At 71.6% G+C, this 56,481-nt stretch carries 50 protein-coding genes, 2 tRNA genes and 1 pseudogene (1 of these 53 running past the window's edge); 31 read left to right on the top strand and 22 right to left on the bottom strand.

The genetic code is table 11. The features are described 5' to 3' along the window. A protein-coding gene (locus ACIF80_RS10805; protein ID WP_399802114.1) for a tyrosine-type recombinase/integrase crosses the window boundary here: on the top strand, positions 1–818 show its 3' portion. It extends 346 nt beyond the left edge of the window; the window shows 818 of its 1,164 coding nt (coding positions 347–1,164); its start codon lies off the left edge, out of view; its stop codon occupies positions 816–818. Between the two features lie 55 nt (positions 819–873). Here the strand turns inward: ACIF80_RS10805 and ACIF80_RS10810 are convergent. Further along, positions 874–949: transfer RNA gene (locus ACIF80_RS10810), tRNA-Arg, on the bottom strand. A 217-nt stretch (positions 950–1,166) separates the two neighbouring features. Then, the gene (locus ACIF80_RS10815; RefSeq protein WP_399802117.1) at positions 1,167–1,631 is read right to left on the bottom strand and encodes a cyclic nucleotide-binding domain-containing protein; all 465 of its coding nucleotides are present in this window, start codon (positions 1,629–1,631) and stop codon (positions 1,167–1,169) included. A gap of 293 nt (positions 1,632–1,924) precedes the next feature. Here ACIF80_RS10815 and ACIF80_RS10820 point away from each other — a divergent pair, with 293 nt between their 5' ends. Further along, positions 1,925–2,905: a universal stress protein gene (locus ACIF80_RS10820; protein WP_399802119.1), complete on the top strand. Its 981-nt coding sequence runs from the start codon at positions 1,925–1,927 to the stop codon at positions 2,903–2,905. A gap of 153 nt (positions 2,906–3,058) precedes the next feature. Here the strand turns inward: ACIF80_RS10820 and ACIF80_RS10825 are convergent, their stop codons facing one another. Next, complete coding sequence (locus tag ACIF80_RS10825) at positions 3,059–4,405, bottom strand: M6 family metalloprotease domain-containing protein (protein WP_399802122.1); 1,347 nt, start codon at positions 4,403–4,405, stop codon at positions 3,059–3,061. Between the two features lie 275 nt (positions 4,406–4,680). On the opposite strand from ACIF80_RS10825, the gene ACIF80_RS10830 reads away from it, so the two are divergent. Next, positions 4,681–5,325 (top strand): TetR/AcrR family transcriptional regulator, encoded by a 645-nt coding sequence (locus tag ACIF80_RS10830; RefSeq protein ID WP_360031206.1) that lies wholly within the window; start codon positions 4,681–4,683, stop codon positions 5,323–5,325. 307 nt (positions 5,326–5,632) lie between these two features. After that, the gene (locus tag ACIF80_RS10835) at positions 5,633–7,180 is read left to right on the top strand and encodes an MFS transporter (RefSeq protein WP_399802124.1); all 1,548 of its coding nucleotides are present in this window, start codon (positions 5,633–5,635) and stop codon (positions 7,178–7,180) included. A gap of 186 nt (positions 7,181–7,366) precedes the next feature. Here ACIF80_RS10835 and ACIF80_RS10840 read toward each other — a convergent pair whose 3' ends face one another. Continuing rightward, the gene (locus tag ACIF80_RS10840; protein WP_399802126.1) at positions 7,367–7,912 is read right to left on the bottom strand and encodes a MarR family winged helix-turn-helix transcriptional regulator; all 546 of its coding nucleotides are present in this window, start codon (positions 7,910–7,912) and stop codon (positions 7,367–7,369) included. A gap of 168 nt (positions 7,913–8,080) precedes the next feature. Between ACIF80_RS10840 and ACIF80_RS10845 the strand changes: the two genes are divergently transcribed. Then, the gene (locus ACIF80_RS10845) at positions 8,081–8,842 is read left to right on the top strand and encodes a dioxygenase (protein WP_399802634.1); all 762 of its coding nucleotides are present in this window, start codon (positions 8,081–8,083) and stop codon (positions 8,840–8,842) included. Between the two features lie 285 nt (positions 8,843–9,127). Here the strand turns inward: ACIF80_RS10845 and ACIF80_RS10850 are convergent, their stop codons facing one another. Continuing rightward, the gene (locus ACIF80_RS10850) at positions 9,128–9,682 is read right to left on the bottom strand and encodes a GNAT family N-acetyltransferase (protein ID WP_399802127.1); all 555 of its coding nucleotides are present in this window, start codon (positions 9,680–9,682) and stop codon (positions 9,128–9,130) included. Between the two features lie 207 nt (positions 9,683–9,889). Here ACIF80_RS10850 and ACIF80_RS10855 point away from each other — a divergent pair, with 207 nt between their 5' ends. The 5 genes from ACIF80_RS10855 to ACIF80_RS10875 all read left to right on the top strand — a co-directional run bounded on the left by ACIF80_RS10855 (position 9,890) and on the right by ACIF80_RS10875 (position 16,634). After that, positions 9,890–10,888 (top strand): RNA polymerase sigma factor RpoD/SigA, encoded by a 999-nt coding sequence (locus ACIF80_RS10855; RefSeq protein ID WP_399802130.1) that lies wholly within the window; start codon positions 9,890–9,892, stop codon positions 10,886–10,888. Between the two features lie 386 nt (positions 10,889–11,274). Continuing rightward, the gene (locus tag ACIF80_RS10860) at positions 11,275–12,063 is read left to right on the top strand and encodes a TetR/AcrR family transcriptional regulator (RefSeq protein WP_399802132.1); all 789 of its coding nucleotides are present in this window, start codon (positions 11,275–11,277) and stop codon (positions 12,061–12,063) included. 443 nt (positions 12,064–12,506) lie between these two features. Beyond that, positions 12,507–13,268, top strand: a complete 762-nt coding sequence (locus ACIF80_RS10865; RefSeq protein ID WP_399802134.1) for a DeoR/GlpR family DNA-binding transcription regulator — start codon at positions 12,507–12,509, stop codon at positions 13,266–13,268. Then, positions 13,265–14,212, top strand: a complete 948-nt coding sequence (gene pfkB / locus ACIF80_RS10870) for a 1-phosphofructokinase (protein WP_399802136.1) — start codon at positions 13,265–13,267, stop codon at positions 14,210–14,212. Before ACIF80_RS10865 ends, pfkB begins: the two co-directional genes overlap by 4 nt. Before the next feature lie 166 nt (positions 14,213–14,378). Next, entirely contained in the window at positions 14,379–16,634 is a 2,256-nt protein-coding gene (locus tag ACIF80_RS10875) for a fructose-specific PTS transporter subunit EIIC (RefSeq protein ID WP_399802138.1), read from the top strand. A 691-nt stretch (positions 16,635–17,325) separates the two neighbouring features. On the opposite strand, the gene ACIF80_RS10880 is transcribed toward ACIF80_RS10875, so the two are convergent. After that, positions 17,326–18,081, bottom strand: coding sequence for a DUF6227 family protein (locus ACIF80_RS10880; protein WP_399802140.1), 756 nt, complete (start codon positions 18,079–18,081; stop codon positions 17,326–17,328). Positions 18,082–18,468: 387 nt separating this feature from the next. Next, on the bottom strand, positions 18,469–19,494 hold the full coding sequence (locus ACIF80_RS10885; RefSeq protein ID WP_399802142.1) for a P1 family peptidase: 1,026 nt from the start codon (positions 19,492–19,494) through the stop codon (positions 18,469–18,471). Positions 19,495–19,604: 110 nt separating this feature from the next. Here ACIF80_RS10885 and ACIF80_RS10890 point away from each other — a divergent pair, with 110 nt between their 5' ends. Further along, a complete protein-coding gene (locus tag ACIF80_RS10890) occupies positions 19,605–19,781 on the top strand; it encodes a hypothetical protein (protein WP_399802144.1) in 177 nt (58 codons plus the stop codon). 27 nt (positions 19,782–19,808) lie between these two features. Here the strand turns inward: ACIF80_RS10890 and mscL are convergent, their stop codons facing one another. The 6 genes from mscL to ACIF80_RS10920 all read right to left on the bottom strand — a co-directional run bounded on the left by mscL (position 19,809) and on the right by ACIF80_RS10920 (position 26,261). Further along, complete coding sequence (gene mscL / locus ACIF80_RS10895; protein ID WP_399802146.1) at positions 19,809–20,297, bottom strand: large conductance mechanosensitive channel protein MscL; 489 nt, start codon at positions 20,295–20,297, stop codon at positions 19,809–19,811. 159 nt (positions 20,298–20,456) lie between these two features. Then, the gene (locus ACIF80_RS10900; protein ID WP_399802149.1) at positions 20,457–20,963 is read right to left on the bottom strand and encodes a hypothetical protein; all 507 of its coding nucleotides are present in this window, start codon (positions 20,961–20,963) and stop codon (positions 20,457–20,459) included. A 447-nt stretch (positions 20,964–21,410) separates the two neighbouring features. Then, positions 21,411–22,253: an S-methyl-5'-thioadenosine phosphorylase gene (locus tag ACIF80_RS10905; protein ID WP_399802152.1), complete on the bottom strand. Its 843-nt coding sequence runs from the start codon at positions 22,251–22,253 to the stop codon at positions 21,411–21,413. Positions 22,254–22,331: 78 nt separating this feature from the next. After that, on the bottom strand, positions 22,332–22,685 hold the full coding sequence (locus ACIF80_RS10910) for an FmdB family zinc ribbon protein (RefSeq protein ID WP_399802154.1): 354 nt from the start codon (positions 22,683–22,685) through the stop codon (positions 22,332–22,334). 360 nt (positions 22,686–23,045) lie between these two features. Beyond that, complete coding sequence (locus ACIF80_RS10915) at positions 23,046–24,338, bottom strand: MFS transporter (protein ID WP_399802156.1); 1,293 nt, start codon at positions 24,336–24,338, stop codon at positions 23,046–23,048. A gap of 372 nt (positions 24,339–24,710) precedes the next feature. After that, a complete protein-coding gene (locus ACIF80_RS10920; RefSeq protein ID WP_399802159.1) occupies positions 24,711–26,261 on the bottom strand; it encodes a potassium/proton antiporter in 1,551 nt (516 codons plus the stop codon). A 246-nt stretch (positions 26,262–26,507) separates the two neighbouring features. Between ACIF80_RS10920 and ACIF80_RS10925 the strand changes: the two genes are divergently transcribed. Continuing rightward, positions 26,508–29,396: a penicillin acylase family protein gene (locus ACIF80_RS10925; protein ID WP_399802161.1), complete on the top strand. Its 2,889-nt coding sequence runs from the start codon at positions 26,508–26,510 to the stop codon at positions 29,394–29,396. 85 nt (positions 29,397–29,481) lie between these two features. Here ACIF80_RS10925 and ACIF80_RS10930 read toward each other — a convergent pair whose 3' ends face one another. Next, positions 29,482–30,099, bottom strand: coding sequence for a 5-formyltetrahydrofolate cyclo-ligase (locus ACIF80_RS10930; protein ID WP_399802164.1), 618 nt, complete (start codon positions 30,097–30,099; stop codon positions 29,482–29,484). Between the two features lie 92 nt (positions 30,100–30,191). Between ACIF80_RS10930 and galU the strand changes: the two genes are divergently transcribed. The 7 genes from galU to ACIF80_RS10965 all read left to right on the top strand — a co-directional run bounded on the left by galU (position 30,192) and on the right by ACIF80_RS10965 (position 35,947). Beyond that, the gene (gene galU, locus ACIF80_RS10935) at positions 30,192–31,103 is read left to right on the top strand and encodes a UTP--glucose-1-phosphate uridylyltransferase GalU (protein WP_399802165.1); all 912 of its coding nucleotides are present in this window, start codon (positions 30,192–30,194) and stop codon (positions 31,101–31,103) included. Further along, positions 31,100–32,422, top strand: coding sequence for a gephyrin-like molybdotransferase Glp (gene glp, locus ACIF80_RS10940; protein ID WP_399802167.1), 1,323 nt, complete (start codon positions 31,100–31,102; stop codon positions 32,420–32,422). Before galU ends, glp begins: the two co-directional genes overlap by 4 nt. 84 nt (positions 32,423–32,506) lie before the next feature. Next, positions 32,507–33,070 (top strand): cyclic pyranopterin monophosphate synthase MoaC, encoded by a 564-nt coding sequence (gene moaC / locus ACIF80_RS10945; RefSeq protein ID WP_399802169.1) that lies wholly within the window; start codon positions 32,507–32,509, stop codon positions 33,068–33,070. Beyond that, positions 33,067–33,609, top strand: coding sequence for a molybdenum cofactor biosynthesis protein B (locus ACIF80_RS10950; RefSeq protein WP_399802171.1), 543 nt, complete (start codon positions 33,067–33,069; stop codon positions 33,607–33,609). Before moaC ends, ACIF80_RS10950 begins: the two co-directional genes overlap by 4 nt. Before the next feature lie 23 nt (positions 33,610–33,632). Then, positions 33,633–34,277 carry a GNAT family N-acetyltransferase gene (locus tag ACIF80_RS10955; RefSeq protein WP_399802637.1) on the top strand — a complete coding sequence of 215 codons (645 nt, stop codon included), beginning with the start codon at positions 33,633–33,635 and terminating at the stop codon, positions 34,275–34,277. Between the two features lie 181 nt (positions 34,278–34,458). Continuing rightward, positions 34,459–35,790, top strand: coding sequence for a gephyrin-like molybdotransferase receptor GlpR (gene glpR / locus ACIF80_RS10960; RefSeq protein WP_399802174.1), 1,332 nt, complete (start codon positions 34,459–34,461; stop codon positions 35,788–35,790). Positions 35,791–35,873: 83 nt separating this feature from the next. Next, positions 35,874–35,947, top strand: a tRNA-Ala gene (locus tag ACIF80_RS10965). A gap of 381 nt (positions 35,948–36,328) precedes the next feature. Here ACIF80_RS10965 and ACIF80_RS10970 read toward each other — a convergent pair. Next, on the bottom strand, positions 36,329–36,625 hold the full coding sequence (locus ACIF80_RS10970; RefSeq protein WP_399802176.1) for a GntR family transcriptional regulator: 297 nt from the start codon (positions 36,623–36,625) through the stop codon (positions 36,329–36,331). 158 nt (positions 36,626–36,783) lie between these two features. Between ACIF80_RS10970 and ACIF80_RS10975 the strand changes: the two genes are divergently transcribed. After that, positions 36,784–37,125 carry a hypothetical protein gene (locus ACIF80_RS10975; protein ID WP_399802178.1) on the top strand — a complete coding sequence of 114 codons (342 nt, stop codon included), beginning with the start codon at positions 36,784–36,786 and terminating at the stop codon, positions 37,123–37,125. Continuing rightward, positions 37,122–37,478: a hypothetical protein gene (locus ACIF80_RS10980; RefSeq protein ID WP_399802181.1), complete on the top strand. Its 357-nt coding sequence runs from the start codon at positions 37,122–37,124 to the stop codon at positions 37,476–37,478. The genes ACIF80_RS10975 and ACIF80_RS10980 overlap by 4 nt, the downstream gene beginning before the upstream one ends. Positions 37,479–37,583: 105 nt before the next feature. Here the strand turns inward: ACIF80_RS10980 and ACIF80_RS10985 are convergent, their stop codons facing one another. Continuing rightward, positions 37,584–38,060, bottom strand: a complete 477-nt coding sequence (locus ACIF80_RS10985; RefSeq protein ID WP_399802184.1) for a GNAT family N-acetyltransferase — start codon at positions 38,058–38,060, stop codon at positions 37,584–37,586. An 80-nt stretch (positions 38,061–38,140) separates the two neighbouring features. Here ACIF80_RS10985 and ACIF80_RS10990 point away from each other — a divergent pair, with 80 nt between their 5' ends. Beyond that, on the top strand, positions 38,141–38,944 hold the full coding sequence (locus ACIF80_RS10990) for an exodeoxyribonuclease III (protein WP_399802186.1): 804 nt from the start codon (positions 38,141–38,143) through the stop codon (positions 38,942–38,944). 6 nt (positions 38,945–38,950) lie between these two features. Here the strand turns inward: ACIF80_RS10990 and ACIF80_RS10995 are convergent, their stop codons facing one another. Continuing rightward, entirely contained in the window at positions 38,951–39,571 is a 621-nt protein-coding gene (locus ACIF80_RS10995; protein WP_399802640.1) for a MerR family transcriptional regulator, read from the bottom strand. Positions 39,572–39,755: 184 nt separating this feature from the next. Here ACIF80_RS10995 and ACIF80_RS11000 point away from each other — a divergent pair, with 184 nt between their 5' ends. From ACIF80_RS11000 to ACIF80_RS11015, 4 genes and pseudogenes are all read left to right on the top strand, one after another. Beyond that, entirely contained in the window at positions 39,756–41,333 is a 1,578-nt protein-coding gene (locus ACIF80_RS11000) for a flavin-containing monooxygenase (protein WP_399802189.1), read from the top strand. Further along, positions 41,330–42,337 carry an alpha/beta fold hydrolase gene (locus ACIF80_RS11005; RefSeq protein ID WP_399802191.1) on the top strand — a complete coding sequence of 336 codons (1,008 nt, stop codon included), beginning with the start codon at positions 41,330–41,332 and terminating at the stop codon, positions 42,335–42,337. Before ACIF80_RS11000 ends, ACIF80_RS11005 begins: the two co-directional genes overlap by 4 nt. Next, positions 42,334–43,224: pseudogene (locus ACIF80_RS11010) on the top strand (SDR family oxidoreductase); the annotation flags it as partial. The gene ACIF80_RS11005 and the pseudogene ACIF80_RS11010, both read left to right, overlap by 4 nt. Before the next feature lie 179 nt (positions 43,225–43,403). Next, positions 43,404–43,583, top strand: coding sequence for a hypothetical protein (locus tag ACIF80_RS11015; protein ID WP_399802193.1), 180 nt, complete (start codon positions 43,404–43,406; stop codon positions 43,581–43,583). Positions 43,584–43,632: 49 nt separating this feature from the next. On the opposite strand, the gene ACIF80_RS11020 is transcribed toward ACIF80_RS11015, so the two are convergent. Continuing rightward, positions 43,633–47,040, bottom strand: coding sequence for a S41 family peptidase (locus ACIF80_RS11020; RefSeq protein WP_399802195.1), 3,408 nt, complete (start codon positions 47,038–47,040; stop codon positions 43,633–43,635). Positions 47,041–47,298: 258 nt separating this feature from the next. Between ACIF80_RS11020 and ACIF80_RS11025 the strand changes: the two genes are divergently transcribed. The 5 genes from ACIF80_RS11025 (at position 47,299) to ACIF80_RS11045 (ending at position 52,327) form a co-directional block, all read left to right on the top strand. Continuing rightward, positions 47,299–47,895 carry a TetR/AcrR family transcriptional regulator gene (locus ACIF80_RS11025; protein WP_399802642.1) on the top strand — a complete coding sequence of 199 codons (597 nt, stop codon included), beginning with the start codon at positions 47,299–47,301 and terminating at the stop codon, positions 47,893–47,895. A 234-nt stretch (positions 47,896–48,129) separates the two neighbouring features. Next, positions 48,130–50,367 (top strand): MMPL family transporter, encoded by a 2,238-nt coding sequence (locus tag ACIF80_RS11030; RefSeq protein WP_399802645.1) that lies wholly within the window; start codon positions 48,130–48,132, stop codon positions 50,365–50,367. A 143-nt stretch (positions 50,368–50,510) separates the two neighbouring features. Beyond that, positions 50,511–51,062: a YbaK/EbsC family protein gene (locus tag ACIF80_RS11035; RefSeq protein ID WP_399802197.1), complete on the top strand. Its 552-nt coding sequence runs from the start codon at positions 50,511–50,513 to the stop codon at positions 51,060–51,062. Next, the gene (locus ACIF80_RS11040; RefSeq protein WP_399802199.1) at positions 51,059–51,904 is read left to right on the top strand and encodes an EamA family transporter; all 846 of its coding nucleotides are present in this window, start codon (positions 51,059–51,061) and stop codon (positions 51,902–51,904) included. The genes ACIF80_RS11035 and ACIF80_RS11040 overlap by 4 nt, the downstream gene beginning before the upstream one ends. 138 nt (positions 51,905–52,042) lie before the next feature. Further along, positions 52,043–52,327, top strand: coding sequence for a DUF1876 domain-containing protein (locus ACIF80_RS11045; RefSeq protein WP_399802201.1), 285 nt, complete (start codon positions 52,043–52,045; stop codon positions 52,325–52,327). A gap of 38 nt (positions 52,328–52,365) precedes the next feature. Here ACIF80_RS11045 and ACIF80_RS11050 read toward each other — a convergent pair whose 3' ends face one another. From ACIF80_RS11050 to ACIF80_RS11065, 4 genes are all read right to left on the bottom strand, one after another. Continuing rightward, entirely contained in the window at positions 52,366–53,562 is a 1,197-nt protein-coding gene (locus tag ACIF80_RS11050) for a serine hydrolase domain-containing protein (protein WP_399802204.1), read from the bottom strand. Positions 53,563–53,674: 112 nt separating this feature from the next. After that, positions 53,675–54,469: an energy-coupling factor ABC transporter ATP-binding protein gene (locus ACIF80_RS11055; protein ID WP_399802207.1), complete on the bottom strand. Its 795-nt coding sequence runs from the start codon at positions 54,467–54,469 to the stop codon at positions 53,675–53,677. Beyond that, complete coding sequence (gene cbiQ / locus ACIF80_RS11060) at positions 54,469–55,230, bottom strand: cobalt ECF transporter T component CbiQ (RefSeq protein ID WP_399802209.1); 762 nt, start codon at positions 55,228–55,230, stop codon at positions 54,469–54,471. The genes ACIF80_RS11055 and cbiQ overlap by 1 nt, the downstream gene beginning before the upstream one ends. Before the next feature lies 1 nt (position 55,231). After that, positions 55,232–56,341 carry an energy-coupling factor ABC transporter permease gene (locus ACIF80_RS11065; protein ID WP_399802212.1) on the bottom strand — a complete coding sequence of 370 codons (1,110 nt, stop codon included), beginning with the start codon at positions 56,339–56,341 and terminating at the stop codon, positions 55,232–55,234. Positions 56,342–56,481 lie beyond the last annotated feature (140 nt).

Consider the following 56,481-nt stretch of genomic DNA (forward strand, 5'->3'; position numbering starts at 1 on the left):
CCCTCGGCGTCGCCGACGTGCGCCGCTTCCTCGTCCGCCTGGAGAAGGAGACGACTGCGGCGACCGCCAAGGAATCCCACCGCGTCCTGCGATCGGCGCTCTCCTCCGCCTGCCGCGAGGAACTGATCACGCGCAACGTCGCCAAGCTCGTCGAGCCGCCCCGCACCGACAACCGCGAACTGAAGCCCTGGACCCTCGACGAGACACTCGACTTCCTGGCGGCCTCCCGTAAGGACCCGCTGTACGCGGCCTTCGTGCTCGCCATCGCCATGGGGCTCCGCCGGGGAGAGATCATCGGTCTCCGCTGGTCTGACCTCGACCTAGAAAACCGCGTTCTCTACGTCCGGCAACAGACCCAGCGGCGCCGTGGTGTCCTGTACGACGACGATCCCAAGAGCCGCCGTCGACGCGTCGTTCCGTTGCCCGCACTCTGCATCGCCCCGCTGCGCTGGCACCGGATGCGGCAGTCCGCCGCTCGCGCCAAAGCGGGGGAGCAGTGGCACGAGTCGGGTTACGTCTTCACCACCCGTACCGGTCGTCAGGTCGAGCCGCGGAACGTCTACCGCTCCTTCACCCGTGTCGCTGAGTCCGCCGGCCTTCGCGTGATCCGGTTGCATGACGCTCGGCACGGTACGGCGACTCTCCTCACAGCGGCCGGAGTCGCGCCCCGCGTCGTGATGGAGATTCTCGGGCACAGCCAGATCAGCATCACCATGGACGTGTACACGCACGTAGTACAGGACACTCAGCGTGAGGCCATCAGCCACATGGATCGGCTGCTCAAGCGGCGGCCGGTTGTGAGTGACCGCCCGCGTTGATGTCAGAAGTGGATGTCAAAGGCCCCGGACCATGATCGGTCCGGGGCCTTTTGGCTGGTGCCCCCGGCAGGATTCGAACCTGCGACACCCGCTTTAGGAGAGCGGTGCTCTATCCCCTGAGCTACGAAGGCGGAGGCGCGACTCTGTTGGAGCGCGCCTGCGTCAGTGTAGCGGGTGGAGGTCCGGTGCTGGGGTGGGCTGGTGATCGTCGGGGCGCGCGTGGGGGAGCGGCCGGTGGTGCCGGTGAGGGTGGAGAGGTCTGGGGCTGGTTTGGGGGAGGTCGGTCTTCGAGGGGTGCGGGTGGACTGGGCCTTGCTCCCGGGGTCGGCAGGGTGCCGGGCATTTCGGTCAGGTTTGGGGGGCCGTGCCGTTCGGGGTGGGCAGGGTCGTCAGGCGGGTTCGGGAGGAGCGGAGGCGGTGGGCGAGGACGTCGCCGGCCCATCGGGCGACGGCGATGCCCAGGGAGGTGTCGTCCTCGCACATCGAACGTACGGCCGTGGCGTCGAACTCGTAGGCCTGTACCGGAGTGACCGCCTCGGCGCCCAAGTGCCAGGCGTGTGGGGTGAAGAACCAGGACCAGCCGATGAGTTCGTCGTGCTGCAACTGCTCGATGACGGTCGTCCGGTGGCCGGGAAGGCGCATGTCGAGCTCGACCGTGCCCGTCCGGATGATCCAGAAGCGGTCGGCCCGGCCCCCTTCCTCGAACAGGCGGGTGCCCTGCGGGAACGACACCTCGCGCGCGATGCGCATCAGGCGTTGCCGGTGCTCGAGTCTCAGGGCACGCAGCATGCTGGGGGTGGGGGTCGTGATCACGGCGTTCCTCCCTACGGGACGGGTGCAGGAACTCCCACGGCGAGCATGCGGCTCTCGTCGGTGGGGGCCCATGGGCCGTCCGGTCCCCGGGGCGGACCGATCGGCGGTCGGTGAGGAGACGTCCGGCAGCCTGAGTACGTGGCGGTGGCGATGGGGGCGGGGGCGGTGGGAGTCGGGACGGTTGGCCCGGAGTAGGGACCTGCGGCCCCTGCTGGGGAGCTTGCTCGAAGGCGAAGATCGCATCGGGATCCCGATCCCGATCCCGTCAGGCTCGCAACCCAGGAGGTGGGATTGTGCCCGGCACGGACACCAGCGCCCGCACCAGCACCGGCACCGGAACGGACAGTCGTACCCGTGCTGTCACCGTCACCGTCGGACTCGACGGCTCCCCCGAGAGCCGTGCCGCCGCCGATTGGGCGGCCCGCGAGGCTCGGCTGTTCGGCCTGCCGCTGCGGCTGGTTCACGTCCGGAAGCCGGTCCCGGAGCGCATGGGGTGGGCATCTCTGGCCGGCGGCGAGACCCAACAGCGCGGGGCCGAGCAGAGCGGGGCCGAGCAGATGGTCCGCGAGGTGGCCGAGGGGGTCCGGGCGCGGCACTCCGGCCTCGACGTCACCACCGAGCAGGTGTCCGGCCGGCCCGCGGAGGTGCTGGCACGTGCGGCGGAGGGCTGCGAGCTGCTGGTGCTCGGGTCCCGCGGACTGAGCGGGATCGGTGGGTTCCTGGTCGGGTCGGTCGGGCTCTCCGTCGTGGCGCACGCCGAGCGGCCCGTCGTCCTGGTCCGGGCCGGGGACCGGGCCGCCTCCGAGTACGAGAAGGGCCCTGCCGGTCGTCCGTCCGCTGCGACGCCGTTCCGGCCCGTCGTCCTCGGCCTCGACATCGAGAAGCCCGACGAGGAGGTGATCGCCTTCGCCTTCGCCGCGGCCGCCCGCCGGGCCACGCCCCTGCGGGTCGTCCACGGCTGGACTCCGCCCGCGTACCACGTCTACGGCCTTTCCCTGGACCTCGAACTCCACGGGAACCTGGCCCGGCAGGGGACCAGCGCCCTGACCGAGGTGCTGCGTCCCTGGTGTGCGAAGTTCCCGGGCGTCGAGGTGACCGCGGAGTCCTCCTACGGCACACCCGGGGACCACCTCGCCGACGCCTCCCGCGAGGCTTCTCTCGTCGTCGTGGGACGCCGGATCCGGCGCAGTGCGTTCGGCACGCACATCGGGCCGGTCACGCACGCCGTCCTGCACCACTCCGTCGCCCCCGTCGCCGTCGTCCCGCACGACTGACCCGTCCGTCCGATCCGTCCGGCGGCCCGTCCGGTGGCCCGCCGGCGTCCGGTCCGGCACGTCCCTCCTGCGGTTCGGCCCACCCGGTTCCGCTCGCCCATGGGTTCGGCCTCGGGTTCAGGCTCGGATTCGGATTCGGATTCGGATTCGGGTTCAGGTCCGGGTGACGCGCACTCGGTACACCGGTGTGTCGGAGTCCGAGGCCGAGCTCGCGGCCAGGTCCGAGCCGGGGTCCGGGTCCGGGTCCGACGCGTTCGGCTTCAGCACCGTCAGCCGGATTCCCGCCTCGCCGTCGATGAACGTCTCGCCGGGGGCGAAGGGGGCGTCGGAGAGTTCCGCGTGGATGTTGGGGCTGCGGGTGCAACCGCCGCTTTCCCGGCGGGAGTCGTAGACCGTGACCGGTCCCATGCCGGTGTCGACGTCCGCGTCCACCTTGTAGATGAGGATGCCGGGCCGGCACACCGCCTCGTCGTTGCCGGCGCGGGTGCGGAACTCGACGGCGTATCCGGAACGCGCGTCCAGCGGGAGGAAGACGAGCTTCGGGCCGCCCGGCTCGGCCAGGGGCGTCAGGGCGTACTCCCGTGTGCCCGTGCCCGCCACGCAGTGCACCTGGCGTGCGTCCAGCCAGCCCATTTTCCACTTGTGCCAGCCGAGCAGGTCGTTGTTGGCGCCCCAGTCCTCGCTCATGATGTCCCAGTGGCCCACGGACCCGCCGCCCTCGGCGGTGTAGAGGTCGGGCAGGCCGAAGACGTGGCCGTTCTCGTGGGGGAGGACCCGGTAGCCGGTGCGGTCCAGGGAGCCGGAGCCGTCGTCCTGGCGGGAGTAGACGAACGACGCGTTGGCGACCGGGACGCCGTCCGCGGTCGGGGCCTCCGCGTTGCCGGCGAAGGTGACCGACAGGACGGTGTCCAGGGCGGAGGGGCCTGCGTTCGGGGTCATCAGTACGTTCACCAGGTCGTACGACCGGAAGTCCACCTTCGGGTCCGCCGCCGCCACGAGGTCGTCGACCAGCTTGCGGTAACCGGGGTCGAACGGGGCGCCGCGCTCTATGCCGTACTCCCGGAACGACTTGGGCATCCGCAGCCAGTTCGGTATCGGGATCTCGGGGCGGTAGTCGAGGCGGCCGTACGAGCTGGTACGGAACCACTGCTGGGTCTGCGGGAAGAACTCCCGGTAGCGGTCGAGGGCCCTGCCTTCGCCGGGGGCGTCCGAGAAGTCGACCATGAGGGTGAGGGCGCGGACGGTGCCGGTGGAGGGGGCGTAGCCGGCGATCGTGGGGATGCCCTCCGACATCTGGACCTCGCGGGTGCTGCCGATCATGCAGGGGCCGTACGCGGAGGAACGGGACAGAGCACCCGGTCCGGCACCGGGGGCCGAGAGGTGCGAGGAGAGGTGGCCGTTGCCGGCCGAGGGGGCGGCGGTGAGGGTCAGGGCGGTCACGGAGGCCAGAGCGGCCAGTCGGCGCGGGGATATCCGGCTGCTGGTCGACGGTGGCTGCATGCGGGGGACCTCCGCTCCACACGGCAGCCGCCGGTCTCCGGCTGCACCCTTTTGATCACCCTCCGTCGAGGGGTGCGCGGGCGCGCGTTGGAGGGGCCGATCGTGCGAGAGCTTCGGCAGACACGCCGAGAGTGTGACTCAGGTCACATGAAAACCTCCAGTGGAGGGAAATAAGCGGGGACTGCTTCCCCGTTTAGACCTGTGTTCGCGCGAAACGGGGACTCCTTCCCCGGATCGCGACAGCAGTGCCAGTGACAGTGACCCAGGAGTGCATCGTGCAGACCGCCGCTTCCGTATCGCACAAAGCGTCCAGGCCCCGCGCCGATGCCCTGCGCAACCGGGAACGGATCGTCACCGCCGCCCGGGAGATGTTCGTCGAGTTCGGCGCCGACGTGCCGTTCGACGAGGTCGCCCGCCGGGCCGGCGTGGGCAATGCCACGGTGTACCGCAACTTCCCCGATCGTGAAGCGCTGGTGCGCGAGGTCGTGTGCTCCGTGATGGACCGTACGTCGGAGGCGGCCGAGCAGGCGCTCGCCGAGACCGGGGATGCCTTCGAGGCGCTGGAGCGGTTCGCGCACACGGCCGCCGCGGAGCGGATCAGCGCACTGTGCCCGATGCTCTCCAGCGCCTTCGACCAGCATCACCCCGACCTGGAGGCCGCGCGTGTACGGGTCGACACGCTCGTCGCGCGGATCATGGACCGTGCCAGGGCGGCCGGTCAGCTCCGTGACGACGTGGGCTCCGGTGATCTGCTCGTCGGTATCGCCCAGCTCAGCCGGCCGCCGGCCGGTACGGGCTGCCTGAGCGCCGACCGGTTCGTCCACCGTCATCTTCAGCTGTTCCTGGACGGGATGCGGGCCCCGGCCCCCAGCTCCCTGCCGGGTGCGGCCGTCACCGTGGAGGACCTGCGCGCGAGCTGAGAGATCCCTGATCAAGAGTCAGAGCCAGAGCCAGAGCCAGAGCCAGGTCTAGATCCGGATCCGGATCCGGGTTCGGATCCACATCCGGATTCAGTTGCCGATTCAGATTCCGATCCAGTCCGAACCACTTCAGCAATTACTTCAGTAGCCACCCCGGCACCGACTTCAGCAGCTATCTCGGCACCGACCTCAAGAGTCGGCTCGGCGGCCGTCCCCTGGACGAGTCGTTCCCTGACGACACCGTTTTTTCATCGCACACTCCGAATTTTCCGTCATGAAATCCCGAAGTCCCGAAGTGGGTACCCCCATGTCTGAAACAGCCTCAAAGGCTCCCGGCGTACCGGATACCAACCGCTGGAAGGCGCTCGTCTTCATCGCGCTCGCCCAGCTGATGGTCGTCCTGGACGCCACCATCGTGAACATCGCCCTGCCCTCTGCCCAGCAGGACCTGGGCATCTCCGACGGCAACCGGCAGTGGGTCGTCACGGCCTATGCCCTCGCCTTCGGCGGACTGCTGCTCTTCGGCGGGCGGATAGCCGATCTGTGGGGCCGCAAGCGGGCGTTCGTGCTCGGTCTGGGCGGTTTCGCGGCGGCCTCCGCGCTGGGCGGCGCGGCCACCAACGAGGCCATGATGTTCGGTGCGCGTGCCCTGCAGGGCGTGTTCGGCGCGTTGCTCGCGCCGGCCGCGCTGTCCCTGCTCGCGGTGATGTTCACCGACGGCAAGGAGCGCGCCAAGGCGTTCGGCATCTACGGTGCGATCGCCGGTGGCGGTGGTGCCGTCGGCCTGATCCTCGGCGGTTTCCTCACCGAGTACCTGAACTGGCGCTGGACGTTCTTCGTGAACATCCCGTTCGCCGTCGTCGCCGCGCTCGGCGCGTACTTCGTCATCCGTGAGCCGCGGGGCGGCCGCAACCGTTCGACGCTGGACATCCCCGGCGTGGTGCTGTCCACCCTCGGCCTGGTCGCCCTCGTCTACGGCTTCACCCGCGCCGAGTCCGAGGGCTGGAGCGACTCGCTGACGGTCGGCATGTTCGTCGCGTCGGCCGTCCTGCTCCTGGCGTTCGTGCTGGTCGAGTCCAGGGTCAAGGCGCCGTTGCTGCCGCTGCGCGTGGTCACCGAACGCAACCGCGGCGGGGTCTACCTCTCGCTGGGCCTGGCGATCATCGCGATGTTCGGCCTGTTCCTCTTCCTCACGTACTACCTGCAGATCGTCCAGGACTACTCGCCGGTGAAGACCGGGTTCGCCTTCCTGCCGATGGTCGCGGGCATGATCACGGGTTCCACCCAGATCGGCGCCCGGCTGATGACCCGGGTCCCGCCCCGGCTGCTGATGGGCCCCGGTTTCCTGGTCGCCGCTCTCGGCATGCTGATGCTGACCCGGCTGGAGATCGGCACCTCCTACGCCGCCGTGCTGCTGCCCGGCATGCTGCTGCTCGGTCTCGGCATGGGTACCGCATTCATGCCGGCCATGTCGCTGGCCACCCTGGGCGTCGAACCCCGGGACTCCGGCGTCGCCTCCGCGATGGTCAACACCTCGCAGCAGGTGGGCGGTGCGATCGGTACGGCCCTGCTGAACACGATCGCGGCCTCGGCCACCACGTCCTATATCGCCGACCACATCGGCGGCGCCGCGAGCCGGTCCCAGCAGCAACTGGTGCAGCTCGAGGGCATGGTGCAGGGCTACACCAGCGCGATCTGGTTCGCCGTCGGGATCCTCGTCCTGGCCGCGGCCATCGCCCTGACCTTCGTCAACGCCGGCCGCCCGGGGAGCACGGTCATCGGCTCCTCCGACGAGGGCACCAGGGTCGCCGGGAGCGTCGAGGAGGACGTGGCGGTGCCGGTCATCGCCCACTGACGGCCTGCCGCACCCTTCACCGCCCGCAGTCGGCCGACAACCGTCAATCGCCGGCCGGCAACCGGCGACTGGCAACTCTCAACCGCCGACCCTCACAGGTCAGTGCCGGTTCCTTCGGGCCACCCGTACGGAGGGGGAGGGGACGCCTCGTCCGTACGGCTTCCAGGACCTGCCCCGGCTTCGCGCTCAGCGGAGCCAGGGCAGGTCCGCACCCGCTTCGCTGGGCTGCAGACCCTCGGCGATGATCTCCATGATCTCGCCGAGGGCCTTCTGCTGTTCGGGAGTGAGCCGGTCGAGGAACGCCTGCCGCACGGCCTCCACGTGACCTGGCGCGTTCCGGCGCAGCACCTCGAAACCCTCGTCCGTCAGTACGGCGAACTGGCCGCGCTTGTCGGACGGACAGTTCTCGCGACGCACCCAGCCGCTCTTCTCCAGGCGGGCCACGGCGTGCGAGAGCCGGGAGCGGGTGATCTTCGCCAGCATCGCCAGCTCGGTCATGCGCAGCCGCCGTTCCGGTGCCTCGGCGAGCTTGACCAGCAGACTGTAGTAGAGGTGCGGCATGCCCGCGTCCCGCTGGAGCTGGCGGTCGAGGTGGTCCTCCAGGAGGGTGCTGGCCTCGATGTACGAGCGCCAGACGCGCTGTTCCTCGGCGCTGAGCCAACGGGGCTCGTCGGTGTCTGCCGGGCCGGGTGCCGAACCCGGTGCCGCTGCGGAAGTGAGTGCCGTCGTCATGTACTCCACTGTAAAGCCCCTCTCCTTGAATGTTAAACAAAGTTGCGCTAGAGTGAGGGTCAGAGGTTGAGGTTTCAAGTAAAAAACTTCATCCGCCCACCAGCCGGATCAGATCCGCACCGACCGCCGGAAGGAGTCGCAGCCGTGACCGCCGCCACTCAGGAACGCATGCCCGCGCTGTACCTCAGCCATGGCGCCCCGCCCCTGGCCGACGACCCCATCTGGCCCGGTGAGCTGGCCGCCTGGTCCACCGGACTGCCCCGCCCGAAGGCGATCCTCGTCGTCTCCGCCCACTGGGAGGAGGCCCCGCTCGCCCTCGGCGCCACCGAGACGGTCCCCCTCGTCTACGACTTCTGGGGCTTCCCCGAGCACTACTACCAGGTGAAGTACGGCGCCCCCGGCGCTCCCGCGCTCGCCGATTCCGTACGCAAGCTGCTGCGTGCCCCCGGCATCCCGGTCCAGGACGTTCCCGACCGGGGGCTGGACCACGGCGCCTACGTCCCGCTGGTCGAGATGTTCCCCGAGGCCGACATCCCGGTGCTCCAGGTCTCCATGCCGACCCTGGACCCGGTGAAGCTCATGGACATCGGACGCAAGCTCGCACCGCTGCGCGACGAGGGCGTGCTGATCATCGGCTCCGGGTTCTTCACCCACAACCTGGCCGCGCTGCGGCAGGGCGGCATCCCCAGGTGGTCGACCGAGTTCGACGACTGGGGGCACCGGGCACTGGACGCCGGCGACGTGGACGGGCTGCTCGACTTCACCCGCAAGTCCCCGGCGGGCATGCTCGCCCACCCGCGTACCGAGCACTTCGCACCGCTCTTCGTGACCATGGGCGCGGCGGACGCCGCCGGCGACCTGGACACGCAGAAGTCGGTGATCGACGGATTCTGGCTGGGGCTGGCCAAGCGGTCGGTGCAGTTCGGCTGAGAACACCGGCGCGAGGGTCGATGACCGCCGAGGACCCGGCCTCCGTGCGCCGGGTCCTCGGCGGCCGTCCGCCCCCGTGCGCCGGGTCCTCGGCGGCCGTCCGCCCCCGTGCGCCGGACTCCCGGCGATCGCCGGCCCCTCGGCTCCCGGCTCCCGGCACCTGGCACTTGGCTTCCGGAACCCGGCTCCCGGCTCCCGGCACCTGGCACTTGGCTTCCGGAACCCGGCTCCCGGCTCCCGGCACCTGGCTCCCGGCCTCCCGGTCGTGGCGCCGGCGGCCGCCGGCTACAGCTCCTTCTCGTACCAGGCCACGTCCCAGTAGCGGCCGAACTTGCGGCCCACCTCGCGGTACGTGCCCGTGTGCCGGAACCCGAAGCGCCGGTGCAGCCGCGTGGAGGCCTCGTTCGGCTGGGCGATTCCCGCATAGGCGCGGTGCAGATCCTCGCCCGCCAGGGCCTCGAACAGGGCCGTGTAGAGCAGAGTGCCGATCCCGCGGCCTCCGGCGTCCGGGGCGACGTAGACCGTCGTCTCCACCGACGTCGCGTAGGCGGGCTTCGCCCGGAAAGGGCTGGATGTGGCGTAGCCCAGAATCCGCCCGGAGCTCCCGGTCGAGGTTGAGGTTGTGGCCGCGGTCGAGGCCGCGGCCGCGGCAACCATCAGGCGGTACGGGCCGTCTACAGGGTGGGAGAGCAGCCAGGGGCGGCGTTCCTCAGGGGTGAGGACCGTGGTGTCGAACGTGATGGCCGTCTCGCGCACATACCGGTTGTACAGATCGGTGAGCGCTGTCAGATCGCCCTCGGTCCCCGGTCTGACCTGGGCCTTCGCATAGTCCGACGACATCTCGCCCCCTGTGGCCCGACAGGGTACTGCATGATCAGAAAATTCGGGGGTCGGGTTGGGAATTCTGTCCGGATTCCAGTCGTTGTTTCCAACAGATGCCGGGCACCCGAGCAGAGTCCGAAGCAAGAGACCGAGACCCTGGACATGACGTACGTGCCGGGCATCCGCAGAACCACCCGCCGACCTCATCATCGTAAGGGAGCAAGCATGGCAACCCGTGCCGTCGCCCGTCGTAAGTCCGCCTCCGGCGAGACGGCCGACTCGGCAAGCAGTGTTCGCGCCCATCGTGGCGAGATCGCCGACCGCGACCTGGTCGGTATGTATCTCGACGAGATCGCGCGCACACCGCTGCTCGACGCCGCCAAGGAGGTCGAGCTGTCCCAGATCATCGAAGCGGGTGTGTTCGCGCGGCAGATCCTCGACGGCACCGAGGAGAACAAGGTGGGGGCCACCACCGAGGAGCTCCAGGCACTGTACGACGCGAGCGAGCGGGCCAAGGACGTCTTCATCCGTTCCAACCTCCGCCTGGTCGTCGCGGTGGCCCGCCGCTACCCCCGCAGCGGTCTGCCCCTGCTCGACCTGATCCAGGAGGGCAACGCCGGCCTGGTGCGCGCGGTCGAGAAGTTCGACTACCGCAAGGGCTTCAAGTTCTCGACCTACGCCACCTGGTGGATCCGTCAGGCCATCACGCGGTCGATAGCCGACCAGTCCCGCACCATCCGCCTCCCCGTCCACCTGGTGGAGGAGCTGGGCCGGATCCGGCGCGTGCAGCGCGAATTCAACCGTGAGCACGGGCGGGACCCGGAGCCCGGGGAGATCGCCGCCGAGCTCGGTTCCACCCCGGAGCGGGTGACGGACGTGCTCGACTGGGCCCGCGACCCGGTCTCACTGAACATGGCGGTGGACGACGAGGGCGAGACCCAGTTCGGCGACCTCCTCGAGGACACCTCGGCGGTGTCGCCGGAGCAGTCGGTGCTGACGCTGCTGCGCAGCGAGGAACTGGACGACCTCATCGGCCGCCTCGACCAGCGCACGGCCTCCATCATCAAGATGCGGTACGGCATCGAGGACGGCCGGGAGCGCACCCTGACGGAGGTCGGCAAGCAGCACGGCCTGACCCGCGAGCGGATCCGCCAGATAGAGAAGCACGCGCTGATGGAACTGAAGAAGCTGGCCCGCGACACCGGGTTCGACGCGGCGGCGTAGAGCCGACGCGGGACCGGTGCAGGGCACTTGGGGGCGCCGGGTGACGAAATACGGCGCAAACATGATGCCCTGACACTGCTTCAACCCGCTGGGCCAGGGAACAAGAAGGCAAAGCACAGGAGTTCGGGTCCCGAGATCTGGGGATGGGAAGACCTCCACCGGAAGATCCCCGGGCCTTGGCCTCCTGGACGGCTCCCCCGAACCACGTCCCGTCGCACCACCCCCCCCCGGCGCCGGGACTTCCCAAGCCGGGTCCGGCACCCTCCCCCCGGGTGCCGGACCCGGCTTTCCCTTGTGCGGGACAGGAAAGCGGGTCACCCCGAACCTGAACCCCGGGGTGACCCGCCAGATGGCAGATTGTGCCACATGGGCATACCCTGCCGGGCGTGAGCAGCAGCACCACCCCGCCGTTTCCTCCCGTTCCTCCCGTCTCGCTGACCGCGCGGCGCAAAGCCGAGACCCGGATGGAGATCGCCCGCGCGGCGGCCGGTCTCTTCATCCGCCAGGGCCTGAAAGCCACCCGCGCCGAGGACATCGCGCAGGCGGCGGGCATCGCCCCGCGCACCTTCTACCGGTACTTCGCGGCCAAGGAAGAAGCCGTCGCCCCGCTCTACGAGGCCGGTGCCCGACGCTGGGTGGAAGCGGTACGGGCGGCACCGCCCGGGACGTCCGTACCGCAGGCCCTGGAGGACGCCGTGCGGTCCACGCTGAGACCGGGCGCGGGGGTCTCGTCGGATTCCTGGGTGTGGGTATGCACCCTGATCCGGCTGGCCCACTCGACCCCCTCCCTGCGCAGGGTGTGGGCGGAGGTCTGCCAGACGTCGGAACGCGCACTGGCGGAGGTCCTGGCGGCGCGGGTGCGGGCCGGTACGACGGTCGGTACGGCGGCCGACAACGTTGCCGAGCATGACGCCCGCGCAGCACATGTGGACGGCGCAGGCAGCTCCGACGGCGCCGACAGCGCGGGCAATACCGACAGGGTCGCCAGTGCTGTCGTGGACGCGCGGCTGCGCTTCGCCGCCGCCGTCGCGGTCGCCGCCGTACGCGCGGCCGTCGAGGGCTGGGCGGCGGGCGACGATACGGGCGGCGAGGACCGGCCGGGACCGGCGGAACTGGCCGTGGCCAACCTCGCGACGCTGCGGGACTTCCCGTGGGACGCCCTGACGGGGTCCTGACGGTTTCCGGATGACGCTCTGACGAGACGGCCCGCCCGGCCGGGCGGGCCGGCAGCCGCCCGGCAGCGGCCTCCTCTTACCTCTTACGGGCCGAGCCGCCTCTGTCCGCCCGAGCCGCTTCTGCCTGCCCCGCGCCGCCCCTGCCTGCCCGAGCCGCCCGGGGCGCCCGGGTCGCCGAAGTCTGCGGGCTCGCTGATGGTGGGGGAGGGGGATCGAACTCGTGTCCTATCTGAATACAGGCCTTCCTGCTCGAATCCCGGCCACCCCGCCTTTCCCTCCGTCCTGGCGTCATGCCGGCCATGCGTGCCGGAAGGAAAGGGTGTCGGGCGCGATCCAACGCCCGTTCATGCCCGATTGAGTCCGTTCCTGTTTACTTTCCGGAATGCCCGGCGTAGCCTTCGAGAAAAGCCACACGTTCGGGCACGGTTCGGAGGTGAGTGGACATGTACGCACCAGAGCGGCAGCAGGAGATTCTGCGGCTCGCCCGGGACAGCGGCCGGGTGGATGTGGTCTCGCTGGCCGTGCAGTTCCAGGTGACGGCGGAGACGATCCGCCGGGACCTGAAGACCCTCGATCGGGCGGGGGTGGTCCGCCGAGTGCACGGCGGAGCCATCCCGGTAGGGCGCCTCGACTTCGAGCCGGACCTCGCCGAGCGTGAGACCACGGCCGCCGACGAGAAGGACCGCATCGCCCGGGCCGCCCTCGCGGAGCTCCCGGACGAGGGCACGATGATCGTCGACGCCGGTTCGACGGCGGCCCTGTTCGCCGCCGCCCTGCCGATGGAGTTCTCGCTCACCGTCGTCACCCACAGCCTGCCCATCGCGGCCCGGCTCGCCGACCACCCCGGTATCCAGCTGCACCTGGTCGGAGGCCGCGTACGGCACCGCACGCGGGCCGCCGTGGACGCCTGGGCGCTGCGTGCGTACGGCGAGATCCGCGCGGACGTGCTGTTCGTCGCGGCGAACGGCTTCTCCACCGAACACGGTCTGACCACCCCCGACCTCGCCGAGGCGGCGGTGAAGCGCGCGGCCATGGCAGCCGCCCGCCGTGTGGTGCTGCTCGCCGATTCCTCCAAGCACGGCCAGGAGCACTTCGCCCGCTTCGGCGGTCTGAACGACGTGGACCTGCTGATCACCGACAGCGGACTGAGCCCCGAAGACGCCCTCGCGATCGAGCGCGGCGGCACGGAAGTAGTGCGTGCATGATCCTCACCGTCACCCCCAACCCGTCCCTGGACCGTACGTACGAGGTGCCCGCGCTGGAGCGGGGCGAGGTCAACCGGGCCACCGGCGAACGCGTGGACCCGGGCGGCAAGGGTGTCAACGTCTCCCGGGCCGTCGCCGCGGCCGGCCGGCGCACCGTCGCCGTGCTGCCCCTGGGTGGCGCACCGGGTGCCGTGGTCGCCGAACTGCTGGACGCGCAGGGCATCGAGGTCGCGCCGGTGGCGGTGGCCGGGGCCACCCGGTCCAACATCGCGCTCGCCGAGGCGGACGGCGTCCTGACGAAGATCAACGCGCCCGGCCCGGAGCTGACCGCGGCCGAGCAGGAACTCCTCCTGGAGACCGTCCACCGGAAGTCGCGGGGTGCCGACTGGATCGCCTGCTGCGGCAGTCTGCCGCGTGGCCTCGCACCCTCCTGGTACGCCGAACTGGTCGAGCGGGCGCACACCGCCGGCGTACGCATCGCCCTGGACACCTCCGGGCCCGCACTGGCCGCGGCGCTGCGCGAGCGGCCCGACGTGGTGAAGCCGAACGCCGAGGAACTCGCCGAGGCCGTCGGACGCCGGCTGACCACCGTGGGCGACGCGGTGAAGGCGGCCGAGGAACTGCGCGGGATGGGCGCCCGTACCGTGCTCGCCAGCCTGGGCGCCGACGGCCAGGTGCTCGTCGACGAGCACGGCGCCTGGTTCGGCACCGCCCGGGTGGACGTCGTCCGGAGCAATGTGGGAGCGGGCGACTCCTCGCTCGCGGGCTTCCTCATCGCCGGCGGACGCGGTCCCGAAGCACTCGCCTCGGCACTCGCCCACGGAGCGGCGGCCGTCCAGACGCCCGGCAGTGTGATGCCCACACCGGGAGACCTGGACCCGGCCGCGGTGACGGTCACGGCGACGGTGCCGGTGGACCGCGCATTGAAGGAGCCGGTGACATGAACACCGACGTTCGTGCCGCCCCGGCCCTCGCGACCCCCTCAGTCCTCTCGGGGACCACAGTTCCCACAACCCCCTCAGTCCCCACGACCCCCCACCGCAGCACCGTCCCCGTTCACCCTTCCGCCCACCCCACATCAAGGGCGATACGCGTGCAAAGGAGCCCGCGATGAGCGAGATGATCACCGCGGACCTGGTCGACCTCGACCTGTCCGCCGACACCAAGGAAGCGGCGGCGCGAGCCCTCGCCGAGCGGATGGTGACCCTGGGCCGGGTGACCGACCTGGAGGGCTTCCTCGCCGACGTGGCCGCCCGCGAGGCCCAGATGCCGACCGGCCTCGACGGCGGTATCGGCATTCCGCACTGCCGCAGTGAGCACGTCACCGAGCCGACGCTGGGATTCGGGCGCAGCGCCGCCGGGATCGACTTCGGCGCCGCGGACGGACCCGCCGACCTGATCTTCCTGATCGCGGCTCCGGCCGGTGCGGACGACGCTCATCTGACGATCCTTTCCTCGCTGGCGCGGAAGCTGATGAACGCCGAGTTCACCGACGGGCTCCGGGCGGTCGGCGATGCCGAGAGTGCCGCGGCGCTCATCCGCGGGGACGAACAGCCGGCGGCCGACGGGGCCGGGACCGGGACCGCCACGGTGGACGCGGCGGACGCGGCCGACTCGGGGACCTCCGACAGGTCCGACCGCCCCGACCGCCCCGACCGCCCCGAGGGCTCCGACCGCCCCGAGGGCTCCGACCGTTCCGAGGGCTCCGACGGCTCCGCAGACCCCACGGACTCCGTGGTGGCGCCGGTGGCGGCCTCCACCGGTGCCACCACGGGCACCACCGGCGCAGCCGCCACGGACGCAGCCGCCACGGATGCGGGCGCATCCGGTGCGGGCGCAGACGCGTCCGGCGAGGGCGCGCGCCCCTTCCGGATCGTCGTCGTCACCTCCTGCCCCACGGGTATCGCCCACACGTACATGGCGGCGGAGGCGCTGGAAAACGCCGGCCGGGAAGCGGGCATCGAGGTCGCGGTCGAGCCGCAGGGTTCGGCGGGCTTCACCCGGCTCGACCCGGCCGTGATCGCGGCGGCGGACGGCGTGATCTTCGCCCACGACGTGCCCGTCCGGGAGAAGGAACGCTTCGCCGGCAAGCCGACCGTCGACACCGGCGTCAAGGCGGGCATCAACCGCCCCGCCGAGCTGATCGCCGAGGTCCGCGGGAAGGCCGAGCGCGGTGAGGCCACCGCCGCTGCCGCACCGGGCGACACCCCCGTGGACCGCACCGGCGGACCCGGTGAGGGCTACGGCACCAAGCTGCGCAAGTGGCTCATGTCCGGCGTCAGTTACATGGTCCCGTTCGTCGCGGCGGGCGGTCTCCTCATCGCCCTCGGCTTCGCGATCGGCGGCTATGAGATCAACGAGGCGCCGTCGGTGATGGAACACTTCGCGTGGACCCAGGCCGACAGCTGGGGCGCCCTGCTCTTCCAGATCGGCGGCGTCGCCTTCGGGTTCCTCGTCCCGGTCCTGGCCGGCTACATCGCGTACGGCATGGCGGACCGGCCCGGACTCGTGCCCGGCTTCGTCGGCGGTTCGATCTCCCTCACCATCAACGCCGGTTTCCTCGGCGGTCTCGCGGCCGGTCTGATCGCCGGCGCGGTCGTGCTGGCGATCCAGCGGGTACGCATCCCGACGGCGCTGCGCGGCATCATGCCGGTGGTGGTGATCCCGCTGATCTCCTCGGCGGTGGTCGGCTTCCTGATGTTCGTGGTGATCGGCAAGCCGATCGCCGAGGCGCAGAACGCCATGACCGACTGGCTGAACGGCCTCACCGGCACCAACGCCATCCTGCTCGGCACCCTGCTCGGCCTGATGATGTGCTTCGACCTCGGCGGCCCCGTCAACAAGGTCGCGTACACCTTCGCCACGGCCGGTATCGCGGTCGCGAGCCCCAGCGACTCCGCGATGAAGATCATGGCCGCGGTGATGGCGGCCGGCATGGTTCCGCCGCTGGCGATGGCCCTGGCCACCACGGTCCGCGGCAAGCTCTTCAACCGGACCGAGCGGGAGAACGGCAAGGCCGCCTGGGTCCTGGGCGCCTCCTTCATCTCCGAGGGCGCGATCCCGTTCGCGGCGGCCGACCCGCTGCGCGTGATCCCCGCCTCGATGGTGGGCGGCGCGGTCACCGGAGCCCTGTCGATGGCCTTCGGCGCCACCCTGCGCGCTCCGCACGGCGGCATCTTCGTGGTCCCGCTGATCGGCAACCCGCTGCTCTACCTGGTCGCCATCGCGGCGGGCGTCTGTGTCACGGCGGCCCTGGTGATCATCCTGAAGGGCCTTCGCAAGCCGGTTCCGGGAGCGCCCGGCACGCCCGGCGGCGAGGGCTCGGCGGCCTCGGCGGCGGAATCGAAGCAGCCCGTCGCCGCGTGACAGGAGAACGGACAGCGCGGACGCCGGCAACGGTGGAGGACGGTGCCCACGCAGAACGGCAACGGCAGCGAACTCCCCCAATAGGTACATGTGGGACTTTCGCAGGGAAATGACTCAACTGCGATATAGATCACGTTCATCACGGTCCGGGACCAAAGTCCCGGACCGTGATGTGTACTGGGCCCATGCCTGAGCACGACTCGATCTTGAGGGTGACGGGCGCCACCGTCCTCACCCTGGTGGCCGTGGCCTGCACGGCGGGCCTGGCCGGTGCCCTGCGGCGGGACCGCAGGCGGGTGCGGGGGAGTGGCGTCGGCTCGCGGGTGCGGACGCGGATGCGAACGCTGGCCCGAGCGGGAGCGCGGTGGGAACCAGGAGGGCCGGAACGGCGGGGCGAGGACACCGGCCCTCGCCCGCGTCGAAAGCCGGCTCAAAAGCCGAAGCGGAACCGGAAGCCGGATCCGGAGTCGAATCAGAGGCGCGACGTTCCGGTGCCGCAGGAGGTGCGGGCGCTCCGGACGATTCCGCGTCAGCGGCGGACAGGCCCGGAGGCGGAGCAGGTGCGGCTCACTCCGGCCGAGCGTGAGGCGTTCGCCGTCCTGGTGCGGCGCTTCGCCGGTGACCGGGACGGGCGATGACGACCGGACGACAGCGGGATGACGGCGGTTCGGGCGGTTCGGCCCTGATCGGGTCAGGACATCTGTGTCGCGCGCCGCTCCATCGCGTCCCGGGCGGCGTCCTCGGTGACGTACACCTCGCACATGTGCCGCCCGTCGGGCGTGGCCGTGTGCTCCACCTCCCAGAGGGAGATCTCCGCGCCGTCACGCAGCAGGAACGCGTGCTCGTACAGCGAGAAGGACAGTCCCGAGCGCCCCGGTCCTCCCACGGCGGTCGGGCGGCCGAAGGCCTGGGTGATCTGGTGGGCGGACGCCGTGGCCAGCAGTGCGGCCGTCCGAGGTCCCGGACGGTCCGTGTTCTCCGCCCGGCGCAGTAAGCGGCGCGCGTGGTCCGCCGAAGCGTCGGGGACGTAGACAGGCAGGGGCGCGGGGATCTGGGACAGCTGCACCGCCACCGGCAGTTCGAAGTCCGGGGTCTCCGGCGGCAGCGGCAGCCGGGCGGTAGCGACGCCCAGTTCCTCCTCGTCCAGATACACCTCGTGCTGGGGTTCGCCGCCCGGGGTCGTGTTGTGGACCAGCTCCCAGAGCGTGAGCGCCGAGCCGTCGGCGAGCAGCCAGGTGTGCCGGTACGTCTCGCGGTGCAGGCCCGCGCTGTGGTGCGCGGAGTGCAGCGAACTGTCGTACGCCAGCGCGCAGTCCAGCAGGCGTACTGCCTCGTCGGGCAGTTCGAAGGAGTTCAGGGCACGGCCGAGCAGTCGCGCGAGGTGCTCCTCAGGAGACTCGGGCGAGTCGGCTGGTTCGTACGCTGCCGTCTCGTACGGAACGCTCAAGGTTTCTCCCGGCGTTGCTGCATGTCACCTTGTGGGTGCATACCGTAGCCTCTCGGGCGGACATCATGTCCGGGAACTGAGAAAATGTACGGCGTCAAAACGAATCGATCACGTGAAGAATTCCCGTCCGTCCCCGGCAGACGTCCGTGCCCCCTGCTCAGGCGCCGCTCCTGGCGCTCCTCGCCGGGCCGTCGGCTGCTGATCACGCACTCCGCTCAGCGGTCGGCTCCCTCCGCTCACCGGGCGTCCCCGCTGTCCCGCCCGACTCCCCTACGCTTCCCCGTTCGGCGCGCCACACGCCTCCCTGTCCGGTTCGTCATACAACTACCCGTACGGTTCACCCGTACAGCTCGCCCGTACGACCCCTCCGTGCAGCTGTGCGTGCCGTTACCCGTACAACTCCTCGTACGACGGCCAGACTCCGCCCGGTCCGTCCACCGACTCGGCCGTGCGCAGGGCCCGTACGATCGCGCGGGTCACCAAGTCGGCGCCCGCCGCGAGGATCTCGTTCAGGGCGAGTGGGTCCACGGTGTCGAGCGGGCGGGCGCCCGTGGCGAGGGTGAACACCGTGTCCCCGTCGTTGAGCAGATGCACCGGCCGCACCGCCCGCGCGATGCCGTCGTGCGCGGTGCCGGCGAGCTTCTGCGCCTGCGCCTTGGACAGGTCCGCGTCGGTGGCGACCACCGCGAGCGTGGTGTTGAGGGGCTGCGGCCCGTTGCGCTCCGCGAGGCCGGCGAGCCGCCGGAGCGCCGCCGCGTGCACCTCCGCGTCGGGATGGCGTACCCGGCCGCCCTGGAACAACTCGCCGTACAGCGTCCCCGTTTCCGGGTCCAGCGCCGACCCCGCCGCGTTGGCCACGACCAGCGCGGCCACCGTGATTCCCGAGTCCAGCACCGTGCTCGCGGTGCCGATCCCGCCCTTCACCGCTCCGACCACGGCCCCCGTACCGGCGCCCACGCATCCCTCCGGCACCCGTGCCCCCGGTGCGGTCGCCGCTGCCGCCTCGACCGCCGCGCGCCCCGTGGCCGCGTCCGGCCGGGCCCGGAAGTCCCCGCCCCGGCCCAGGTCGAAGATGCAGGCGGCCGGCACCACCGGCACCACGTGCGTGGGATCCGGATCGACGCGTACCCCGCGCCCCTGCTCCTCCAGCCAGGCCATCACCCCGGACGCCGCGTCGAGTCCGTAGGCACTGCCGCCGGTCAGGACGACCGCCTCGACCCGCTGCACGAGGTTGCGGGGATCGAGCGCGTCGGTCTCCTTCGTACCGGGACCGCCGCCCCGCACATCCACGGCGGCCACGGCCCCGCCCTCAGGCGCGAGCACCACCGTGGTACCGGTGAGCAGGCCGTCTCCGGTACGGGTCGCGTGTCCCACGCGCACACCGGCCACATCGGTCAGAGCGTCAACAGTCATGGCGTCAGTCTCGCGCCCCCACCACCGGAGCAGGGTGCCGCCACCAGGGAGCAGCGTCAGGAAGCAGCCGCCGTCGGGGGAAGGTTCCGCCGGAGCCGTATTCTGGTCGTATGAGCACTGCCCCCGATCCCCGGCCGCGCGAGCCGAAGCCCGCGCTGGTCTTCGACGACCCGCTGGACCAGCAGTCCGCGGACGACACGGACCGGGGGTGGGGCGACCGCCCGTCCGGAGACAGCGCGGCGGACCTGAAGCGCTTCCTCGACGAGAAGCCGCCCCACCACATCTGACCCGGGTGCCGTGCAGGCCGGTGCCGGCTATCGCCCGCTGTACCCCGGGCCCTCGCCACGGCCCGAGCCGCGCTGCGCGACCAGCTCGTCGCGGATCTCCTTGAGCACCTCGAGCTCGGAGATCTCGACGATCTCCTGCGCGCCTTCCTTCGCCTTTCTGCGGGCCTCGACCCGGGCCAGGTACCGGGCCATCGGCATCACCATCAGGAAGTAGACGACCCCAGCCGTGATCACGAACTGGAGCGTCGAGCCGAGTACCGAACCCCACAGGATCCTGACGCCCGTCGCAGCATCGCCGGTGCCGGTGCAGGGGCCCTTCAGACACGAGCTGTAGCTGTCCAGGTTCTTCGTGCCGAAGGCGCCGACCAGCGGATTGATCACGCCCTTCACCACCGAGTTGACGATGTTGGTGAAGGCGGCACCGATGACCACGGCGACGGCCAGGTCGACGACGTTCCCACGCATCAGGAAGGCCTTGAAGCCCTGCCAGACGCCGGCTTCGTTCTTCTCGCTCACCCCGAGGGCTCCATCTTGTATGTATGACGTTCTTGTATGTGTGACGTTGGGAATCGAACGCTCCGCAACCTATGTCAGCGCCCCGCCGAACCCTCCACTTGGGTCCCTCGAACGAGGTACTTGACACGGCCTCCGCGAAATCGGCCGCGAAGGACCCGCTCACCACAGGGTCACCGCCAGCCGTGCCGTGGCGCTCGCGCCGGCGAGGTCGGCCGCGGCGGCGCGCGGAACCGACAGCACCACCAGAGCCCCGCCCGTGCCCGTGTCCTCCAGCGGCTTCGGCACCTCGGTGACCCGCGCCCCACGCGCGACCACGCGGGCCTCACCACCTGTCACCCGCTCCTCGGCGGCGATGACATCGACCCGGTCGCCCGGCCGCAGCAGCCGCACGGTGGCGGCGTCGGCGATCCGCACCGGCGCCGTGACACGGGCTCCCGCGCGCCGTGCCCGTGCGACCCGGTCCTCCGTGGACGCCGGCCCGGCATGCGCGGTCGAAGTGCCCTCGGGGTGCCCGCGCGACCGGTCTGCCTCCCGGGGACCGCCCGCCGCCACCAGCGCCACCGCCGTGACGGCGAGACCGACCGCCACCACCCGCCTCCGGTGCCGGGCCGGCCGACCCGGCCGCAGCAGCCCGCCACGCACCCGCACCGGTGCGAAGTGCGGCACCTCGCAACGGGGCGGGACACCGGCCCAGGGCGGGTGCGGAGCTACGGCGGGACGGGAGGGAGAAGCCGAGGGAGTCGGCGAAGGGGAGGGGGAACGAGGGGAGGCATAGAAGGTGGAACGGGGGGAGGAGGGGGACCGGAGCGAGGGCTGCCGCAGAGACGATGGAGAGGGCGACGGCGGGAACGGGGGAGGGGACGACGGCGGGAACGACACGGGACCACCACCTGCGACGAGGGATCGGCTTGCGGACCCCACGATGAGGCTTCCCGCCGTTCTCCGCCGGAGCCTGTGGACAGACCACGGCCTGTGGAAAACTCCCTCACCCGACCGTGAACTGCGACCCGGCCGTGAGGTGTGCCCCGGCCGTGAGGTGCGACCCGGCCGTGGGCTGCTGCCCGGCCGGGCGCCGTGACGTGATCATGTGCCACGAGCCCCGCGCCGGCAGCCCTACGGCAGCGCGAAGCCCGGATCCATCCCGCCCAGCGCCGAGGCGCACAGGCAGTCCCGCTCCTCGGTCGCCGGCAGCGCCGCCACCGCGTCGAAGAGCACGTTCCGCAGCCGGTCCACGTTGTCCGCGAACACCCGCAGCACCTCGTCGTGCGAGACGCCCTCGCCGGTCTCGGCGCCGGCGTCGAGGTCGGTGACCAGGGTCAGGGACGTGTAGCAGAGCTCCAGCTCACGGGCGAGTGCCGCCTCGGGGTGGCCGGTCATGCCCACCACCGACCAGCCCTGCGCCTGGTGCCACAAGGACTCGGCGCGGGTGGAGAAGCGCGGCCCCTCGACCACGACCAGCGTGCCGCCGTCCACCGGCTCCCAGTCCCGCCCGCGCGCCGACTTCAGGGCGGCGGCCCGGCCGGTGGGGCAGTAGGGATCGGCCAGCGACACGTGCGCGACGTTCGGGACGGTGCCGTCGGGCCGCGGCAGCCCGTCGAAATAGGTGCCCACCCGGGACTTCGTACGGTCCACGAACTGGTCCGGAACCAGCAGCGTCCCCGGCCCGTACTCGGGCCGCAGCCCCCCCACCGCGCACGGCCCGAGCACCTGGCGCGCGCCGACCGACCTGAGCGCCCACAGGTTGGCCCGGTAGTTGATCCGGTGCGGCGGCAGATGGTGGCCGCGTCCGTGCCGGGGGAGGAAGGCGACCCGCCGGCCGGCCAGTTCACCGAGGAAGAGGGAGTCGCTGGGCGCCCCGTACGGGGTGTCCACCTGGACTTCGGTCACGTCGTCGAGGAAGGAGTAGAAACCGGAGCCGCCGATCACGCCGATCTCGACGTTCGCCTTGTTCGCCATGCTCCGCACCCTAACCGGCCCCGGAAACGCCGAGGACCCCGTCGTCGCACGACGACGGGGTCCCGTAAGGATTCGGCCTCAGGCGGCGGTGCTGCCGGCGGTGCTGCTGGAACTGCCGGACCCGGACGACGAACCGGAGCCCGAACTCGAACCGGAGCCCGAGGAGGACGAGGAAGAAGACGAGGACGAGGAGTCCGAGGAGGAGCTCGTCGACGAACCGGACGTCTTCGACGCCGGCGTGCTGCTCGACGAGGAGCCGCGGCTGTCGTTGCGGTAGAAGCCGGAGCCCTTGAAGACGATGCCGACCGCCGAGAACACCTTCTTCAGGCGCCCCTGGCAGTTCGGGCACTCGGTAAGAGCGTCATCGGTGAACTTCTGCACCGCCTCGAGGCCCTCGCCGCACTCGGTGCACTGGTACTGATAGGTGGGCACTGTCTTCCTCCTGGCACTCTCACTCGATGAGTGCTAACGATCGTCAATGGTAACCCGTGCCGCAAGTGATCGGCGTAACGTACGTCACCCCGCCACGGGCGACGGCCGGAGCGTGACCGTCACGAGGACGGGCCTCCGTCCGTGCTCTGCGCGTGCCCCGGACACGCTTCGCGGCGTGGCTTCCCAGGCGGGAAGCCACGCCCGCGGTGTCGTCACGGCTCCGCGTGCGTGCGCGGACGAACCCGGCGGGGGTCTGCGCGGCGGCCTGCGAGTGCGTCGCATCTCACTGATCGCTGCCCACTGCCCACTGCTCACTGCTCACCGACCACCCATCATTGCTCATTGCTCATTGCTCATTGCTCATTGCTCACTGATCGCGACGTGATCGCGCCGGGCCGCGCCGCGCGTGACCTCGCGGGTCGCCCGGGGCGGTACCAGCCGTGACCGCAGGGCCAGCAGTGTCACCAGGGCGAGCACCGTGCCGCCCATCGGCACCAGGAACCCGGCACCGGACCAGAGGCGGTCCTCCAGTTGCCCGGAGACCGTGACCGCGGCCGCCTGGCCGAGTGCCACCGCGCCGGTCAGCCAGGTGAAGGCCTCGGTGCGGGCACCGGCCGGGACCAGGTCGTCCACCAGGGTGTATCCGGTGATCAGGGCGGGCGCGATGCACATGCCGACCAGGAGGCCGAGCCCGCCGAGGAGCAGCGCCGAGTGGGCGGTCCACAGGGCGGAGGCGGTCACCGCGAGCGCCACGTACCCGATGACCAGGCGCCGCTCGGGAGCGGCCTTCCAGGCGATGGCGCCGCAGGCGATGCCGGAGAGCATGTTTCCCGCGGCGAAGACGCCGTACAGGACGCCGTTCAGTCCGGGTTCGCCGATCGACTCGGTGTACGCGGCCAGTGACACCTGCATACCGCCGAAGACGGACCCGATGCCCAGGAAGATGACGATCAGGACGCGCACTCCGGGGACGCGGAGTGCGGAAACGTGTTCCACGCGCGCGTGCCCGCGGGCGGCCACCTCGGGCTGCGTGCCCTTCTGCGCGGCGAACAGCAGACCGCCGACCAGGGTCAGCGCGGCCTCGGTCATCAGGCCCGCCGCCGGGTCCACGGTCGTGCACAGGGCGGTGGCCAGCAGCGGTCCGACGACGAAGGTCAGCTCGTCGGTGACGGACTCGAAGGCCGCCGCCGTGGTCATCAGCGGGGAGTTCTTGAGCTTCACGCCCCAGCGGGCGCGCACCATGGGCCCGACCTGGGGCACCGAGGCGCCGGTGGGCACAGCGGCGGCGAACAAGGCCCACAGCGGGGCGCCGTTCAGCGCCAGCGCGGTCAGGGTCAGTCCGGCCAGGGTGTGGACCAGGACGCCGGGGACGAGGACGGCGCGCTGTCCGTAGCGGTCGGCGAGCCGGCCGCTGTAGGGCGCGAACACGGCCATGGAGACGCCGGTGACCGCCGCGACGGCGCCGGCCACGCCGTACGAACCGGTGGTGTGCTGCACCAGCAGCACGATGGAGAGGGTGAGCATCGCGAACGGCTGGCGTGCCGCGAAGCCGGGGAGCAGGAACGTCCAGGCGCCGCGCGTGCGCAGCAGTCGGCCGTATCCCGGACGGGAGGTGGCCGCAGAGTCCTTCGACGTGGTGACCGTGGATGCCACGGCCCGTGCCTTTCTGCCGCCTGGTGGCGCGTGGGCCCTGGTGTCGGGCGCGCCGAGAGCTGTCCTCTTGCGCTGACTGCGGTAGATGCCGGTGCCACAGCTCAGGGCGTGCCGGCCGCCATACGGTCGCGCCAGCTCTGCGTCAGGCAGAGTTGGTTCGATCTGGGTACCGTTTGCATGGTACAGGCGGTTCCAGGTATACACAGGCGCCAGGTGCTTGTGACCCTGTGAAAGCGAGCACAGGAAAGCCGCGTCCCTGCGAATGCCGGGTCGTGGCCCGGCCCGGCCCGATTCGGCCCGACCTGCCCCGCACGCCGCAGTGTGGCGAGAGGCGACGTGAAAGGCGGGGCGAACGACACCGGGCGTGACGTTTCAGCCCCCGGCTCCGCCCGCCCGGCCGTCCCCGGGCCGTGCCCCGTCCGTCCCCAGCCAGCCGGCCAGCTTGCCGCCGCGGTCCACCGCGCGGAGGCGGCGTTCGGCGGCGTCCCGGACCGGGTCGGTGGCGACGACGAGGAGTTCGTCCCCGCGCCGCAGCATCGTCGTCGGCCCCGGAACGAACGAGGCGCCCCCGCGCACGACGAGTGTGACGGCCGCCCCCTTCGGCAGCCGCAGTTCGCCGACCTCCACGCCGTGCATCCTCGACCCCTCCGGGATGCCGACCGACAGCAGGTGTCCGCGCAGCCGCTCCAGGGGCGCCGACTCGATGCCCAGGTCGGCCGCCTCCGCCTCCTCGCCGAGGCGCAGCTTGCGGGCCAGCCACGGCAGCGTCGGTCCCTGGACGAGGGTGTAGACGACGACCAGGATGAAGACGATGTTGAAGATCGACCGGCTGCCGGTGACGCCCTCCACCATCGGGATCGTCGCCAGGATGATGGGCACGGCGCCGCGCAGCCCCGCCCACGACATCAGCGCCTGCTCCTGCCAGGGCACCCGGAACGGCGCCAGGCTCAGCACGACGCTCAGCGGGCGGGCCACCGCGGTCAGCACCAGCCCGATGATCAGTGCGGGCACGATGTCGTCGCCGAGTTCGTGCGGGGAGACCAGCAGGCCGAGCAGGACGAACATGCCGATCTGCGCGAGCCAGCCGAGTCCCTCGGCGAATCCGCGCGTGGCGGGCCAGTGCGGCAACTTGGCGTTGCCCAGCACCATCGAGGCGAGATAGACGGCCAGGAAGCCGCTGCCGTGGGCCATGGCGCCCGCCGCGTACGCGGTGACGGCGATGGCCATGACGGCGATCGGGTAGAGGCCGGAGGCCGGCAGCGCCACGTGTCTGAGTCCCAGGGAGCCGAGCCAGCCCACCGCGAGTCCGATGACGGCGCCGATGGCCAGTTCCAGGGCGATCTCGCCGAGCAGGACGTACCAGTGCTCCATCGGACCGGCCGTGGAGAAGGCGAGCACCAGGATGACCACGGGGGCGTCGTTGAAGCCGGACTCGGCCTCCAGCGTGCCCGTCACCCGCGAGGGGAGCGGAATGCGCCGCAGTACGGAGAAGACGGCCGCCGCGTCGGTCGAGGACACCACCGCGCCGATGATGAGCGCCTGCTGCCACTCCAGTCCGATCAGGAAGTGCGCGGCCGTCGCGGTGACACCGACGCTCGCCGCGACACCGACGGTCGCGAGGGCGGCGGAGGCGGGCAGGACGGGTTTGATCTCCGTCCACTTGGTGCCCAGGCCGCCCTCGGCCAGGATCACGACCAGGGCCGCGTATCCGATGACCTGGGTCAGCTCGGCGTTGTCGAAGTGGATGTCACCGAGGCCGTCCTGGCCCATGGCGACGCCGATGCCCAGATAGACGAGCAGGCTGGGGAGCCCGCTGCGCGAGGAGATCCGGACCGCCGCGACGGCGACGAGCAGGACCAGCGAGCAGACGAGCAGGAGCTGGTTGAGGTGGTGGACAGTCGTGGACGTTCCCTTCCCTGGCACCCGCGCGGTGCGCCCGAGCTCCTCTCCGGGAACCGGGTGACCGGCGCGTTCACGGCGAACTGCTTCGTTACCTTACCTAACTCTTGACGCTTTCTTGACGCGTACCCCTGGCATCATCGAACGTCCGTCCGTGCTGGTACCCGACTCCGCGTCAAGTGGCGGAGGGCCCTGCGCCTATCGTTGCTCCAGCGCTCAGTTAAAAGCACAGCCCGCCCTGCCGCTCGCGTAAGGACAGCAAGGACAGCGATGCCCCCCAATACCACCGCCTCCACGGGTCAGCAGCCCGGCAAGTCCGGCAGGAAAAAGGGGCGCAAAGCCCGTCTGGTCGTGTTCGTCCTGGTGCTGGCACTGATCGGCGGTGTCGTCTACGGGGCGTACTGGTCGGTCAGCACCGTGCGCGCCTCTTTCCCGCAGACCAAGGGCTCGATCACCATCGAAGGCCTGTCGGGCCCCGTCGACGTCAAGCGCGACGGCCACGGGATCCCGCAGATCTACGCCTCCTCCGACGAGGACCTGTTCATGGCGCAGGGCTACGTCCAGGCGCAGGACCGGTTCTACGAGATGGACGTCCGCCGGCACATGACCTCCGGGCGCCTGTCGGAGATGTTCGGCAAGAGCCAGGTCGAGACCGACGAGTTCCTGCGCACCCTGGGCTGGGACCGGGTCGCGAAGGAGGAGTACGAGAAGAAGCTCTCCCCGGCGACGAAGAAGTACCTCGACGCCTACGCCAAGGGCGTCAACGCGTACCTGGAGGGCAAGGACGGCGCCGACATCTCCCTGGAGTACGCGGCGCTGGGCTTCACCAACGACTACAAGCCCGGCGCGTGGAAGCCGGTGGACTCCCTGGCCTGGCTGAAGGCGATGGCCTGGGACCTGCGCGGCAACATGCAGGACGAGATCGACCGCGCCCTGATGACCAGTCGCCTGGGCCCGGAGCAGATCGCCGACCTGTACCCGGCGTACCCGTACAGCCGGAACAAGCCGGTGGTGCAGGAGGGCCAGTACAACGAGCTCACCGGCACCTACGAGTCGGGCGGGAGTGGCAGCGGAACCGGCGACGGCACCGGCACCGACCCGGGCACGGGCACGGGCACGGGAACGGGCGCGGGCACGGTGGACCCCGGCACCGGCGTGGAGGGCGCGTCCGGAGTGGGCACGGCGGACGGAACCGCGGGCACGGCGGGCACGGCGGACGGAACCGCGGGCACGGCGGGCGGAACCGCGGGCACCGGGAGCGGCCTGGAGAGCCAGCTGACGGGGCTCCAGCAGGTCCTGCAGGACCTGCCGACCGCCGTCGGCGTCAACGGCGACGGCATCGGCTCCAACTCCTGGGTCGTCTCCGGGGAGCACACCATCACCGGTGAGCCGCTGCTGGCCAACGACCCGCACCTGTCGCCCGCGCTGCCGTCCGTCTGGTACCAGATGGGCCTGCACTGCCGCAGCGTCTCCGACAAGTGCCAGTACGACGTCTCCGGTTACACCTTCGCGGGCCTGCCCGGAGTGATAATCGGCCACAACGCGGACATCGCCTGGGGCCTGACCAACTCCGGGGTCGACGTCACCGACCTCTACCTGGAGAAGATCACCGGCGAGGGCTACCAGTACGACGGCAAGGTGGTGCCGTTCACGTCCCGCGAGGAGACCATCAAGGTCGCCGGTGGCGACCCGCGGAAGATCGTCGTCCGGGAGACCAACAACGGCCCGCTGCTCTCCGACCGGTCCAAGGACCTGGTGCGGACCGGCAAGAAGGCCACCGTCGAAGCCGCCGCACCCGACCGGGGCGACGGCTACGGCGTCTCCCTGCGCTGGACCGCGCTGGACGCCGGCCGCACCATGGACTCCGTCTTCGCGATCAACCGCGCGAAGGACTGGGACGACTTCCGCGAGGCGGCCACCCTGTTCGAGGTGCCCTCGCAGAACCTCGTCTACGCGGACACCGAGGGCCACATCGGCTACACGCTGCCCGGCCGGATCCCCACCCGCGCGAAGGGCCACGACGGTTCCATCCCGGCACCCGGCTGGAACCCCGGGTACGCATGGACCGGCTGGATCGAGCAGGACGAACTGCCCTACGAGTTCGACCCCGACCGCGGCTACATCGTCACCGCCAACCAGGCCGTCGTCGACCCCGACGCGTACCCGTACACCCTGACCACCGACTGGGGCTACGGCGCCCGCAGCCAGCGGATCAACGACCTGATCCAGTCGAAGATCAAGGACGGCGGCAAGATCTCCACCGACGACATGCGGCAGATGCAGCTCGACAACAGCAGCGCCATAGCCAAGCTGCTCGTGCCCGAACTGCTCAAGATCGACGTCGACGACCCGGACGTGCGCGAGGCGCAGAAGCTGCTGGAGGGCTGGGACTACACCCAGGACGCCGACTCGGCGGCAGCCGCCTACTTCAACTCCGTCTGGCGCAACACCCTCAAGCTCGCCTTCGGCCACAAGCTGCCCAAGGAAGTGCGGGTCAAGGGCCAGTGCCTGTGGGTCGACCCGGTCGACCCGACCGGCCCCGCAGAGGAGCGCGTCAAGGTCCGCGAGTGCGGTCTGCGCGAGGCGGACCAGGCCCAGCCCGACGGCGGCGACCGCTGGTTCGAGGTGGTCCGCACGCTGATGGAGGACGAGGACAGCGACTGGTGGACGACCCCGAAGTCGGGCACCCGTCCGCCCGCGGAGAACCGTGACGAGCTGTTCAGGCGCGCCATGATCGACGCGCGGTGGGAACTCACCGCCAAGCTCGGCAAGGACATCGACACCTGGAGCTGGGGCAGGCTGCACCGCCTGTTCCTGAAGAACCAGACCCTGGGCACCGCCGGCCCCGGCTTCGTGAAGTACGCCCTCAACCGCGGGCCCTGGAAGCTCGGCGGCGGCGAGGCCACGGTCAACGCCACCGGCTGGAACGCCGCCGGCGGCTACGGGGTGGTGTGGGTGCCGTCGATGCGGATGGTGGTCAACCTCGGCGACCTCGACAAGTCGCGGTGGATCAACCTCACCGGCGCCTCCGGCCACGCCTACAACGACCACTACGTCGACCAGACCGACAAGTGGGCCGACGGCGAACTGCTCGAATGGGCCCACTCGGAGAAGGCGGTCGAGAAGAGCACCGAGGAGACTCTGCTGCTCAAGCCGTGAGCGGGCTCTGAGCGAGCCGCTCATCCGATGGATGACGAAAGCGGCCTCCACGCACACGCGTGGAGGCCGCTTCCCGTGGGCCGGCTCAGTCGAACCGCCGCACTCCCGACGGCGTCACCACCGCGTGCACCGGATGGTCGTGGGGCTCCTCGGGAACCCGCTCGAGGACCTCCGTGTCGTACAGCAGCACCACCAGCGCCGGGTGCGCGCCCGCGCGTTCCAGCCGGGCCAGTACCCGGTCGTACGAGCCCCCGCCGCGCCCCAGCCGCATCCCGCGCGCGTCGACGGCCAGGCCCGGCAGCAGCACCACGTCCGCCCCGGTCACGGCGTCCGGCCCGAGGCGTTCCCCGGACGGCTCGAGCAGCGTCATCCGCCCGCCGCCGTGCCGCACGCGCGCGAGGGACTCCTCGCCGGTGTACGGGCCCCAGTCCAGGTCGTTGTCGGGGAGCAGAGCCGGCAGCAGGACGCGTACGCCCCGGGCGTGCAGCGCGTCGAGGAGCGCGGGCGTGCCGGGTTCACTCCCCACGGAGACGTACGCTGCCACCGTGCGCGCGTGCGACAGTTCGGGCAGTCCGAGCGCGCGGCCGGCCAGCGCGGTCGCGGACTCCCGCACGTCATCCGCCGTCAACCTTTCCCTCGCCAGGAGGATTTCCCGTCGCAACGCCCGCTTGCCATGATCGTCCGCGCGCTCGTTCTGTCTCAATTCTGTCCCCGTACCGTTCTAATATGCTCATATGAGTATTAAATGTGCGGAGCCCCAGATTCCCTGCGAAGGCAGCGGATATGGTGGCGGGCATGATTCAGTCGCACCCTAGGATCAGCAAGGCTGTCATCCCCGCAGCGGGCCTTGGCACCCGGTTCCTGCCGGCCACCAAGGCCACTCCCAAAGAGATGCTGCCGGTCGTCGACAAGCCGGCGATCCAGTACGTGGTCGAAGAGGCCGCCGCCGCAGGTCTCGACGACGTCCTCATGGTGACGGGCCGCAACAAACGCCCCCTGGAGGACCATTTCGACCGCAATTACGAACTGGAGTCCGCCCTCAACAAGAAGGGCGACGCCGCCCGCCTCGCCAAGGTCCAGGAATCCAGCGACCTCGCGACGATGCACTACGTCCGCCAGGGCGACCCCAAAGGCCTCGGACACGCCGTCCTGTGCGCCGCCCCGCACGTCGGCGACGAGCCCTTCGCCGTCCTCCTCGGTGACGACCTGATCGACCCGCGCGACCCCCTGCTCCGGCGCATGATCGAGGTCCAGGAGCAGCACGGCGGCAGCGTCGTCGCGCTCATGGAGGTCGCCCCGGAGCAGATCCACCTCTACGGGTCCGCCGCCGTCGAGACCACCGCCGATTCCGACGTGGTCCGGGTCAGCGGCCTGGTCGAGAAGCCCGAACCGGCCGACGCGCCCTCCAACTACGCCATCATCGGCCGCTACGTCCTCGACCCGGCCGTCTTCGGCATACTGCGCAAGACCGAACCGGGCCGCGGCGGCGAGATCCAGCTCACCGACGCCCTCCAGCAGCTCGCGGCCGACGAGAAGGTCGGCGGCCCGGTGCACGGCGTGGTCTTCAAGGGCCGCCGCTATGACACCGGCGACCGGGGCGACTACCTGCGTGCCATTGTCCGACTCGCGTGCGAACGTGAAGACCTGGGCCCGGACTTCCGGACCTGGCTCCGCCGTTACGTCACCGAGGAGATGCAGCAGCCTTGAGCACCGCCGCGCCCCGCACCGCAGGCCCGGACCACCTCTGGTCGGTGGACGAGCACCTGGACGACATCCTCGCCACCGTCCGCCCCCTGGAGCCCATCGAGCTGCAGCTCCTCGACGCCCAGGGCTGCGTCCTGGTCGAGGACGTCACGGTGCCGGTGTCACTGCCGCCGTTCGACAACAGCTCCATGGACGGGTACGCGGTGCGGGTCGCGGATGTCGCGGGCGCGAGCGAGCAGTACCCGGCGGCCCTCGAGGTCGTCGGTGACGTCGCGGCCGGCCAGGCCGACCTGCTCCAGGTCGGTCCCGGCCAGGCCGTACGCATCATGACCGGCGCCCCGCTCCCGCCCGGCGCCGAGACCGTCGTCCCCGTCGAGTGGACCGACGGCGGGCTCGGCGAGGGCCCGGTCACCGCGATGCGGGCCCGCAGCCTGGCCCCCGAGGGTGCCACCGGCCAGGTGCTCGTGTACCGCCCGGCCGACGCACGCGCGCACGTGCGCGCCAAGGGCAGCGACGTACGGGCCGGCGACCGCGCCCTGGAGGCCGGTACGGTCCTCGGCCCGCCCCAGATCTCCCTCCTGGCCGCGATCGGCCGCGGCTCCGTACGGGTGCGCCCGCGCCCGCGCGTGGTCGTGCTCTCCACCGGCAGCGAACTCGCCCAGCCCGGCGAGGAACTGAGCGCCGGCCGGATCTACGACTCCAACAGCTTCTCCCTGACCGCCTGCGCCCGCGACGCCGGCGCCATCGCCTACCGCGTGGGCGCCGTCGCCGACGACGCCGACACCCTGCGCGACACCATCGAGGACCAGCTGGTGCGCGCCGACCTGATGGTCACCACCGGCGGCGTCAGCGTCGGGGCGTACGACGTCGTCAGGGAGGCGCTGTCGTCCGTCGGCGACGAGGACGAGCCGGGCAGCGGCATCGACTTCCGCAAGCTCGCCATGCAGCCCGGCAAACCGCAGGGCTTCGGCTCCATCGGCCCCGACCACACCCCGCTGCTGGCCCTCCCCGGCAACCCGGTCTCCTCGTACGTCTCCTTCGAGCTGTTCGCCCGCCCCGCCATCCGCACCCTGATGGGCCTCACGGACGTCCACCGGCCGAGAACCCGCGCCACCCTCACCACGGGCGGGACGCTGACCTCGCCGAAGGGCCGCCGCCAGTTCCTGCGCGGCCGGTACGCCGACGGCGAGGTGACCGCGGTGGGCGGCGCCGGATCCCACCTGGTGGCCGCCCTCGCCCGGGCGAACGCGCTGATCGTCGTCCCCGAGGACGTCGAGTCCGTCGCCTCCGGCACCGACGTCGAGGTGATCCTGCTCGGCTGACCCGCGCGGGTTGGCGGTACCGTGTCGCGCACAGCAGGCCCGTGCGCCGCACCGCGGCGGGCCCGGACCGGGAGCGCCACACTCATGACCGTGCCTTCCCGGGGGGAGACCCCCGGACCTCCAGCGCAGGACGACCGTACGCAGGACGGAACCCGGAGCCGTACACGCGGCCGTACGCCGGACCACCTGACGCATCTCGACGAGACGGGCGCGGCCCGTATGGTCGACGTCTCCGGCAAGGACGTGACCGCGCGCACCGCCCGCGCCACCGGCCGCGTCCTGGTCTCGCCCCGTGTGATCGAACTGCTGCGCGGCGAAGGGGTCCCCAAGGGGGACGCCCTGGCCACCGCGCGGATCGCGGGCATCATGGGCGCCAAACGCACCCCCGACCTGATCCCGCTGTGCCACCCTCTCGCCCTCTCCGGTGTGACACTGGACCTGTCGGTCGCGGACGACGCCGTGGAGATCACGGCCACCGTGCGGACGACGGACCGTACGGGCGTCGAGATGGAGGCGCTCACCGCGGTCTCGGTCGCCGCGCTCACCGTGATCGACATGGTGAAGGCGGTCGACAAGAGGGCGGTCGTCACGGACGTGCGGGTGGAGGAGAAGACGGGCGGCAAGTCGGGCGACTGGAGCAGGGCATGACACTCGACGCATCCGACGGCGGCGTACTGCTCGCGCCGTACAGCGCCCTGGTGGTCACCGCCTCCAACCGGGCCGCCGCCGGCGTCTACCAGGACACGGGCGGCCCGCTGATCGCCGAGGGCCTGCGGCGCTTCGGCTTCGCCGTCGACGGCCCCGAGGTGGTCCCGGACGGCGATCCGGTGGAGGCCGCGCTGCGCGCGGGTACGGAGGCCGGGTACGACGTCATCGTGACCACCGGCGGCACCGGCATCTCGCCCACCGACCGCACCCCCGAGGCGACCCGCGCGGTGATCGGCCACGAGGTGCCCGGCATCGCGGAGGCCATCCGGGCGTACGGCCGGGACAAGGTGCCCACGGCCGCCCTCTCCCGGGGCATCGCGGGGGTCGCGGGCGGCGGGACCCTGATCGTCAACCTGCCGGGGTCCAGGGGCGGGGTGAAGGACGGTCTCGCCGTCCTGGAACCGCTGCTGAGGCACGCGGTCGACCAGCTGCGCGGTGGTGACCACCCCGGACCGGGGGCCGGCGGGGGTGCGAGCTGAACGGGTCGGCCTGGCCCGCTGAGCTGGTGGCCGGCGACGTCGTCCTCCGGCCCATAAAGATGCGCGACCAGCGGGCCTGGCGCGAGGTCAACCGCCGCAACCGTGACTGGCTGCGGCCCTGGGAGGCGACCATCCCGCCGCCCACCCCCGCCGGTCCGGTCGTGTACCGGCCGACCTACCGCCAGATGGTCCGTCATCTGAGGGCCGAGGCGCACGCGGGCCGCATGCTGCCGTTCGTCATCGAGTACCAGGGGCGTCTGGTCGGCCAGCTGACGGTCGCCGGGATCACCTGGGGATCGATGTGCTCGGGTCACGTCGGCTACTGGGTGGACGAGGCGGTGGCCGGCCGCGGAGTGATGCCGACCGCCGTGGCGATGGCCGTGGACCACTGTTTCCGTACGGTCGGGCTGCACCGCGTGGAGGTGTGCATTCGCCCCGAGAACGGGCCCAGCCGGCGGGTCGTGGAAAAACTCGGATTCCGTACGGAGGGGCTGCGCCCGCGTTATCTGCACATCGACGGAGCCTGGCGCGACCATCTCGTCTTCGCGCTCACGGCCGAGGAAGTGCCCGAAGGGTTGCTCGGCCGCTGGCAGCGGGAACGCTCCCGGCGTGAGCGGCCGGAGGGCGAGCGGCGTAATCCCGGAATCCCGCACAGCCCCGGTAATTGAATAAATGTTCGAATTTGATCGTCTGGTGACCGTCTGAAGCCTGTGAAGGCAGGGAATTTCGCGTCTCGAGTGGTCTGCTGATCGCATCGATCCAAAAAAAGTTCGAGATATCAGCCGGATCGTGCGACACACCGGCTCAATTGGCCGATGGCCTCACCTGAACCCCTCTACCGTGTGAGACGTGAGCAGCAGCGGCCTCATCTACGCAGTCATTGTCGGGGCCTGGGCCGCCTACTTGGTGCCGATGTGGCTCCGTAGGCAGGACGAGCTGAACGAAGCCCGTCCGACGGAACGCTTCAGCACCGCCATCCGATTGTTGTCCGGACGGGCGGGAATGGAGCGCCGGTACGCCAAGGACCTGCAGGCGCGCTCCGCCGACGAGGAGGAGCAGAGCGCCCACGACCCGGACGCGGTCACCGATTCGGTGGACGTCCGGGCCTTCGCCGTGTCCCAGACCCGTCCGCAGGTACAGGCACCCGTACGGGAGCAGCCCGCCCAGCGGCCGGACCGGCGCGGTCCGGAACCCGGCCCCGAACCCGAATTCGGTCCCGGTCCCGGTCCCGAACCCGGTCCCGCGCGCGAGCGCGTCCCGTCCGCCCGCCGCGAACGGGACCCCCGACGGGCGCAGCCCGCCGCACCGCCCCGGCCCGCCGCCCAGCAGTCCCGGTCGGAGCAGGCCTCCGCGGCGCGCGCCCGGCGCTCGAAGGTGCTCGCGCGCCGCCGGCGCACCACCACCCTGCTCTTCGCTGCCTTCACGCTCGGCACGGTCGTCGCGGCGATCGGCGGACTCGCGTTCCTGTGGGCGCCCGGAGTGCCGGCCGTCCTGCTGAGCGTCTACATCGCGTACCTGCGCTCCCAGGAGCACCGCCGGTTCGCGTACCAGATGGACCGCCGCCAGGCGGAGGCCGCGGCGCGGCGGCTGCGCGAGCGCCAGCCGCGCCGCCGCCCGTCCGTCGACGACGCGGACACCGACGCACCGGAGGGACCCGGGCAGGGCTTCGAGCCGGTCGCCGGGCCGGACCAGGAGACCGATCCCGGCCTCCTGGCGCTCGCCGCCGACCGGCGGGCACTCGTGGAGCAGACCGACCACGCCGAGTGGGTCGACCAGCAGCGCGAGCGCCAGCGGCGCCCCGGCCAGGGCGGCGACAGCTGGGACCCGGTCCCGGTCCCGCTGCCCACGTATGTGACCGCCCCGGTCGCCCCGCGCGCCACCAGCGACGTGGACCTCGGCGCCCCGGACGCCTGGAGCTCGGCCCGCTCGAGCTCCATGGCGCCGGGCCCGGAGGAGGCCGCCGAGTCCGACGACGCCGAGCCCCACGACGCGGGCGCGGAGAGCGACCACGGCGACCGCCCGGACGGCGACGGCCGCACCGGCGCCCTCCCTCAGGCTCGAAGGCGCTCGCGCGGGGGGACCCCCACGGCAGCCTCGGCCCGCCGGGCGCGCGAGCGCGGCCGCACCCCGCTGTTCGACCAGTACGAGGACGGCGACCGCCCCCGGGCCGCCAACGAATGACCTTCCGAAACCGCAGGTGACCCCCCACCGGCAACGGATTTCCGAGCACCCCGATCGGGGTGCTAAGGTTTCTCTCGTTGCAAGGGCCTGTGGCGCAGTCTGGTAGCGCACCTCGTTCGCATCGAGGGGGTCTGGGGTTCAAATCCCCACAGGTCCACCGCAACTGTTCTCGGGTCAGCTCGAGAACGGAGACGGGATCCCGTCCGGTCGAAAGACCGGGCGGGATCTTCGTTGTTTCGGGGGGCCTTCGTCGCTTCAAAGGTCTTCCGGTGCTCGGTCGGGGTGCTTCCCCGGATGACCGGACGTCCGGCGGCCGGGTGTCGCAAGGCCGGGAGTCACCCCCGGGCCGGACTTCCTCGCCCGGAACGGGCAGACGTTCACCGAGTACGGCGACGGTGTGGTCGGTCGGCCGCGCCGACGGCCCCGAGAGCGCCTTCGCCCCACGCGTCCTGCGATTCGGCTGAGAAACCGCCGCCGTCGAGCGGGGTGAGCAGGCCGAGGCTGCCGAGCAGCGATACGGCGAAACAGGACGGGACCGTCAGCCGGCGGTCCCGTCCTCGTCTGTGGGCGCGCTGGTTGGCGGCTGCTCCACCACGAAAGAGCCCTTGCCGCGCACGGTGACGATGAGTCCTCGTTCGCGGAGTTCCTGCGCGGCCCGGCGGGCGGTGAGCCGTGCCACTCCGTACTCGTCGGCGAGATGGTTCTCCGACGGGATGGGTCTGTCAGGCGCCAGTTCACCCGACTCGATCTTCTTCGCGATGACATCGGCCAGCTGAACGTAGAGCGGTCTCGCGCTCATCGGGTCCAGGGCTGTCGGGTGCTGTGTATCGCTCATATGTCCAACGTAGGCATGCGTCGACCTGCACGTTTGAGTGGATCCCTCTGCACTTGTATGCAGAGGGCTGTGCCTCGGTGTAGTTTCAGCGATACAAAGACCCCGGCGAGGTGGCTAGACCTCCCGGGGCGCGGCCAACGCTTACAAGGAGCGTCAACATGCCTAACCTTATCCACCGCATCGCCCATCGGCTGAGCCTTCTCTTCGGCCCCGGCACCGGAACCCGCCGCGCAGGCGCCCTCCGTCACCGCGCCCAGCGTCCGACGCGCCGCACCACGCACCTCACCGCCCCCACACCCCGCCTTCCCCTCCTCCACTCCCCGTACTGCCGTCACCTCCCCCTCGACGGCACCGCCTCCCGCCTCGTCCGTCCCTACCTCACCGCCCACGAGCAGGAGCAGGCGCTTCGGCGGCACCGTCGCCGGATCGTCGTACTCGCCGCCGGCTTCGGTGTCGACCTCGGCCAGTACACCGTCGGCGCGCGGAAGGTGGCCGCGTGACGAACTCGCTCACCGCGTTCCGGCTGCTGCCCTGGCTGTCGGCGGAAGGCAAGCCCTGCTTCCTCGTCCCCGGTGAGGACGGGGGGATCGTGTCCCGGCTCGCCGACGAGACGGAGGCCCGGCAACTCGCGGCCGGGCTGGACGTTCTCCGCTCCGCCCGCCGGGTGCTGGACGACCCCCTGACCCCGAACGCCGAGGTCCGCTACACGGCGCTACGCCTGACCGAGTGCCTGGCCGATGTCCTGAGGGTGGCTGAGTCCCGCGGCCGACGCCTCCTCCCCACGGCGGAAGACGGCGCCGATGGCCTGGATGCGGAGTCCGAGTCCGTGGCCGTTCCGGAGACCGGTCCCTGACCGGCGCCACCACGGTTTCGCCGGTGCTCCCGCCCTGCTGAGCCGGCAGGGCGGGCTCATTCCCGTTCCGCTCTTTCGTTCCGGTCCGCTTCTCCGGGTGGGGTTCTACAGGGCCTTGGCGTAGCAGCGGCTGCTGTCGTGGAAGCGGTAGTAGCCGAACTTCTCGCAGGGCTCGTAGCCGCTGGAGGTGTACAGGGCGATGGCTTCCGGCTGCTTGGTGCCGGTCTCCAGGACCATGCGCAGGCGGCCGGCCGCGCGGGCGTCGTCCTCCAGGGCGGCGAGGACGCGGCGGGCCAGGCCCCGGCCGCGCATCTGCTCGATCACGTACATCCGCTTCAGTTCGGCGTCCCCGTCGCGGTTGCCCTCGCCGTTGGCGTTCTGGACGCGCCACCCGCCGGAGGCGACGGGGGTGTCGTTCTCGTCGTAGGCGATCAGGTAGACGCCGTTCGGCGGCCGGAAGTCGTCGGGGTCCATGGGGGTGGCGTCGCCGCCGTCGCCGTAGCGGACGTCGTACTCGGCCTGGACCTCGTCGTTCAGCTTGACGGCGTCGGGGTGGTCGTAGGGGACGCGTCGGATATTCATGCGCAATAAGGTATATCAATCCGGGAGGAGTGGAGGATCCGTTTTTCGGACCCCGTCCAGTGTGCCGGTATCGTGCCCGGATGCTCACTGTGACCTCCGTCAACGTCAACGGACTGCGCGCCGCCGCCAAGAAGGGCTTCGTGGAGTGGCTCGACCGGACCTCCGCCGATGCGGTGTGCCTGCAGGAGGTGCGCGCGGAGCCGCAGCAACTGCCCGGGCCGGTGCGGGAACCCGAGGGGTGGCACGTGGTGCACGCGCCTGCCGTCGCCAAGGGGCGCGCGGGTGTCTCCCTCTACACGCGGCGTGAACCCGATCGCGTCCAGGTCGGGTTCGGGTCGGCCGAGTTCGACGGCAGCGGGCGGTACGTGGAGGCGGACCTGCCCGGAGTCACCGTCGCGTCCCTGTACCTGCCCTCCGGCGAGGTCGGCACCGAGCGGCAGGACGAGAAGCTCCGCTTCATGGGGGAGTTCCTCGCGTATCTGAAGGACCTGCGGGAGCGGGCCGCCGCCGACGGCCGCGAGGTCGTGGTGTGCGGCGACTGGAACATCGCGCACGAGCGCGCCGACCTGAAGAACTGGCGCGGCAACACCAAGAACTCCGGGTTCCTGCCCGAGGAGCGGGAGTGGCTGGGGCGGGTCCTCGACCCGGCCGACGGCGGGTACGTGGACGTCGTGCGGGCGCTGCACCCGGATGTCGAGGGGCCCTACTCGTGGTGGTCGTACCGGGGGCGGGCCTTCGACAACGACACGGGCTGGCGGATCGACTACCACGTGGTGACCCCCGGGCTCGCCGCCCGCGCGGTCGAGGCGTACGTCGAGCGGGCCGCCACCCATGCCGAGCGCTGGTCGGACCACGCTCCGGTGACGGTGGTCTACGGCCGCTAGCGGCCCTCAGCCCCGTTTGTGCAGCCGGCGGTCCATCGCCAGGGAGAGTTCCGCGTCGACCACGCTGCGGGCCAGGGGGCGCAGGCGGTGCGCGGCCTCCTCGGGGGCGTGACGCAGGATCAGCTCGGTGAAGAGGCCGGCCATGGCCTCGGTGTGGGTGCGGACCTCCCGGCCCGCGCGCAGCACCTCCGCGAGCGGGATGCCCTCGCGGACCAGGGCGGACGAGACGTCCAGCAGACGGCGGCTGATGTGGACGATCTCCTCGCCGTCCGTGCCGAGGTAGCCGAGGTCCATCGCGGCGGCGAGGTTCTCCGGGGTGACCTCGCCGGCGAAGTAGTCGGCGAGTTCCTCGGGGGTGAGGCGGACGGGGGTCTCCTCGGTGGGGGTGTCCATGCCGAGGAGCTCCCCGACGTCGCGGCCGTGGTCGAAGGCCTCGGCCAGTTCCGCTATGCCGTTCAGGGTGTGGCCGCGTTCCAGCAACGCCGTGATCGTGTTCAGCCGGGCCAGGTGATGGTCGTCGTACCACGCTATGCGGCCTTCACGGCGAGGTGGCGGTATCAGCTTGCGTTCGCGGTAGAAGCGCAGCGTACGCACCGTGATGCCGGCCAGCCGGGCCAACTCCTCCATGCGGTACTCGCGCCGCTCGCCTCTGGGTTCTGCTTCCTCTGCCACGGCAGCAGCCTAGGACGTACCGACGGTAACTTTCCTTGCGTGCCCCCTACCCATCAGTAGGCGACTGCCCTACTCTCCCCATTGCGCCAGTGTTCACTGGCAAGGTTCTCGGCGGTGTGTGAAGGCTGGAGGCTTGCGGATGGCCGTGCACGAGCACGTACGGGTCGCGGTGGTGGGGTCCGGGTTCGGCGGGCTGGGGGCCGCCGTGCGGCTGAGGCGCGAAGGGATCACCGACTTCGTCGTCCTGGAGCGGGCCGGCAGCGTCGGCGGCACCTGGCGGGACAACAGTTATCCGGGGTGCGCGTGCGACGTGCCGTCCCATCTGTACTCGTTCTCCTTCGCGCCCAACCCCGAGTGGCCGCGTTCCTTCTCCGGGCAGGAGCACATCCGCGCCTACCTCGAGCACGTCACCGACGTCTTCGGGCTGCGCCCGCACATCCGCTTCGACTCGGAGGTGAAGCGGATGGTGTGGGACGCGGAACGGCTGCGCTGGGACATCGAGACCAGCAGCGGCAGCCTCAGCGCGGACGTGGTCGTCTCCGCGACCGGGCCGCTGTCCGATCCGAAGACCCCCGACATCCCGGGGCTCGACACCTTCCCCGGCAAGGTCTTCCACTCCGCCCGCTGGGACCACGACTACGACCTGCGCGGCAAACGGGTCGCCATGGTCGGCACGGGCGCGTCGGCCATCCAGATCGTGCCGTCCGTCCAGCCGCTCGTCTCCCGGCTCACACTCTTCCAGCGCACCCCGCCCTGGGTCCTGCCCCGCCTCGACCGGGCCATCGGCGGCGCCGAGCGGGCCGTGCACCGGGCGCTGCCCTTCACCACCCAGCTGCGCCGCGGACTCCTGTGGGGCGTGCGGGAGCTGCAGGTCCAGGCGTTCACCAAGCACCCGGGCGAGCTGGGCTTCGTGGAGCAGCTGGCCAAGCGCAACATGGCCCGCGCCATCAAGGACCCGGCCCTGCGCGCCCGGCTCACCCCCGACTACCGCATCGGCTGCAAGCGCATCCTGCTGTCCAGCACGTACTATCCGGCGCTCGCACAGCCCAACGTGGACGTCGTCGACGGCGGCCTGAGCGAGGTCCGGGGCTCGACGGTCGTGGCGGCCGACGGGACCGAGGCCGAGGTCGACGCCATCGTGTTCGGGACCGGGTTCCACGTCACCGACATGCCCATCGCCGAGCGGGTCGTCGGCGCGGAGGGGAAGACCCTCGCCGAGACCTGGACGGGCGGCATGGAGGCGCTGCGCGGCGCCTCGGCCGCCGGGTTCCCCAACTTCATGACGCTCATCGGGCCCAACACCGGCCTCGGGAACTCCTCCATGATCCTCATGATCGAGTCCCAGCTGAACTACCTGGCCGACTACCTCCGCCAGCTCGACGTCCTCGGCGGCCGGGTCGCCCTCGACGCCCGCAGGAGCGCCGTCCGCGTCTGGAACCACCGGGTGCAGGAGCGGATGAAGCGCACGGTGTGGAACACCGGCGGCTGCACCAGCTGGTACCTGGACGCCAACGGCCGCAACACCACCGTCTGGCCGGGCACGACCGGCGAGTTCCGGCGGGCCACCCGGCGCGTGGACCTCGCCGAGTACGCCGTCCTGCGGGCGGCGCCCGGGAAGAAGGCCGCCGGCACCGGGAAGGCCGCCCAGGGCGCCGTCGCCCGGGAGACCACCGCCCCGGGCACCACCGCCCAGGGCACCACGGAGGTCTCCGCGTGAGCCGGCCGGCGCATGTCTCCACCGGGCCCTACGCCCCACCCGTCCCCGCCCGCGAACTCACCGCCGTCTCCGCCGACGGCACCCGGCTGCATGTCGAGCTGCACGGGCCCGACGGGGCGCCCGCGGTCGTCCTCGCCCACGGCTGGACCTGCTCGACCGCCTTCTGGGCGGCCCAGATCCGCGAACTCGCCGCCGACCACCGGGTGATCGCCTACGACCAGCGGGGCCACGGCCGCACCCCCGCGAGCGGGAACTGCAGTACCGACGCGCTCGCCGACGACCTGGAAGCCGTCCTGGCCGCCACGCTCGCCCCCGGCGAGCAGGCCGTGATCGCCGGTCACTCCATGGGCGGCATGACGGTGATGGCCGCCTCCGGCCGGCCCGCCTTCGCCGAGCACGCGGGGGCCGTACTGCTGTGCAGCACCGGCAGTTCGCGGCTGGTCGACGAGTCGACGGTGCTCCCGATCCCGCCGGGGTGGATACGGACCCGGCTGACCCGGAGCGTCCTCGGTTCCCGGGCCCCGCTCGGACCCGTCACGCCCCTCGGCAGCCGCGTCCTCAAGTACGCCACGATGGGACCCCGTTCGGCGCCGCACATGGTCGAGGCGTGCGCCCGTATCGTGCACGCCTGCCCGCGCACGGTCCGCCGGTCCTGGTCGCAGGTGCTCGGTCTGCTCGATCTCGACCACGTCGTCGGGGAGTTGCGGGTCCCGACGGCCGTCGTCGTCGGGACCGCGGACCGGCTCACCCCGCCGGCCCACGCGCGGACGATCGCCTCCCGGCTGCCGCACTGCCTCGGGCTCACCGAACTGCCCGGCATCGGCCACATGACGCCCGTCGAGGCACCCGAACAGGTCACCGGGCGGATCCGGGAACTCGCCGCCGCCCACATCCCCGCGGCACCCGCGGCACCCGCGATACCTGCGGCACCTGCGGTCCCCGCCGCGCCCACCACATCCGCCGTACCCGCCACACCCGTTGCACCCGCCGAGGAGAGCGCATGAGTGGACAGCGCACGAGCAGGGGCCGTCTCGAAGGACAGGTCGCCGTCGTCACCGGAGCGGCCCGCGGGGTGGGGGAGCTGCTCGCCCGCAAGCTCTCCGCACGCGGGGTGAAGGTGGCCCTGGTCGGGCTGGAACCGGACGCGCTCAAGCAGGTGTCGGCACGGCTGCACAGCGAGAGCGACCACTGGCACGCCGACGTCACCGACCACGAGGCGATGACCCGGGTCGCGGCGGAGGTGAAGGAGCGGTTCGGACGGGTCGACATCGTGGTCGCCAACGCCGGTGTGGCGAACGGCGGTCCGTTCGCCGACTCCGACCCGGAGTCCTGGCGGCGCGTCATCGAGGTCAACCTGATCGGCTCGGCGGTCACCGCCCGCGCGTTCCTGCCGCTGCTGACCGAGAGCCGCGGCTACCTGCTCCAGGTCGCCTCGCTCGCCGCGATCACCCCCGCCCCGATGATGACCGCGTACTGCGCGTCCAAGTCCGGTGTGGAGGCGTACGCGCACAGCCTGCGGGCCGAGGTCGGACACCTGGGCGTGCGGGTCGGCGTCGGCTATCTGTCGTGGACCGACACGGACATGGTGCGCGGCGCCGACCAGGACGAGGCGATGCGGGAGCTCAGGCAGCGGCTGCCGTGGCCGACGAACAAGACGTACCCGCTGGGCCCCGCGGTGGACCGGATGGTGGCCGGGATCGAGCGGCGCTCCAGCCACGTGTACGGGCAGTGGTGGCTGCGGGGAATGCAGGGCGTACGGGGCTACCTGCCCGGCGTGATCGGCACCGTCGGCCAGCGGGAGGTGCGGCGGTTCGCGGACCGGTTCGCCGGCATGCGGACGGGGCTGGTCGGAGCCGGCGGCAACGCCGACGAACAGCACCGGACCGCGCTCGGAACGGCGCCGGACTGTCCGGGAACAGCGCCGGGAGCAGCGCCGGGAGCAGCGCCGGGACCTGCGGGAACGTCCCCGGAGCACGCTGCGTGACTGATCGACATGCGCAGGGTGACCGCCCGTGTGAATCTGGTCGGGCAACAGCCCCCACACCCCAACGGGAGTGAACCCACATGGGTATGAAGGACAAGTTCCAGGACAAGGCCGAGCAGATGCAGGACCAGGCCAAGCAGAAGATGGGCGAGGCCCGGGAGCAGTCCCAGAAGCGCGGCCGCGGCCGTCAGGAGGAGCCGGAGGACCCGCAGCGCCGGCGGCAGCAGGAGTCCGAGGAACGTCGTCACCAGGACTACGACGCCTGATGTGACGTACTGAAGCGGGAAGGGGCGCCTCGGCGGAGGCGCCCCTTCCTCACGTCGCCCTCGGCGGCAGCTTCGGGCGGGAGCGGTCGGGGACGTCGCTGTAGGTCGGGGGAACGGCCGGGGGCTCGGACTCCAGGAGTTCCAGGGCCAGTCGGACCGCGTCGTCCAGTACGGCGTGCCGGCCCTCCGCCCAGTCCAGCGGGGTGCGCAGGGCCTCCAGGTCGGGGGTGACACCCTTGTTCTCCACCGACCAGCCGTACGCGTCGAACCAGGCCGCGTTCATCGGCACCGTGATCACCGTGCCGTCCCCCAGCCGGTGCCGGCCGGTCATGCCGACCACCCCGCCCCAGGTGCGCTGCCCGACCACCGGCCCCAGCCTCAGCAGCTTGAACGCGGCCGTGATCATGTCGCCGTCGGAGCTGGTCGCCTCGTCCGCGAGGGCCACCACCGGCCCGCGCGGGGCGTTGGCCGCGTACGACACGGGCTGGGCGTCGCGGGTGAGGTCCCAGCCGAGGATGGTGCGGGTCAGTGTCTCCACGACGAGTTCGCTGATGTGGCCGCCGGCGTTGCCGCGCACGTCCACGATCAGGGCCGGGCGGGACACCTCCATGCGCAGGTCGCGGTTGAACTGGGCCCAGCCCGAGCCGCCCATGTCGGGGATGTGCAGATAGCCGCACCGGCCGCCGCTCAACTCCCGTACCACGACACGCCGTTTGGCCACCCAGTCCTGGTAGCGCAGCGGACGCTCGTCGATCAGCGGGACCACGGCGACCCTGCGGGGCGGGCCCGCGCCCTCGGCCGGGGCGAACGTCAGCTCCACCGTCGTACCGCCCGCCCCCGCGAGCAGCGGGTAGGGCCCGGTGACCGGGTCCACCGGACGGCCGTCGACATGGGTGAGGACGGCGCCCTCGCGGATGCCGGTCCCGGCCAGCGGGGAGCGGGCCCTGGAGTCCGAGGAGTCGCCGGGGAGGATCCGCTGGACCGTCCAACCGCGCTCGCGCGGCACGAGGTTGGCGCCGAGGAAGCCCTGACGGCGCTGGTAGTGCGGCGGGCCCTCGTTGCGGCGGGCGGCGGTGACGTAGGCGTGGGAGGTGCCGAGTTCGCCGAGGAGTTCGCGCAGCAGGTCCGCGAACTCGTCGGGGGAGGCGACCCGTTCGACCAGCGTGCGGTACTGGGCGAGCACCGCGTCCCAGTCGATTCCGCACATGCCGGGTTCCCAGAAGTAGGACCGGGTCAGCCGCCCGGCCTCCTCGTACGCCTGCCGCCACTCGGCCCCCGGGTCGGCCTCGTGCAGGATGCGGCGGACGTCGATCCACACGGTGGAGTCGCTGTCGCCCGGCTCGGTCGCGGGCACCGCGCGCGGCTCGCCCTCGTCCGCGACGACCAGCCGGGTGCCGTCGCCGCTGACCGCGAAGAAGTCGAGGTGCTCGACGAGTTCGGACTTCTTCGCCCTGCTGATGGCGAAGTGCTCCAGCGTCGGCCGGCCGCTGGTGTCGTCCGGGTTGGCGAAGGTCTCGCCGAGCGCGCCCGAGATCGGCCAGCGCAGCCAGACCAGCCCGCCGCCCGCGACCGGATGCAGCGCCGAGTACTTGGAGGCGGCGACCGGGAAGGGGGTGACCCTGTTCTCCAGGCCCTCGATCTCGACGGCGACCGCGCCGCTGTCACCGAGGTCCTCGGTGTCCTCGGCCTCCACCGGGTCGAGGCCCCCGGCGGCCGGCCGGCCCTCGGGACTGAGGGCGAAGGGGGAGGGGGTCGCCGACGACAGCGGCACCAGGTACGGGCGGCACCCCAGCGGGAAGGACAGGTCGCCGGTGTGCACGTCGTACACCGGGTCGAAGCCGCGCCAGGACAGGAAGGCCAGGTAGCGGCCGTCCCGGGTGAAGACCGGGTTCTCGTCCTCGAAGCGGCCGTTGGTGACGTCGAGGACCAGCCGGTCCTTCATCCGGGCCAGTTTGATCTGCCGCAGCGACCGCCCGATGCCGGGATGCGACCAGGTGAGCCACCCGCCGTCGGGCGAGAACGCGAGGTCGCGCACGGGGCCGTTGACGGACCGGATCAGCTCGGTGACCCGGGCGCCGGGGGCCGCCCCGCCACCGGAACCTTCGCCGGAGCCCCCGCCGTCACCGCTCTCGGCGTTCTCGGCCTCCGTCCCCTCCGTCTCCGCCGCGTCCTCTTCCGCCTCCCCGCCCTCCTCGCCGGTGTCGACGAGCAGCAGGCGCCCGTCGTGGGAGGCGACGGCCAGCCGCCCGCCGCCCGGGTCGGCGACCATCTCCAGCACCCGGCCCAGCTTCCCCGAGGCCAGCCGCCGTGCGGGGCGCTGGCCGCTCGCCCGGGGCAGGGTGGCGATCTCGATGGCGTCCTCGCCGTCGGCGTCCGTCACGTAGGCCACTCGGCCGCCCGCGCCGAGCATCTCCGGCAGCCGTACCCGTACGCCCGGGGTGTCCGTGAGGGTGCGGGCGGGGCCGTCGCGGTGGGTGAGCCAGTACAGGCTGCCGCGTACGACGACGGCGCTGGCCCGGCCCGTCTCGTCCACGGAGATGCCGTCCAGGTGGTGGGCGGCGGGCACCTGGTAGCGCCGTCGCCCCGCGCGCGGCCCGCTCAGCCTGACGTCGAGCCGGCGCGGCACGGAGCCCGGGGACAGGTCGTCGACGATCCACAGGTCACCGGCGCACTGGTAGACGACCCGGCTGCCGTCGCTGGAGGCGTGGCGGGCGTAGAACGCGTCGTGATCGGTGTGGCGGCGCAGGTCGGAGCCGTCGTACGCCACGGAGTACAGGTTGCCGACGCCCTCGTGGTCGGAGAGGAAGGCGACCCGGCCGCCGACGAACATCGGGGAGTGCAGATGCCCGTCGACGGCACCGGTGCCACCGGTCCCCTCGGCGGCCTTGTCCGTCCCGTTGAGCAGCCGCCGTCCGTGCAGCCACAGCCTGCCCGTCGCCCCGCCCCGGTACCGCTTCCAGGAGGCCGGTTCGTGCGGCGGGGTGCCGGTGAGCAGCAGGGTCTGCCGTTCCCCGCCGACGTCGGCGACCTGGAGGTCGGTCACCGGGCCCCAGGGCAGTTTGCGGCCCGGGCTGCCGTCGGAGGAGAGCTTGTAGGCCCAGGTGAAGTACGAGAACGGCTCGCCGTGCGAGGCGACGGCGAGGATCTCGGCGTCCCCGTCCCCGTTCGGGGGCGCCCAGCCGCAGACCCGGGTGTCGGAGGTGCCCCAGTAGGTGAGCCGGCGTCCGGGGCCGCCGTCCACCGGGACCAGGTGGACCTCGGGGGCGAGGCTGCGCCAGCTCGTGTACGCGATGTGGCGGCCGTCGGGGGAGAAGCGGGGGTGGCCGAGTTTGGCGCGGTCGACGGTGAGCCGCCAGGCCCGGCCGCCCGGGGCGTCGAGCGGGGCGAGCCAGAGATCGTCCTCGGCCACGAAGCACAGCAGGTCACCGTTGAGGTGGGGCAGGCGCAGATAGCTCACCACCCCATGCTTTTCCGGGGGGCGGGCCACAGCAACTCGTGCGAAACCATGACGGTTCTCCGGACGTGACCCAGCACACGTACGAAACGGTTTCGTTCTCATAGGGCCTTGGGTACATTCGTCATGTACGAATCCGCGCACGAGGTCGCATGCGAAACCACGTAGGCGACGGCGGACGTACGGCAGTATGTGTACCGACGCGTGTCGTGTGACGCGGTGGTACGTCCGACAGGGACGAAGGAGCGGGAGGTGAGCGGGATGGCCGAGGTCGCGACCGTGCGGCGCAGCCGGATCACCCCCGAGCGCGAGGCCGAGCTGTACGCGGCCGTGCTCGACCTGCTTCGCGAGGTCGGGTACGACGCCCTCACCATGGACGCCGTGGCCGCCCGCACCCGGTCCAGCAAGGCCACCCTCTACCGCCAGTGGGGCGGCAAGGCCGAGCTGGTGGTGAGAGCCATGCGGAGCCAGAAGCCCGGCGTCATCAGCGACATCGACACCGGTTCCCTTCAGGGCGACCTGCACGGCCTCATCGGCCAGGACGACTGCGTCATGGAACAGAACGCGGCCCTGATGCGGGCGCTCGCCATGGCAGTGCAGACGAACGAGGACCTGCGGCGGGCCTTCAAGGCCCTGCTCGTGGAGCCCGAGGTCGCGGAGTTCCAGGGGATCGTCCGGCGCGCGATCGAGCGCGGCGAGGTCCGGGCGGACAACCCGGCGCTGGACTACATGGTGCACATGCTCGTCGGCGCGTTCGCCACGCGGGCGCTGATCGACGACCGGCCGCCCACGCGGGAGTTCCTCATCTCGTACATCGACGCCGTGGTGCTCCCCGCCCTCGGCGTGTCCCCTCGCTGACCGGCGCACCCCGACGGTCGGCGATCACCACCCGTATCTCCCGCACCACCCGTATCTCCCGCACCACCTGTTTTTCCCGCACCATCCCCCACCTCGGTACCACCCTTCCCCTCACCTCCACCTGACGGACGCCACCTCCCCCATTGCCTTAAGGGCATGGGTGGTACCCCCATCGTCGTCGGGCTGATCTCCCCTGCCCTGAAGCATCCACGACCTGACCGGGAGTACTCCCTCGTGGCCACTTTGCTCTACCGACTCGGCCGTTTCGCCTTCAGGCGACGGCACTTCACAGCCCTGTTCTGGGTGGCGCTGCTGGCGCTCGCGGGCGTCGGCGCGGCCGGCGCACCCGTCGCGGGCAACAGCTCGTTCTCCATCCCCGGTACCGAGGCCCAGAAGGCCTTCGATGTGCTGGAGGAACGTTTCCCCGGTGCCAGTGCCGACGGAGCGACCGCACGCGTCGTCTTCAAGGCGCCCGCCGGCGAGAAGATGACCGACGCCGGCAACAAGGCGATCGTCCAGGACACCGTCGGGGAACTCTCCGACGGCTCCGAGGTCGCCCGCGTCACCGACCCGTACAAGGGCGGAGGCGTCAGCAAGGACGGCACCGTCGCCTACGCCTCGGTGAGCTACCAGGTCTCCGGCATGGAGCTGGAGGAATCCTCGCGCGACTCCCTCGAGACCGCCGCCGACGGGGCCCGCGACGCCGGCCTGACCGTGGAGATCGGCGGTGACGCGCTCCAGGCCGTCCCGGAGACCGGTGCCACCGAGATCATCGGTATCGGTGTCGCCGCGGTCGTCCTGGTCATCACCTTCGGCTCGCTGGTCGCGGCCGGTCTGCCCCTGCTCACCGCGCTCATCGGCGTCGGCATCGGCGTCGCGAGCATCACCGCGCTGGCCTCGACCCTCGAACTCGGCTCCACCACGTCCATCCTGGCCACGATGATCGGCCTCGCCGTCGGCATCGACTACGCGCTGTTCATCGTCTCCCGCTACCGCGCCGAACTGGCCGAGGGCCGGGAACGCGAGGACGCGGCGGGACGCGCCGTCGGCACCGCGGGCTCCGCCGTCGTCTTCGCCGGCCTCACGGTCGTCATCGCCCTCGTCGGCCTGTCGGTCGTCAACATCCCGATGCTCACCAAGATGGGCATCGCCGCCGCCGGCACGGTCGCCATCGCCGTCCTGATCGCCCTCACCATGGTCCCGGCGCTGCTCGGGTACGCGGGCCGCAGGGTCCGCGCGGCCGGCGAGAAGGGCAGGCGGCGCGGGCGCGAGGACGGGGAGAAGGAGAACGGGACGGCGCAGGAGAAGGCGCAGCGCCAGAACCTGGGCACCCGCTGGGCGCGCTTCGTCGTACGGCGCCCCGTGGCCGTGCTCCTGCTCGGCGTCGTCGGCCTCGGCGCGGCGGCCATCCCGGCGTCCTCCCTGGAACTGGGGCTGCCCGACGACGGCTCGCAGCCGACGTCCACCACCCAGCGCCGCGCCTACGACCTGCTCTCCGAAGGCTTCGGCCCCGGATTCAACGGCCCGCTCGTTGTCGTGGTCGACGCCAGGAACAGCGACGACCCGGACGCCGTCTTCCAGCAGACCGGCGACGACATCAAGGCGCTCGACGACGTCGTCTCGGTGAGCCCCGCGGCACCCAACAAGGCCGGTGACACGGCGACGATCACCGTCGTCCCGGACTCCAAGCCCTCGTCCGTGGCGACCGAGGACCTGGTCCACGACATCCGGGACGCCGGGGCGGACGTCAGGGCCGACACCGGCGCGGACGTCCTGGTCACCGGTGCCACGGCGATGAACATCGACGTGTCGCAGAAGCTCAACGACGCGCTCGTCCCGTACCTGACCCTGGTCGTCGGACTGGCGTTCCTGCTGCTGATCGTGGTCTTCCGGTCGGTCCTGGTCCCGCTCAAGGCGGCCCTCGGATTCCTCCTCTCGGTGATGGCCGCACTGGGCGCCGTGGTCGCGGTCTTCCAGTGGGGCTGGCTGTCCGGCCTGATGGGCGTGGAGGAGACCGGCCCGGTCATGTCGATGATGCCGATCTTCATGGTCGGCGTGGTCTTCGGACTGGCCATGGACTACGAGGTGTTCCTCGTGACCCGGATGCGGGAGGCCTACGTCCACGGCGAGAAGCCGGACGAGGCCGTGGTGACCGGCTTCCGGCACGGCGCCCGTGTGGTGAGCGCGGCCGCGGTGATCATGATGGCGGTCTTCGCCGGCTTCATCGGCTCCAGCGAGTCGATGGTCAAGATGATCGGCTTCGGTCTCGCCATCGCCGTCTTCTTCGACGCGTTCGTCGTCCGCATGGCGATCGTGCCGGCGGTCCTGGCTCTGCTGGGCAAGAAGGCCTGGTGGCTCCCGAAGTGGCTGGACCGCGCCCTGCCCAACGTGGACGTCGAGGGCGAGGGTCTGCGCACCGACGCCGACAAGAAGGGCGGCAGTCCGGACGACCGGGACCTGGTCCGCGTCTGACAGCCGCACCACACCGCAGAACCAGCCGGTGAGGGCCCCGTGGGGACGGGGAGCCCTCACCGGCTTCCCTGCGCGCCCGACGTGCCCGGCGACGGGGACAACTCGGTCGCCCGCCCCCTGCGGCGACCGCTAGCGTGCCCCGCATGACGACAGCCGCCACTGACAATGAGGGCTCCGCGGCCCACCCCCGATTCGCCGAGGCCCTGCGGGAGATGGGGCTCGCGGAGGTGATCGGGCAGGTCCGGCGCTTCCCCGACGCTGCCCGTACCGCCCCCGAGGCCGCCGCCGCGATCGGCTGTGAACTCAGCCAGATCTGCAAGTCGCTGATCTTCGCGGCATGGGGGTCCCCCCTGCTCGAGGGGAGTCGAGATCTCGGGGGAGGTGTACCGGTGCTGGTGCTCATGGACGGCGCTTCCCGGGTGGACCTGGAACGGGTCCGGCAGGAACTCGGCGCGCGGAAGGTCACCCGCGCGAAGGCCGACGTCGTACGGGAGACCACCGGGTACGCGATCGGCGGCGTGCCGCCCTTCGGACACCGCACCACGACCCGCGTCCTCGCCGACCGCTCCCTCCTCGACCACGATCTCGTGTGGGCGGCAGCCGGCACTCCGTACACCGTCTTCCCGATGGAACCCAAGACGCTGATCGCCCACGCCGGCGGCATCCTGACGGACGTGCGCGAGCGCTCCGAGTGACCCCGCTGGTCACCGTAGCCGTCCTGTTCGCCGCGGTCACCCACGCCGGCTGGAACGCCATCGCGCACAGGATCACCGACAAACTGGTCGGGTTCGCGCTGATCTCCGGAGGCGGGCTGCTGATCGGGCTGGCCATAGTGCCGTTCGTACCGTTCCCGGCGGCCGGGGCGTGGCCGTACCTGTTCTGCTCGGCCGCCATCCACATCGCGTACTACGCGCTGCTGATGAAGTCCTTCCGGCTGGGCGACTTCGGCCAGGCGTACCCCATCGCCCGGGGCAGCGCGCCTCTGGTCGTCACCGTCCTCGCCGCCGTCTTCGCGCACGAGGTGCCGGACGGCTGGGCCGCCGCCGGGATCGCCCTGTCCTGCGCGGGCCTGACCGGCGTCGCCCTGTGGGGGCTGCGCGGGCACCGGCCCGACTGGGCGGCCATCGGAGCGGCGCTGGCGACCGGACTGACCATCGCGGCGTACACGGTCGTCGACGGCCTCGGCGTCCGCGCCTCCGGTTCCCCCCTCGGCTACATCGCCTGGCTGATGGCGATCCAGGGCACGGTGATCCCGGCCTACGCCCTCTGGCGCTGGCGGCGGCGGACGGGCGCCCTGCTCCGGCCGCACGCCGGCCTCGGACTGCTCGGCGCCGCACTGTCGGTCACCGCGTACGCACTCGTCCTGTGGGCCCAGACCCGGGCCGAGCTGGCTCCCATCGCGGCCTTGCGGGAATCCTCGGTCATCGTCGGTGCGGCGATCGGGGCCCTGTTCTTCAAGGAGCGCTTCGGCGCCCCGCGCATCGCCGCGGCCGGGCTGCTGGTCGTCGGGATCGGGCTGATGCTGCGCGCGGGGTAGGCCGGGCGGGCTGCTTCGACGTCCGCACGTGGGGACGGACCGCTCGTCCCCAGGAGCGCGTCGCGCGCCGGGCAGGTGCGCCCGGCCGGTGCGGGGCGCACCCTGGAACCAGGGAGCAGGTTTCCGGAGGTGACCGTCATGACGAACACCGTGCACACCACCGTGGGGTGGCACGTCGAGCTGGAGTTCACGGAGGACGAACAGCACACGAAGGCAGCCGCGATGGTCCGGTTGCCCGACGGGACCGAGGTGCGCGGGCACGGGCGCGCGACCCGGCACCACACCGACGCGAATCAGCCCCGGGTCGGGGAGGAGGTGGCCGGTGCGCGGGCGCTGAACGAACTTGCGATGCAGTTGCTCACCAAGGCGCACGACGAGATCGACGCGGCGTCGGGCCGCATCTCGCACCCGATCCACGCCTGATCGGCGGTCGAGCGCCTGATCGGCCGTCGCGTGCCTGATCAGCCGTCGAGGGCGGACCGTACCGCCCGTACCAGTGCCTGGGCTCTCGGGTCCGCCGTCACGGTCCTGCGGAAGCCGTTGGTGACGTAGCCGAAGGCGATGCCCGTCTCCGGATCGGCGAAGCCGAGGGAGCCGCCGCGGCCGGGATGGCCGAAGGAGCCCGGGGCCAGGAAGGGCGACGCGCTGCCGTGCAGCATGTAGCCGAGGCCGAAGCGGGTGTCGACCATCAGGACGCGGTCCGGGCCCGCCGATTCCTCGGCGCGGGCGTGTGCGACGGTGGCCGGGTCGAAGAGGCGTACGCCGTCGACCGGCCCGATGAGTGAGGCGTAGAAACGGGCCAGCCCGTCCGCCGTCGCGATGCCGTTGGCCGCGGGGTGGGGCACCGCCCGGAACTCCGGGTCGTTGTGGTCCGGGAACGGGTCGATCGCGGCGAAGGCCCGGCGGGTGACGGAGGCGGGGTCGTCGTAGGCCTCGGTGACCGAGCGCTTGGGACGGGCGCGCAGCGCGCCGGACGGCTCGGGTCCCTCGACCGGGCCGACCCTGCCCACCCGGCCGGCCTCCGCGTCCGGCAGGCCCAGCCAGAAGTCCAGCCCCAGGGGAGCGGCGATCCGCTCCGCGATCCACGCACCGGCGCCCCGGCCCGACACCCGCCGTACCAGCTCGTCCAGCAGCCAGCCGTAGGTGAGGGCGTGGTAGCCGTGGTCCGTGCCCGGCTCCCACACGGGCGCCTGGGCGGCGACGGCCTCGGCGCCCCGCAGCGGGTCGAGCGCCTCGCGCGGGGTGAGCGGGCGGTTGAGGAGAGGGAGCCCGGCCCGGTGGTTCAGCAGGTGCCGGACGAGCACCCGTTCCTTGCCCCGGGCCTTGAACTCGGGCCAGTAGTGGCCGACGGGCGCGTCCAGGTCCAGCTCGCCGTCCTGGTGGAGCAGCAGGGGTACGGCGGCGGCGACGCCCTTGGTCGCCGAGCGGACGATCTGGGCCGTGCCCCGCTCCCACGGCTCGGCGCCGGTGCCATCGGCATCGACGGCGGTACCGCCGTCGACGTTCTTCGCGCCGGCCCACAGATCGACGACCCGCTGCCCTTCCCGGTACACGGCGACGGCCGCGCCCCGCTCCCCGAGGCGCTCGAAGTTCCTTTCGAACGCTTCCCCGACGGGCTCGAAGCCCTCGGTCACCGTGCCGTGCACCTCGACGCCCACGTCCGTCGATCCCTTCCGTTCGCCCGCTGCCGGGCATGCGCCTGCGACATGGGGTGCAACAGAGGCCTCCCGCCCGGGATTCCTCACCCCGTGGGGACGGCGGCGACAGGCCCTAACGGGGTGTGGCCGGCACCGAGCGGGGATCGAAGCCGTACGGCAGCTCCAGGCGGTTCGCGCGCATCAGGGTGTCGTCGGCGAGCAGGTCCGCCGTCCGGCCGTCCGCCGCGATCACTCCGTCGCTCAGGACCAGCGAGCGCGGGCACAGTTCCAGGGCGTACGGCAGGTCGTGCGTGACCATCAGGACGGTCACGTCCAGCGAGCGCAGGATGTCGGCCAGTTCGCGGCGGGAGGCGGGGTCCAGGTTGGAGGACGGCTCGTCCAGGACCAGGATCTCCGGCTCCATCGCCAGCACCGTCGCCACGGCCACCCGGCGCCGCTGCCCGAAGGAGAGATGGTGCGGCGGCCGGTTCCCGAACCCGTCCATGCCGACCAGGCCCAGCGCCCGGCCCACCCGTTCCTCCAGCTCGGCGCCCCGGAGCCCGGCCGCCGCGGGACCGAACGCCACGTCCTCCCGCACCGTGGGCATGAAGAGCTGGTCGTCCGGGTCCTGGAAGACGATGCCGACCCGGCGCCGGACCTCGGCCATGTGCTCCCGGCCCACCGGCAGTCCGGCCACCCTCACCGTGCCGGTACCGCCGGCCAGGATGCCGTTGAGGTGCAGCACGAGCGTCGTCTTGCCCGCGCCGTTCGGGCCGAGCAGCGCCACCCGTTCGCCGCGCACGATCGAGAAGTCGACGCCGAAGAGGGCCTGGTGGCCGTCCGGATAGGCGAAAGCGAGCCCGGAGACCTCCAGAGAAGGAGGGGAGGACGCGGGAGGAGGCGGAGGAGTCGCTGTCACGGGACCCATCACAGCACCCACCCCAGCACGCAGACGACCAGGGCGGCGGACGGGAGGGCCAGTGCGTACGACCACTGCGCCCGGGAGACGGTCACTTCGTCGATGACGGGCATCGAACCGGCGTAGCCGCGGCTGATCATGGCCAGGTGCACCCGCTCGCCGCGCTCGTAGGAGCGGATGAAGAGCGCGCCCGCCGACTTCGCCAGCACACCCCAGTGCCTCAGGCCCCGCGCCTCGAAACCGCGGGACCGGCGGGCGATCGACATGCGCCGCATCTCGTCCGTGACGACATCGCCGTAGCGGATCATGAACGAGGCGATCTGCACCAGGAGCGGCGGCAGCCTCAGGCGCTGCAGGCCCAGCAGCAGCTCGCGCAGTTCGGTCGTGGCGGCGAGCAGGACGGAGGCGGCGACGCCCAGGGTGCCCTTGGCCAGCACGTTCCAGGCGCCCCACAGCCCGTTGACGCTCAGGGACAGGCCGAGGACCTCGACCCGCTCGCCCTCCGCGACGAACGGCATGAGCACCGCGAAGGCGACGAACGGCACCTCGATCAGCAGCCGCCCCAGCAGGAACCCGGCCGGAACGCGGGCCGCGTACGCGACGAGGCCGAGCAGCACCGCGTACGCCCCGAACGCCCACATCGCCTCGCGCGGGGTGGACACCACGACCACCACGAAGGCGAGGACCGCGGCGAGCTTGGGGTGCGGGGGGAGCGCGTGCACGGGGGAGCGCGCGTGCCGGTACAGCCGGTGGACGTGGCCGCTGCCCATGTCAGACGTTGCTGCCGGTGCCGGTGCCGGTGCCGGTGCCGGTGCCGGCGTTCGTGTGCGCCGGCGGGGCCGCGTCGGACGTCTCGTCCGAGCGCCGTCGGCGGACCACCCAGAAGACCCCGGTGCCCGCGACGACGGTGAGGCCGACGCCGATCACGCCCGCGAGGCCGCCGGAGAGGCGGGCGTCCTCGACGTCCTTGACGCCGTAGTCGGCGAGCGGGGAGTCGGCGGCCGCGTGCTCCTCGGCCCGCTCGGCGATGCCGTGGTCGGTGGCGACCCGCTCCAGGCCGTCCGGATCGGCGGAGGCGTAGAAGCTGACGAATCCGGCGAGGACCAGCGACGTCATCAGCCCGGCGATCCAGACGGTGCGCCGGGAGCGGGTGGCGGCGTCCGGGGCGGGCACCGGCCCGGCGTCCGGGGCGTCGACCAGCTCGCCGTTCACCCGCAGCTTGAGCTTCTGTCCGAGACCGCGCGCCCCGTACACCAGGTCCGGGCGTACGGCGAGGACGGCGCCGACGGTCAGTGCCGTGATCACGGCCTCACCGAGCCCGATCAGCAGGTGCACGCCCACCATGGCGGTGGCGACCTTGCCGATCGGGACGTCGGCGGTGCCGCCGATCGCGTAGATCAGGGTGAAGGTGATCGCGGAGGCCGGGACGGAGACCAGGGCGGCGGCGAAGGACGCGGCGGTCACCGAGCGGCGGGTGCGCGGCAGCACCTTCACCAGCCCGCGGAACAGGGCGTAGGCGACGACCGTCGTGACGAGCGCCATACAGGTGATGTTCACGCCGAGCGCGGTCAGACCGCCGTCGGCGAAGAGGATCGCCTGCATCAGCAGGACGACGGAGACGCACAGGACCCCTGTGCAGGGGCCCACGAGTATCGCGGCGAGCGCACCGCCGAGCAGATGACCGCTGGTGCCTCCCGCGACCGGGAAGTTCAGCATCTGCACGGCGAAGACGAACGCCGCCACGAGGCCGGCCAGCGGTGCCGCCCGCTCGCTCCCGAGTTCGCGGCGCGCGCCGCGCAGGCTCACGGCTACGGCACCGGCGGCGACCACCGCGGTGGCGGCGGACACGGGGGCGTCGATGAATCCGTCGGGGACATGCACTGTTCGATGATGCTCGCTCCTGCAACAAGGTCGCAAGAGCGAGTGGTTCGTCTTGGTGCACCTTTGACCGCGCCCGTGACCGTGCCTGTGACCGCGACCATGGCCGCGCTCGTGACCGTGCCTGTGCGGAGAGTCGGATT

Source organism: Streptomyces sp. NPDC085927, from assembly GCF_044540975.1.
Taxonomy (GTDB): Bacteria; Actinomycetota; Actinomycetes; order Streptomycetales; family Streptomycetaceae; genus Streptomyces; species Streptomyces hirsutus.

Bases quoted from the DNA above. Each gene is read 5' to 3' on its own strand.
- ACIF80_RS10825 (WP_399802122.1), bottom strand. From the start codon at position 4,405: ATGCAGCCACCGTCGACCAGCAGCCGGATATCCCCGCGCCGACTGGCC.
- ACIF80_RS10835 (WP_399802124.1), top strand. From the start codon at position 5,633: ATGTCTGAAACAGCCTCAAAGGCTCCCGGCGTACCGGATACCAACCGC.
- ACIF80_RS10840 (WP_399802126.1), bottom strand. From the start codon at position 7,912: ATGACGACGGCACTCACTTCCGCAGCGGCACCGGGTTCGGCACCCGGC.
- ACIF80_RS10845 (WP_399802634.1), top strand. From the start codon at position 8,081: ATGCCCGCGCTGTACCTCAGCCATGGCGCCCCGCCCCTGGCCGACGAC.
- ACIF80_RS10850 (WP_399802127.1), bottom strand. From the start codon at position 9,682: ATGTCGTCGGACTATGCGAAGGCCCAGGTCAGACCGGGGACCGAGGGC.
- ACIF80_RS10855 (WP_399802130.1), top strand. From the start codon at position 9,890: ATGGCAACCCGTGCCGTCGCCCGTCGTAAGTCCGCCTCCGGCGAGACG.
- ACIF80_RS10865 (WP_399802134.1), top strand. From the start codon at position 12,507: ATGTACGCACCAGAGCGGCAGCAGGAGATTCTGCGGCTCGCCCGGGAC.
- pfkB (WP_399802136.1), top strand. From the start codon at position 13,265: ATGATCCTCACCGTCACCCCCAACCCGTCCCTGGACCGTACGTACGAG.
- ACIF80_RS10875 (WP_399802138.1), top strand. From the start codon at position 14,379: ATGAGCGAGATGATCACCGCGGACCTGGTCGACCTCGACCTGTCCGCC.
- ACIF80_RS10885 (WP_399802142.1), bottom strand. From the start codon at position 19,494: ATGACTGTTGACGCTCTGACCGATGTGGCCGGTGTGCGCGTGGGACAC.
- ACIF80_RS10890 (WP_399802144.1), top strand. From the start codon at position 19,605: ATGAGCACTGCCCCCGATCCCCGGCCGCGCGAGCCGAAGCCCGCGCTG.
- ACIF80_RS10905 (WP_399802152.1), bottom strand. From the start codon at position 22,253: ATGGCGAACAAGGCGAACGTCGAGATCGGCGTGATCGGCGGCTCCGGT.
- ACIF80_RS10925 (WP_399802161.1), top strand. From the start codon at position 26,508: ATGCCCCCCAATACCACCGCCTCCACGGGTCAGCAGCCCGGCAAGTCC.
- galU (WP_399802165.1), top strand. From the start codon at position 30,192: ATGATTCAGTCGCACCCTAGGATCAGCAAGGCTGTCATCCCCGCAGCG.
- moaC (WP_399802169.1), top strand. From the start codon at position 32,507: ATGACCGTGCCTTCCCGGGGGGAGACCCCCGGACCTCCAGCGCAGGAC.
- ACIF80_RS10950 (WP_399802171.1), top strand. From the start codon at position 33,067: ATGACACTCGACGCATCCGACGGCGGCGTACTGCTCGCGCCGTACAGC.
- ACIF80_RS10970 (WP_399802176.1), bottom strand. From the start codon at position 36,625: ATGAGCGATACACAGCACCCGACAGCCCTGGACCCGATGAGCGCGAGA.
- ACIF80_RS10975 (WP_399802178.1), top strand. From the start codon at position 36,784: ATGCCTAACCTTATCCACCGCATCGCCCATCGGCTGAGCCTTCTCTTC.
- ACIF80_RS10985 (WP_399802184.1), bottom strand. From the start codon at position 38,060: ATGAATATCCGACGCGTCCCCTACGACCACCCCGACGCCGTCAAGCTG.
- ACIF80_RS10990 (WP_399802186.1), top strand. From the start codon at position 38,141: ATGCTCACTGTGACCTCCGTCAACGTCAACGGACTGCGCGCCGCCGCC.
- ACIF80_RS10995 (WP_399802640.1), bottom strand. From the start codon at position 39,571: ATGGAGGAGTTGGCCCGGCTGGCCGGCATCACGGTGCGTACGCTGCGC.
- ACIF80_RS11000 (WP_399802189.1), top strand. From the start codon at position 39,756: ATGGCCGTGCACGAGCACGTACGGGTCGCGGTGGTGGGGTCCGGGTTC.
- ACIF80_RS11015 (WP_399802193.1), top strand. From the start codon at position 43,404: ATGAAGGACAAGTTCCAGGACAAGGCCGAGCAGATGCAGGACCAGGCC.
- ACIF80_RS11025 (WP_399802642.1), top strand. From the start codon at position 47,299: ATGGCCGAGGTCGCGACCGTGCGGCGCAGCCGGATCACCCCCGAGCGC.
- ACIF80_RS11035 (WP_399802197.1), top strand. From the start codon at position 50,511: ATGACGACAGCCGCCACTGACAATGAGGGCTCCGCGGCCCACCCCCGA.
- ACIF80_RS11045 (WP_399802201.1), top strand. From the start codon at position 52,043: ATGACGAACACCGTGCACACCACCGTGGGGTGGCACGTCGAGCTGGAG.
- ACIF80_RS11055 (WP_399802207.1), bottom strand. From the start codon at position 54,469: ATGGGTCCCGTGACAGCGACTCCTCCGCCTCCTCCCGCGTCCTCCCCT.
- cbiQ (WP_399802209.1), bottom strand. From the start codon at position 55,230: ATGGGCAGCGGCCACGTCCACCGGCTGTACCGGCACGCGCGCTCCCCC.